This window comes from Arthrobacter sp. TJ-266, assembly GCF_058269115.1.
Window position 1 is genome coordinate 573,598 of sequence record NZ_JBZCNC010000002.1, and the last position, 57,671, is coordinate 631,268.

General features: G+C 70.4%; 48 protein-coding genes, 1 tRNA gene and 1 riboswitch (1 of these 50 running past the window's edge). Of the genes, 11 read left to right on the forward strand and 38 right to left on the reverse strand.

The genetic code is table 11. The features are described from left to right. The 3 genes from rpsA to polA all read right to left on the reverse strand — a co-directional run. Positions 1-1,079: the 5' portion of a 30S ribosomal protein S1 gene (rpsA, locus tag AC4D12_RS07425; protein WP_490949252.1), read on the reverse strand. Its footprint begins 406 nt before the window's first position; only the first 1,079 of its 1,485 coding nucleotides appear in the window; its start codon is at positions 1,077-1,079; the stop codon falls past the left edge of the window. Positions 1,080-1,317: 238 nt separating this feature from the next. Further along, positions 1,318-2,604, reverse strand: coding sequence for a GNAT family N-acetyltransferase (locus AC4D12_RS07430; protein ID WP_490949253.1), 1,287 nt, complete (start codon positions 2,602-2,604; stop codon positions 1,318-1,320). Between the two features lie 153 nt (positions 2,605-2,757). Beyond that, complete coding sequence (gene polA / locus AC4D12_RS07435; RefSeq protein WP_490949515.1) at positions 2,758-5,406, reverse strand: DNA polymerase I; 2,649 nt, start codon at positions 5,404-5,406, stop codon at positions 2,758-2,760. A gap of 196 nt (positions 5,407-5,602) precedes the next feature. On the opposite strand from polA, the gene AC4D12_RS07440 reads away from it, so the two are divergent. The 4 genes from AC4D12_RS07440 (at position 5,603) to AC4D12_RS07455 (ending at position 10,667) form a co-directional block, all read left to right on the forward strand. After that, entirely contained in the window at positions 5,603-6,148 is a 546-nt protein-coding gene (locus tag AC4D12_RS07440) for a hotdog fold thioesterase (RefSeq protein WP_490949254.1), read from the forward strand. A gap of 147 nt (positions 6,149-6,295) precedes the next feature. Beyond that, positions 6,296-8,977 (forward strand): bifunctional lysylphosphatidylglycerol flippase/synthetase MprF, encoded by a 2,682-nt coding sequence (locus AC4D12_RS07445; protein WP_490949255.1) that lies wholly within the window; start codon positions 6,296-6,298, stop codon positions 8,975-8,977. Next, on the forward strand, positions 8,974-10,278 hold the full coding sequence (locus AC4D12_RS07450; RefSeq protein ID WP_490949256.1) for an alpha/beta hydrolase: 1,305 nt from the start codon (positions 8,974-8,976) through the stop codon (positions 10,276-10,278). The genes AC4D12_RS07445 and AC4D12_RS07450 overlap by 4 nt, the downstream gene beginning before the upstream one ends. 209 nt (positions 10,279-10,487) lie before the next feature. Beyond that, positions 10,488-10,667, forward strand: coding sequence for a hypothetical protein (locus AC4D12_RS07455; protein WP_490949257.1), 180 nt, complete (start codon positions 10,488-10,490; stop codon positions 10,665-10,667). Positions 10,668-10,764: 97 nt separating this feature from the next. Here the strand turns inward: AC4D12_RS07455 and AC4D12_RS07460 are convergent, their stop codons facing one another. The 5 genes from AC4D12_RS07460 to AC4D12_RS07480 form a co-directional block, all read right to left on the reverse strand. Next, positions 10,765-11,142, reverse strand: coding sequence for a response regulator transcription factor (locus AC4D12_RS07460; RefSeq protein WP_490949258.1), 378 nt, complete (start codon positions 11,140-11,142; stop codon positions 10,765-10,767). Positions 11,143-11,186: 44 nt separating this feature from the next. Further along, a complete protein-coding gene (locus AC4D12_RS07465; RefSeq protein ID WP_490949259.1) occupies positions 11,187-11,807 on the reverse strand; it encodes a hypothetical protein in 621 nt (206 codons plus the stop codon). A 146-nt stretch (positions 11,808-11,953) separates the two neighbouring features. Continuing rightward, on the reverse strand, positions 11,954-12,976 hold the full coding sequence (ligD, locus tag AC4D12_RS07470) for a non-homologous end-joining DNA ligase (protein WP_490949260.1): 1,023 nt from the start codon (positions 12,974-12,976) through the stop codon (positions 11,954-11,956). 36 nt (positions 12,977-13,012) lie between these two features. Then, positions 13,013-13,153: a hypothetical protein gene (locus AC4D12_RS07475; RefSeq protein WP_490949261.1), complete on the reverse strand. Its 141-nt coding sequence runs from the start codon at positions 13,151-13,153 to the stop codon at positions 13,013-13,015. A 193-nt stretch (positions 13,154-13,346) separates the two neighbouring features. Then, positions 13,347-13,428 (reverse strand) — tRNA-Leu (locus AC4D12_RS07480). 164 nt (positions 13,429-13,592) lie between these two features. Between AC4D12_RS07480 and AC4D12_RS07485 the strand changes: the two genes are divergently transcribed. Beyond that, the gene (locus AC4D12_RS07485) at positions 13,593-14,195 is read left to right on the forward strand and encodes an ANTAR domain-containing response regulator (RefSeq protein WP_490949262.1); all 603 of its coding nucleotides are present in this window, start codon (positions 13,593-13,595) and stop codon (positions 14,193-14,195) included. 105 nt (positions 14,196-14,300) lie between these two features. On the opposite strand, the gene pyk is transcribed toward AC4D12_RS07485, so the two are convergent. From pyk to hisI, 11 genes are all read right to left on the reverse strand, one after another. Further along, positions 14,301-15,791, reverse strand: a complete 1,491-nt coding sequence (gene pyk, locus AC4D12_RS07490) for a pyruvate kinase (RefSeq protein WP_490949263.1) — start codon at positions 15,789-15,791, stop codon at positions 14,301-14,303. Between the two features lie 184 nt (positions 15,792-15,975). Then, positions 15,976-17,433: a glutamate synthase subunit beta gene (locus AC4D12_RS07495; RefSeq protein ID WP_490949264.1), complete on the reverse strand. Its 1,458-nt coding sequence runs from the start codon at positions 17,431-17,433 to the stop codon at positions 15,976-15,978. Next, positions 17,426-22,072, reverse strand: coding sequence for a glutamate synthase large subunit (gene gltB / locus AC4D12_RS07500; protein WP_490949265.1), 4,647 nt, complete (start codon positions 22,070-22,072; stop codon positions 17,426-17,428). The genes AC4D12_RS07495 and gltB overlap by 8 nt, the downstream gene beginning before the upstream one ends. A gap of 323 nt (positions 22,073-22,395) precedes the next feature. After that, the gene (lgt, locus tag AC4D12_RS07505; protein WP_490949266.1) at positions 22,396-23,595 is read right to left on the reverse strand and encodes a prolipoprotein diacylglyceryl transferase; all 1,200 of its coding nucleotides are present in this window, start codon (positions 23,593-23,595) and stop codon (positions 22,396-22,398) included. Then, positions 23,592-24,443, reverse strand: a complete 852-nt coding sequence (gene trpA, locus AC4D12_RS07510; protein ID WP_490949267.1) for a tryptophan synthase subunit alpha — start codon at positions 24,441-24,443, stop codon at positions 23,592-23,594. The genes lgt and trpA overlap by 4 nt, the downstream gene beginning before the upstream one ends. Further along, positions 24,440-25,804, reverse strand: a complete 1,365-nt coding sequence (gene trpB / locus AC4D12_RS07515; protein WP_490949268.1) for a tryptophan synthase subunit beta — start codon at positions 25,802-25,804, stop codon at positions 24,440-24,442. The genes trpA and trpB overlap by 4 nt, the downstream gene beginning before the upstream one ends. A 171-nt stretch (positions 25,805-25,975) precedes the next feature. Next, the gene (trpC, locus tag AC4D12_RS07520) at positions 25,976-26,800 is read right to left on the reverse strand and encodes an indole-3-glycerol phosphate synthase TrpC (protein ID WP_490949269.1); all 825 of its coding nucleotides are present in this window, start codon (positions 26,798-26,800) and stop codon (positions 25,976-25,978) included. Further along, positions 26,801-27,106 carry an HGxxPAAW family protein gene (locus AC4D12_RS07525; RefSeq protein WP_490949270.1) on the reverse strand — a complete coding sequence of 102 codons (306 nt, stop codon included), beginning with the start codon at positions 27,104-27,106 and terminating at the stop codon, positions 26,801-26,803. It lies immediately after the preceding gene. A 127-nt stretch (positions 27,107-27,233) separates the two neighbouring features. Then, a complete protein-coding gene (locus AC4D12_RS07530) occupies positions 27,234-28,100 on the reverse strand; it encodes a Trp biosynthesis-associated membrane protein (RefSeq protein WP_490949271.1) in 867 nt (288 codons plus the stop codon). Further along, entirely contained in the window at positions 28,097-29,659 is a 1,563-nt protein-coding gene (locus AC4D12_RS07535; protein WP_490949272.1) for an anthranilate synthase component I, read from the reverse strand. Before AC4D12_RS07535 ends, AC4D12_RS07530 begins: the two co-directional genes overlap by 4 nt. Positions 29,660-29,661: 2 nt before the next feature. Beyond that, positions 29,662-30,192 carry a phosphoribosyl-AMP cyclohydrolase gene (gene hisI, locus AC4D12_RS07540; protein WP_490949273.1) on the reverse strand — a complete coding sequence of 177 codons (531 nt, stop codon included), beginning with the start codon at positions 30,190-30,192 and terminating at the stop codon, positions 29,662-29,664. A gap of 168 nt (positions 30,193-30,360) precedes the next feature. On the opposite strand from hisI, the gene AC4D12_RS07545 reads away from it, so the two are divergent. After that, complete coding sequence (locus AC4D12_RS07545) at positions 30,361-31,005, forward strand: TIGR03085 family metal-binding protein (RefSeq protein ID WP_490949274.1); 645 nt, start codon at positions 30,361-30,363, stop codon at positions 31,003-31,005. A 71-nt stretch (positions 31,006-31,076) separates the two neighbouring features. Here the strand turns inward: AC4D12_RS07545 and hisF are convergent, their stop codons facing one another. The 9 genes from hisF to aspS form a co-directional block, all read right to left on the reverse strand. Then, positions 31,077-31,847, reverse strand: coding sequence for an imidazole glycerol phosphate synthase subunit HisF (hisF, locus tag AC4D12_RS07550; RefSeq protein ID WP_490949275.1), 771 nt, complete (start codon positions 31,845-31,847; stop codon positions 31,077-31,079). Positions 31,848-31,860: 13 nt separating this feature from the next. After that, the gene (hisG, locus tag AC4D12_RS07555) at positions 31,861-32,706 is read right to left on the reverse strand and encodes an ATP phosphoribosyltransferase (RefSeq protein ID WP_490949276.1); all 846 of its coding nucleotides are present in this window, start codon (positions 32,704-32,706) and stop codon (positions 31,861-31,863) included. A 91-nt stretch (positions 32,707-32,797) separates the two neighbouring features. After that, positions 32,798-33,061: a phosphoribosyl-ATP diphosphatase gene (locus AC4D12_RS07560; protein WP_490949277.1), complete on the reverse strand. Its 264-nt coding sequence runs from the start codon at positions 33,059-33,061 to the stop codon at positions 32,798-32,800. 71 nt (positions 33,062-33,132) lie between these two features. Further along, positions 33,133-33,618, reverse strand: coding sequence for a 6,7-dimethyl-8-ribityllumazine synthase (gene ribH, locus AC4D12_RS07565; protein ID WP_490949278.1), 486 nt, complete (start codon positions 33,616-33,618; stop codon positions 33,133-33,135). Next, positions 33,615-34,340 carry a 3,4-dihydroxy-2-butanone-4-phosphate synthase gene (gene ribB / locus AC4D12_RS07570; RefSeq protein WP_490949279.1) on the reverse strand — a complete coding sequence of 242 codons (726 nt, stop codon included), beginning with the start codon at positions 34,338-34,340 and terminating at the stop codon, positions 33,615-33,617. Before ribB ends, ribH begins: the two co-directional genes overlap by 4 nt. After that, positions 34,337-34,978 (reverse strand): riboflavin synthase, encoded by a 642-nt coding sequence (locus tag AC4D12_RS07575; RefSeq protein ID WP_490949280.1) that lies wholly within the window; start codon positions 34,976-34,978, stop codon positions 34,337-34,339. Before AC4D12_RS07575 ends, ribB begins: the two co-directional genes overlap by 4 nt. A gap of 49 nt (positions 34,979-35,027) precedes the next feature. Then, entirely contained in the window at positions 35,028-36,068 is a 1,041-nt protein-coding gene (gene ribD, locus AC4D12_RS07580; protein WP_490949281.1) for a bifunctional diaminohydroxyphosphoribosylaminopyrimidine deaminase/5-amino-6-(5-phosphoribosylamino)uracil reductase RibD, read from the reverse strand. Beyond that, complete coding sequence (pnuC, locus tag AC4D12_RS07585) at positions 36,065-36,757, reverse strand: nicotinamide riboside transporter PnuC (protein WP_490949282.1); 693 nt, start codon at positions 36,755-36,757, stop codon at positions 36,065-36,067. The genes ribD and pnuC overlap by 4 nt, the downstream gene beginning before the upstream one ends. A gap of 118 nt (positions 36,758-36,875) precedes the next feature. Then, a riboswitch (FMN riboswitch) is annotated at positions 36,876-37,017 on the reverse strand. 201 nt (positions 37,018-37,218) lie between these two features. Then, the gene (aspS, locus tag AC4D12_RS07590; protein WP_490949283.1) at positions 37,219-39,006 is read right to left on the reverse strand and encodes an aspartate--tRNA ligase; all 1,788 of its coding nucleotides are present in this window, start codon (positions 39,004-39,006) and stop codon (positions 37,219-37,221) included. Between the two features lie 178 nt (positions 39,007-39,184). Here aspS and AC4D12_RS07595 point away from each other — a divergent pair, with 178 nt between their 5' ends. Next, complete coding sequence (locus AC4D12_RS07595; RefSeq protein WP_490949284.1) at positions 39,185-40,486, forward strand: APC family permease; 1,302 nt, start codon at positions 39,185-39,187, stop codon at positions 40,484-40,486. 100 nt (positions 40,487-40,586) lie between these two features. Here the strand turns inward: AC4D12_RS07595 and hisS are convergent, their stop codons facing one another. After that, positions 40,587-41,915, reverse strand: coding sequence for a histidine--tRNA ligase (gene hisS / locus AC4D12_RS07600; protein WP_490949285.1), 1,329 nt, complete (start codon positions 41,913-41,915; stop codon positions 40,587-40,589). A 346-nt stretch (positions 41,916-42,261) separates the two neighbouring features. Here hisS and AC4D12_RS07605 point away from each other — a divergent pair, with 346 nt between their 5' ends. After that, a complete protein-coding gene (locus AC4D12_RS07605; protein ID WP_490949286.1) occupies positions 42,262-44,199 on the forward strand; it encodes a DUF349 domain-containing protein in 1,938 nt (645 codons plus the stop codon). 92 nt (positions 44,200-44,291) lie between these two features. Continuing rightward, on the forward strand, positions 44,292-44,954 hold the full coding sequence (locus tag AC4D12_RS07610; protein WP_490949287.1) for a hypothetical protein: 663 nt from the start codon (positions 44,292-44,294) through the stop codon (positions 44,952-44,954). Between the two features lie 24 nt (positions 44,955-44,978). On the opposite strand, the gene AC4D12_RS07615 is transcribed toward AC4D12_RS07610, so the two are convergent. The 9 genes from AC4D12_RS07615 to pdxT form a co-directional block, all read right to left on the reverse strand. Continuing rightward, positions 44,979-47,399: a RelA/SpoT family protein gene (locus tag AC4D12_RS07615; RefSeq protein WP_490949288.1), complete on the reverse strand. Its 2,421-nt coding sequence runs from the start codon at positions 47,397-47,399 to the stop codon at positions 44,979-44,981. A gap of 113 nt (positions 47,400-47,512) precedes the next feature. Further along, positions 47,513-48,511, reverse strand: coding sequence for a protein translocase subunit SecF (secF, locus tag AC4D12_RS07620; RefSeq protein ID WP_490949289.1), 999 nt, complete (start codon positions 48,509-48,511; stop codon positions 47,513-47,515). Then, a complete protein-coding gene (gene secD, locus AC4D12_RS07625) occupies positions 48,508-50,310 on the reverse strand; it encodes a protein translocase subunit SecD (protein WP_490949290.1) in 1,803 nt (600 codons plus the stop codon). The genes secF and secD overlap by 4 nt, the downstream gene beginning before the upstream one ends. A gap of 88 nt (positions 50,311-50,398) precedes the next feature. Further along, positions 50,399-50,980 (reverse strand): preprotein translocase subunit YajC, encoded by a 582-nt coding sequence (gene yajC, locus AC4D12_RS07630; RefSeq protein WP_490949291.1) that lies wholly within the window; start codon positions 50,978-50,980, stop codon positions 50,399-50,401. A gap of 100 nt (positions 50,981-51,080) precedes the next feature. Then, positions 51,081-52,166, reverse strand: a complete 1,086-nt coding sequence (gene ruvB, locus AC4D12_RS07635; RefSeq protein ID WP_490949516.1) for a Holliday junction branch migration DNA helicase RuvB — start codon at positions 52,164-52,166, stop codon at positions 51,081-51,083. Between the two features lie 38 nt (positions 52,167-52,204). After that, positions 52,205-52,876, reverse strand: coding sequence for a Holliday junction branch migration protein RuvA (gene ruvA / locus AC4D12_RS07640; protein WP_490949292.1), 672 nt, complete (start codon positions 52,874-52,876; stop codon positions 52,205-52,207). Positions 52,877-53,134: 258 nt separating this feature from the next. Then, positions 53,135-53,734 (reverse strand): crossover junction endodeoxyribonuclease RuvC, encoded by a 600-nt coding sequence (gene ruvC / locus AC4D12_RS07645; RefSeq protein WP_490949293.1) that lies wholly within the window; start codon positions 53,732-53,734, stop codon positions 53,135-53,137. 60 nt (positions 53,735-53,794) lie between these two features. Further along, positions 53,795-54,550, reverse strand: coding sequence for a YebC/PmpR family DNA-binding transcriptional regulator (locus AC4D12_RS07650; RefSeq protein WP_490949294.1), 756 nt, complete (start codon positions 54,548-54,550; stop codon positions 53,795-53,797). Between the two features lie 2 nt (positions 54,551-54,552). Next, complete coding sequence (gene pdxT / locus AC4D12_RS07655) at positions 54,553-55,419, reverse strand: pyridoxal 5'-phosphate synthase glutaminase subunit PdxT (RefSeq protein WP_490949295.1); 867 nt, start codon at positions 55,417-55,419, stop codon at positions 54,553-54,555. An 82-nt stretch (positions 55,420-55,501) separates the two neighbouring features. On the opposite strand from pdxT, the gene AC4D12_RS07660 reads away from it, so the two are divergent. Together AC4D12_RS07660 and AC4D12_RS07665 are read left to right on the forward strand one after the other, a co-directional pair. Continuing rightward, positions 55,502-56,773, forward strand: a complete 1,272-nt coding sequence (locus AC4D12_RS07660) for a MurT ligase domain-containing protein (protein WP_490949296.1) — start codon at positions 55,502-55,504, stop codon at positions 56,771-56,773. Then, a complete protein-coding gene (locus AC4D12_RS07665; RefSeq protein ID WP_490949297.1) occupies positions 56,773-57,543 on the forward strand; it encodes a type 1 glutamine amidotransferase in 771 nt (256 codons plus the stop codon). Before AC4D12_RS07660 ends, AC4D12_RS07665 begins: the two co-directional genes overlap by 1 nt. Positions 57,544-57,671: the final 128 nt, after the last annotated feature.

Sequence of the window (57,671 nt, forward strand, 5' to 3'; positions counted from 1 at the left end):
CGGCGGCGCTCCAGGTCGATGTCGATGACCTTGACGAAGAGCTCGTCACCCACGGAGACGACCTGCTCGGCCAGCTCGACGTGGCGGACCGCGAGCTCCGAGATGTGCACGAGGCCCTCGATGCCGTCCTCGACGCGGACGAACGCGCCGAAGGGAACGAGCTTCGTGACCTTACCCGGCACGACCTGCCCGAGGGCGTGCGTGCGGGCGAAGGTCTGCCAGGGATCCTCCTGGGTGGCCTTCAGCGACAGGGAGACGCGCTCGCGATCGAGATCGACCTCGAGCACCTCGACCGTGACTTCCTGACCGACCTCGACGACCTCGGACGGGTGGTCGATGTGCTTCCAGGAGAGCTCGGAGACGTGCACGAGACCGTCGACGCCGCCCAGGTCCACGAATGCACCGAAGTTGACGATCGAGGAGACGACGCCCGGACGGACCTGGCCCTTCTCGAGCTTGTTGAGGAACGTGGAGCGGACCTCGGACTGCGTCTGCTCGAGCCACGCACGACGCGACAACACGACGTTGTTGCGGTTCTTGTCGAGCTCGATGATCTTCGCTTCGATCTGCTGACCGATGTACGGAGCGAGGTCGCGCACGCGGCGCATCTCGACGAGCGACGCAGGGAGGAAGCCGCGCAGCCCGATGTCGAGGATGAGGCCACCCTTGACGACCTCGATGACGGTGCCGGTGACGACGCCGTCCTCTTCCTTGACCTTCTCGATGTCGCCCCAGGCGCGCTCGTACTGAGCGCGCTTCTTGGAGAGGATCAGACGGCCTTCCTTGTCCTCCTTGGTGAGCACCAGGGCCTCGACCTCGTCACCCACGGAGACGACGTCCCCGGGATCGACGTCGTGCTTGATGGAGAGCTCGCGGGAAGGAATGACACCCTCGGTCTTGTAACCGATGTCGAGGAGAACCTCATCGCGGTCGACCTTGACGACGATTCCTTCGACGAGATCTCCGTCGTTGAAGTACTTGATGGTCGCGTCGATCGCTGCGAGAAAGTCCTCAGCGGTGCCGATGTCGTTGATAGCGACCTGCGGGGCACCCTGCTTCTCGGTGGTGGTGATGGTCATGTAGGTGGGACTCCGTTGTGGATGATGAATTGCCCCGGACGTGGCGCAACCCGCGGGCCCGGCGAGGCCGGCTGCGGGTTCCGTTGTCCGGAGGTGGACGAATTGGACAGAGCCTCGGAAGACTCAGGGAGAGTAGTACCCGCCGGGAGCCACCGCACTGGGAGGAGGCCCGCCAAAGCGCACTACGCGCCCCGTCAGTCTAGCCTCGGGCGCCAGCGGGGGTCAAAGCAGCGTGACGTCAGAAGTGCGTGATGCAGTACGGGTCCCGAGCGAGGCCGAACAGGGCATCGAGCTGCCCGACGGCTGTCCCCGTGTGGTCCGTCATGCCGCCCGCGGCCGAGAGCGCCGAGGCCTTCACGCCGCCGAGGTACAGCGACCCGAGGGTGTTGACCGTGACGGTGGCGTCCGGTTCGTGCCCGGCCTCCGCCCGGGTGACCGTCGGGCTGCCGTCCGCGACCTCCAGCGCGTAGGTGCCGTCCACCAGTCCGAGGTCGTCGAGCACGCGCAGCACCACGCTGCCGTCCGCGCCGTAGGACCGGGCGGTGAGCGCGGCGGCGACGTCCAGCAGGCGGACCCAGAGCACGTCCTCCGTGCCTTTCACGCGGTAGCACCGGCGGTCGCGTAGCGCCCAGGGCAGGGCGTCGTCCCGGCGTGCCTCGTCCCAGGTGACCACCTGCACGAGGTCCAGGGAGCCGAGGTAGCGCCAGAGTTCGAGGTAGGCGGACGGTGTCGCGGCGACCAGGTCCACGACCTTCATGGTGTACGGCGTGGTGTCCCAGCCGGCGAACCTGTACGCGACGTATCCCGTCGGTTCCCCCGACGCGTCGAAGTGGACGGCGGTCCGGACGGCGCGGTCCTCGACAGGACGCTCGCGGCCCCACTCGCCGGACGCGCGGCGGGCGTAGGCGTATTGACGGCCCACGGACCCGAAGGTCGCGGCGTGGAAGGCGGTGAAGACGCGTTCCACGAGGGCGACGGCGTGATCCCGGCTCACGAGGGTCGTGGTGCCCGTCGCGGGCGCCGTGACCTCGAAGCGCTCCCGGACGTCCACCTCGACGCTCTGGGTGAACGTGGCGCAGCCGAAACCGAAGCGGCCGTAGATGGTCGCCTCGGACGCCGTGAGGACGGCGAGGGCGAGCCCCTTCTCCTTCGCCTCGTGGAGGTCCCGGGTCATCATGCCCCGCAGGACGCCCTTGCGCCGGTGGCTCGTCCGCACGCTCACCGCGGTGATCTGGTGCGCGTCGATCTGTGAGCGGCCCACGTTGAGGGGATGCACCATGGTGCCGTAGGTTCCCACGGGATAGCCGGCGCCGAGGGCCTCCGGACGCTGGGAGTCGTCATGGACGCCCCAGAGGACGCGCTGGTCCGCCTGGTAGGCGGTCAGGAACTTCGGGACGTCCTCGGGGTCGAAGGTGGGATCGTGGAAGCCGATCCCCTCGGCGTCGAGCCACGTGGCGAAGCGCCCGCCGGGGGCGGCGTCGTCGGGGGTGAAGATCTCGGTCCGGAGGTTGGTGGTGTCGCTCACACCACAACCCTAGGCGCTGCGCCGCCGCCGTCCAGTCAGCGGACAGTGCCTTTCCGTACTGCCTGCACTGCCGCACTGCCGGCACCGCTCACACCGCGCGCCCTGCACGTGCAGGGGGCGCAGGGTGTGCAGTGCCTGCCGGGCTCGGCCAGGTCAGTGCGCCGCGTCGTGCCAGCTCGTCCCCGTGCCGACGGAGACGTCGAGCGGCACCGTGAGGTCGGCCGCGCTGCCCATCTGGTGGCGGACCAGCGCCTCGACCTCCTCGGCCTCCCCCTCGGCGATCTCCAGGACCAGTTCGTCGTGCACCTGGAGCAGCATGCGCGAGGCGAGGCCCCGCGTGGTCAGTGACTCGTCGACACCGAGCATCGCCTTCTTGATGATGTCGGCCGCGGATCCCTGGATCGGTGCGTTGAGCGCCGCGCGCTCGGCCATCTCGCGCAGCTGCCGATTGTCGCTGGAGAGATCGGGCAGGTAGCGCCGGCGGCCCTCGATCGTCGAGGTGAAGCCGTCCTTCCGGGCCTGCTCCACGATGCCGCGCAGGTAGTCCCGCACCGCACCGAAGCGTTCGAAGTAGTCGCGCATCAGCGTGCGCGCCTCGTCCACGGAGATGTTCAGCTGCTTCGACAGACCGAACGAGCTCAGGCCGTACACGAGACCGTAGGACATCGCCTTCACCTTCGAGCGCATCGCGTTCGTGACGTCCTCCGGCGCCACACCGAAGATGTGGGAGCCGACGAACCGGTGGAGGTCCTCGCCCTCCTGGAACGCGGAGATCAGTCCCTCGTCCCCCGACAGGTGCGCCATGATGCGCATCTCGATCTGCGAGTAGTCGGCCGTCATGAGGCTCTCGTACCGCTCGCCGTTCCGTCCCTGCCCGACGACGAACACCTCGCGGATGCGGCGACCCTCGTCCGAGCGCACCGGGATGTTCTGCAGGTTCGGGTTGGTCGAGGACAGACGCCCGGTGGCAGCGATGGTCTGGAGGTACGTGGTGTGGATGCGGCCGTCGTCGTCCACGGCCTTCCGGAGGCCCTCGACGGTCTGGCGCAGTTTCATCGCGTCACGGTAGGCCAGGAGCTGCTCGAGGAACGGGTGCCCCGTCTTGGTGATGAGATCGGTCAGGGCGTCCGCGTCCGTGGAGTAGCCGGTCTTGATCTTCTTGGTCTTCGGCAGCTCCAGCTCGTCGAAGAGGACGGTCTGCAGCTGCTTCGGCGAGCCGAGGTTGATCTCCTTGCCGATGATCCGGTAGGCCTCCGCGCCGGCTGCCGAGATGGTCTTCGAGAAATCGTCGTACAGGCGGTCGAGCCCGGGGACGTCCACGGCGACCCCCGTCCGCTCCATCCGCGCGAGCACTTCCGCGAGGGGTAGTTCGAGACCCGTGAGCAGCTGGTTGGCGCCCTTCTCCACGAGCTGACCCGCGAAGTGCTCGCTGAGGCGCAGGGACGCGTAGGCGGCCACCACGGCGGGGGACGCGACGTCGTTCCCGCCGAGATCGAGGGCCTGCTGGCCGGAGGAATCGTTCGCGGACGCCGTGATGGACAGGCGCAGGTGGTACTGGGCGAGGTCCGCGAGGTCGTAGCTGCGGCGGTCGGGCTGGATCAGGTAGCCGGAGATCGCGGTGTCGTCCACCTCGCCCGCCAGCAGGAGCCCCCGCTCGGCGAGCAGCTTGAACACGGCCTTGAAGTCGTGGACGATCTTCGGCGCGTCGGTGCTCGCGAGCCAGGCACCGAGCACCGTCTCCGCCTCGGCGTCGAGCGGTTCCAGCGGGATGAGCGCGGCGTGCAGGGCGGTGACGACGGCGATCCCGACCACGTCGGTGACGCCCCCCGTGGTCTCGGTGGCGAGTGCGACGGCGGCCTGGGCCTGGTTCGTCGAGGCGAACCAGGAGGTGAGAGCCGCCGCGTCGTCGAGGAGCACGTGCGCGGGGGCACTCTGCTCGTCCCCGGTCTCCTCCGACTCCTCCTCGCCGAAGAGGTCGAACAGGCGCTTGCGCAGCGTGTTGAACTGCAGCGAGTCGAAGAGGTCTTCCACGGCCGAGCGATCGGGATGCTGCTGCTGCATCGCCTCGATCTCCACCGGCAGGTCCAGGTCGGTGTGGAGGCGGTTGAGGCGCCTGTTCCGGACCACGAGCTCCACGTTGGCGCGGAGGGAGTCACCCACCTTCCCGCCGATCTTGTCGAGGTTCTCGAGGATGCCCTCGAGCCCGCCGTACTGCTTGATCCACTTCGCTGCCGTCTTCGGGCCGACACCCGGTACGCCCGGGAGGTTGTCGGCGCTCTCACCCACCAGCGCGGCGAGGTCGGAGTACTGGTGGGGCGGCACGAAGTACTTCTCCTCGATGGCCTGCGCGTCCATCTGCGGGATGTTGGTCACGCCCTGCTTGGGGTAGAGCACGGTGACGCGGTCGTTGACGAGCTGGAACGCGTCGCGATCGCCGCTGACCACCTGGACGTCCCAGTCCGCGGCCGCGGCCTTCGCGGCGAGCGTCGCGAAAATGTCGTCCGCCTCGTAACCGTCGAGCGATATGGTGGGGATCCGCATGGCCTCCATGACCTTGATGATCAGATCCACCTGCCCGTGGAATTCCTCGGGCGTCTTGTTCCGGCCACCCTTGTACTCCGTGTACTCCTCGGAGCGGAAGGTGGGGGTGTCGAGGTCGAACGCCACGGCCACGTGGCTCGGCTTCTGGTCCTTGATGAGGTTGATCAGCATGGCGGTGAAACCGTAGACGGCGTTGGTGTGCTGACCGGTGTCCGTGGCGAAGTTCTCCGCCGGCAGGGCGTAGAACGCACGGAACGCCATGGAGTGACCGTCGATGACGAGCAGCCTGTTGCGCGAACCGTCGCTCCGCCGGGACGCCGCGCGCGACTCCGCAGGCGCGCCGGTCGTGTCGGACGCCGCGTCACCCGACGTGTCGGACGCAGCGTCGGCGGGAGCATCCATGGTCAGGGTGTCGGCAGGTTTGGTCGATTCAGTCACAGGTGCCAGCCTAGTTCGCATGGAAGACAACCGCACCCGAACCGGCGACGACGACGCCCCGCGCGAGCAGCCCGAGAGCGTCACCGAACCAACGACGGAGGACATCGCCGAGCACGTCACCGAGGAGCGCCGGGCCGAACTCGTCGCCGCCGGGATACCTCCGCACCTCCATGCCTGGCTGGGCCGGTACGGGGTGGGCGCCATGACCGTGAAGATGGGCATCGTGTTCACCGAGATGAGCGCCGAGCGCGCCGTGGCCACGATGCCGGTGGAGGGGAACCAGCAGGTCGCGGGCATCCTGCACGGCGGCGCGCACGTGGTCCTGGCGGAGACGCTCGGTTCGTTCGCGGCCGGGCTGCACGCCGGCGCGGGCCGGCAGGCGGTGGGCATCGAGGTCGGCGCCACCCATCACCGCAGTATCGCCTCCGGGCTCGTCACCGGCACCGCCACCGCGATCCACCTCGGCCGCACACTGACCACGCACGAGGTGGTCATGCGGGACGACCAGGGCCGGCGGCTCTCCACGGCGCGCATCACCAACATGATCAGGGACGCCCGCTCCTGACCCACCTGCTCGTCCAGCCAACTCCCGAGGTGCCTCCAGCAGGCTTCCAGCGGACGCTCTGATACTGACACGGGCGCGCCCTGCTGGACAGGGCGCGCCGGCATCGCCCTCCGGCGGTGCGACGCCGGAGCCACGCACGGGAGCACCATGAGGAACGGCACGTACGACGACGGCGCATCGCTTCCCGTCCGTCTCCCGCGCTCGGCCCTCCGGAGGGCGCCGGTCGCCGCTGCCGCGATCCTGGTGCTGTGGCTCCTCGGTCTCGGAACCGGAGCGCTGCCCTCGGGTCCTCCGCCCGGGCTCGCGATGCGTGTCCTCTTCGATCCCGACACCGTCCTCGACCAGCCGCTCGCGGTGCTGCTTTCGCTCGGCTGGGCCACCGACCTCCCCTCCTACATCGGTGCGACCCTCGTCCTCGCGACCCTCGGGGTGCTCGCCGAGGTCCGCCTCGGGTCATGGCGGTTCGCCGTCGTGGTGGTGGTCGGCCAGAGCGCGGCACTCCTCGGCGCCGCCCTCCTCAACGTCGTCGTCGCTCCCCTCTTCCCGCGTTGGGCCGGGGATGTCGCCGGGAGCACGCTCGGCGGGCCCGTCGTCGGGGTCCTCGCGGCGGTCATGGCCGCGAGCGCGACCATGGGCCCGCTCTGGCGGCGGAGGCTCCGCGTCCTCGGTGTGCTCCTCCCGCTGACCCTCGTCCTCTACAGCGGCGCACTGTTGTCGATCGCCCTCCTGGTCGCGTCGCTCGTGGGTCTCGCCGCCGGTCCGCTGGTGCTCCGCCGGCGGCTGACCCGCCCTGCGGCGCCGTCCATCAGGGAGGCGCGTGTCCTCGTCGCGCTCGTCAGCGTCGCCGCCGCCGTCGGGCCCGTCCTCGCCGCGCTGGCACCGCACGCCACGGGGCCGTTCGCGGTCCTGGGGCTGCTCTTCACCTCGGTGGAGGGGGCCACGCCGGAGGCCGTGCGCGCGGCGTGCGCGCCGGGCAGCGCGGTCCGCGAGTGCGCCGAGGCCCAGGTGCAGGCGCGCGCGGGGCTCGGTGGCGTGGTGATGTCCTGTCTGCCGAGCCTCCTGCTGCTCGTCCTCGCGGACGGGTTGCGCAGGGGCCGGCGCTCGGCGTGGATCGGGACCGTCGTCGTGCAGGCAGCGCTCGCCGCTCTCTCGGTGCAAACCTTCCTGGCGTACCTGCAGCACCGGGCCGACGGCCAGCTCACCGCCCTGCTGCAGGGCGCGCGCCTCGAGCGGGTCCTCGCGGACCTCGTGGTGCCGGCGCTGCAGCCGGTCGTGCTGATCGTCCTGCTCGTCGTCGTCCGGCGCCTGTTCGTGGTGCAGGCGGCGCCCGGCACCCATCGCGCGATCGCCCGGCGCGTGGCTGCGGCGCTCGTCGCCGCTGCGATCGTGTACGTCGGTGTGGGCCTGGCGGTGGCAGGCCAGTTCAGTCCGGTCGCGACGGCGCCCCTCCTCCTGGCCGACTTCCCCCAGCGGCTCCTCCCTGTCGCCGTGACGCTCCACGTGTACCCCGCGTTCCTACCGGACGGCAGCGCCGCGATCATCCTCTACGAGTGGATCTGCATCGCGTTCTGGGCCGTGGTGGGCGCGCTGCTGCTGCGGTCCTTCCGCTCGGTGCGGAGCGCCCCCGGCGACGCCGACCGGGACAGGGCCCGCGGGATCGCCCGGGCGGACGGCTCCGGTTCCATGACGTGGATGGGACTGTGGCCCGGCAACACCTACTGGTTCGGCGCGGCCTCCTACGTCCCCTACCGCGTGATCGGCGGTGTGGCGCTCACCCTCGCCGGTCCCGTGGGCCCGCGTGGCGACGCGGCAGCGGCAGTGCACGGATTCACCGCCTTCTGCCACGACCAGGGATGGACACCGTGCTTCTACTCCGTGCCCGGTCCGATCGCCGACCTCCTGGAGCCCGCGGGCTTCCGCCGGCTCCAGGTCGCCGAGGAGACGGTGCTGGACCTCGGCGGCCTCGCCTTCACGGGCAAGAAGTTCCAGGACATCCGGACGGCACTCAACCAGGCCCGCAAGCACGGCGTGCACACCGAATGGGTGGACACCACCCGTGTGCCCCTCGTGATCCTCGACCAGATCAGGAGCATCTCCGAGGAGTGGGTGGCGGACAAGGCGCTGCCGGAGATGGGCTTCACCCTCGGGGGCGTGGACGAACTGATCGATCCGGACGTGCGCTGTTCCGTGGTGATCGACGCGGAGCGCACCGTGCACGCCGTCGCCTCCTGGTTGCCCATCCACGAGGACGGCCGGGTCACGGGCTGGACGCTGGACTTCATGCGCCGCCGCGGCGCCGGGTTCAAGCACAGCATCGAGGTGCTGATCGCGCAGGCCGCCCTCGACCTCCAGGCCGAGGGCTTCACCCGGCTGAGCCTGTCCGGCGCCCCCCTCGCGCGGAGCGGCGCCGGGCCGGACGGCGCCGAGGCCACCGACACCCTCGACCGGATCCTCGCCCTCGTGGGGCGTGCGCTCGAACCCGTGTACGGATTCCGGTCCCTGTTCGCCTTCAAGGCGAAGTTCGGCCCGCGCTACGTGCCGCTGTACCTGTGTTTCGAGGACGCAGCAGCGCTTCCCGCCATCGGCCGCGCCATCACCGCGGCGTACGCGCCCGACGCCGGTGCCACCGACCTCTGGCGCCTGCTCACCGCCCGCCCACGCCGGGAGCGGCACCCGACGACGGCGAGGGCCGGAGCGGACGCGCCCTCCCCCGCGGTCGTTCCGACGTCGTCCCCGTCGACGTCGACCCCGACGTCGTCCCCGTCGTCGTCCCCGTCGACCCCGTCGTCGTCCCCGTCGACGTCGTCGTCATTCAAGGAGCGCCTGTGAACCCCCTCGACTGGGACCTCATCGACGGCCCGGCCCCCACGCTCATCGCCGTGGTCGGCGCGGTGGCGCTGGGCGGACTCGCGGCGGGCCGGCCCCGGTGGCTCCTCCGCAGGGTGCTGCCCGCCCTCCTGATCGGCGCCCTCGGCGGTGTGCTCGCCCGGTTCGTGACGGAGGACCTCCTCAACGTCTGGGGCGCACCGCAGCCCACGTGGTTCTACGCGGTGGGCGGACTGGCGATCACCGGTGTGGTCCTCGGTGCGGCGCGGGTGCTGACGCGTCCACGCTGGTGGCAGCGTTGCGTCGCCGTCCTCGCGCCCATCATGATCGTCACCGCAGCGGCGTTGGGGATCAACGCCTACTACGGCTCCTACCCGACGCTCAGGGCCATCAGCGGGGGCGACGCCGTACCTCACCTCGGAGCGATCGATGCTCCGGAGGACACGGGGCCCCTGACCACCGAGGCGGACTGGACACCGCCGTCGGACATGCCCGCGTCCGGCTCGGTCTACCAGACCACCATCCCCGGCACCGTGTCAGGGGTGGTCGCCGGTGCGGCCTACGTGTACCTACCGCCCGCCTATCTCGCCTCGACGCCGGCGAACGTGCCCGTACTCGTCCTGATCCACGGTGACCCGGGAAGTCCGGAGGACTGGATCACCGGAGGTCAGCTCCCCGCGGTGATGGACGCCTACGCGGCGGCGCACGAGGGGCTCGCACCCGTCGTGATCCTGCCCGACGCCGCGGCCAGCACCGGTCCCACGCCGTCGCTGTGCCTCGACAGCGCCTACGGGCGAGCGGGTACGTACCTCGCCACCGACGTGCCCCAGTGGGTCAGGTCGACCCTGGGCGTCGGCTCGCACCCGACGGACTGGGCGATCGGCGGTTTCTCCTACGGGGGTACCTGCTCCCTCACGCTCGCCGCCGGTCATCCCGACGTCTACCCGACCTTCCTCGACATCTCGGGTGAGGACGCCCCCACCATCGAAGCCGGCCGCGACGCCCTGGTCACCGACTACTTCGCCGGCGATGCCGCCGCCTTCGCCGCCCAGAATCCTCTCGACATCATCAAGGGGACGTCACTGCCCGGTTCGGCAGGGACCATCACGGTCGGAGCCGATGACGCCTTCTACCGGCCCCAGGGCGAGGAGGTGGCGGCGGCGATGCAGCAGGCCGGTGTGGACGTGCGCCTGCAGACGGTACCGGGCGGTCACACCTGGGAGGCGTGGAAAGCGGGACTGCAGAACAACCTCGACTGGCTGATGCAGCGGTACGGGGTGGTCGCCGGCCCCGACGGGAGCTGACGGCGCGAACGCCGTACGCCTCACGTACGCCTCCGGTGCGCAAGGAGGAGCGGTCGGTCTCGGCGTTGTTGCGATCGTTTCGTGGCGCTGCCTACCGTGGGAACCGGTCGCTGAACCAGCCTCCACGGCCCGCAAAGCCCTCCTCTCATCGATCACGGCCATCGCTCACATCGGCCGTGCCATTCCGACCTACCGAACGGAGCCCCACCGTGGCCACTCGCCCCCTGAAGCCCCTCGCCGCCCTCTTCGCCGTCTGCGCGCTCTTCCTCGGGGGCTGCGACCTCGGTAACCAGGACAGCGACAACTCCGGCACCGACACCGGGAACTACGACGACAACAACGGGATCGACACCGACCTCGATGACGACTCACGCGGCGAGGACGACTAGCAGGCGTCCAGGACGGATGGCCGTCGGCCCGCGCGCGGGATCACTGCGGTGGGGTCCGCGGCAGGGAACGGACGGCTCCGGGCGAGGGATCGTCCCGTCAGGCCTGCGCGATGCCTTCCTGGATGTGGCGGCGCAGTTCGGCCGGCCGGAACGGTTTTTTCATGTACCGGTCTGCTCCGGCGTCCAGTCCACGCTGCTGGTCAGCCGCGTCGGCTCGCGCGGTCAGCATCACGATGAAGGTGGCGGAGAAACGTCGGATACGCTGGGCCACCTCGTAGCCGTCGATGTCGGGCAGCCCGACGTCGAGGGTCACCACGTCGGGCGTGAGCCGACGCACCATCTCGACGCCCGCCAGCCCCGCCGGTGCGGTGTGGACCCTGAATCCGGAGGCCGTGAGGACGGTGTGCAGCAGGTCCCGGACATCGTCGTCGTCCTCGATGACGACGGCGGTGCGGGTGGGATCCATGCTCGGCATGACGCAAGCCTACTCCGCGCGGTCGGCGCCGAGGGGGCGAGTGCTCAGGACTCCGGACGCACCGTCGCCTCGACCGCTTCGCGTCCGTCGGCGGGCTGCACCATGACGGTCCTCACGATGTCGGGAACCTCCGGGAACAGGCCGATCATGAGGATCTCACTCGTCGCCCCGGGCAGCGCCCCTCCGCTGTACTCCTCGACGAGACCCACCACCTCCGGGTTCGCCTCGCCGCTGTTCGCTGCCGCCCCCCACTCCTCGATGACGGTCGGCGCCGGGCGGAACTCGAGGTCCTGCCCCTCCGGCGTGGAGACGGTCACGGCGCCGAGATCGAGCGTCAGTGCACCGTCGGGATTCTGCACGGTCACCAGCGCGTAGGTCACGGCGTCCTCGCCGAGCTCCGTCCGGAGCGCCTCGACATCGGCGGGCGCCTCCGCCGGCAGCAGCACTTCGCCCTTGGTCTCGTCGACGAGGAAGGCGAACGTGCCGCTTCCCGCATCCCTGAGTCCCTCGACCGAGGGGGCGTCCGACGGCGCCTCCGCCTGCTCGGTCGCGGTCTCGGCCGGGTTCGGCGTGGGTCCGGCAGGTTCCGGACCCGTGGCGGGATTGCCGCCGCAGCCGGTCAGCAGGACGAGCAGGAGGGCGGAGGACAGCAGGGGCTTCTTCATGGATCTCTCAGCAGCCGGGCGGCGAACCGGCTCGGTCTTCGGTCCGCCCTTCAGGGGCGGCGCGACGGCGTTTGACTCTGTCTACCAGCGCGCCCACTCCCGTACCCGTGCCGGATGTACCCGCGTTGTCCCCTTGACAGCCGCGATCAGTCGCGGGTACGGGCCCTGCTCGGCTGCACCCGCATCGGCTCCCCGGGCATCTTGGGGAAGTCCGGCGGGAAGGGGAGTTCCCCGAGCCCGTTCCCGACGTCCCGCTCCCACCACGAGCGCAGCACGTCGATGCGCCCGGGCGCGGCGTGCAGGTGCTCCCACGGGTCGCCGACGCTGCGCAGGCGTTCGGGGACGGTGAGGACCGTGAAGCGCGTGGGGTCGACGTCGTCGAGCTCGTCCCAGGTCACGGGACAGGACACCGCGGCGTGCGGCAGCGCGCGCGGACTGTAGGCGCCCGCCATGGTGCGGTCGCGGTTCGCCTGGTTGAAGTCGACGAAGATCCGCTCTCCCCGCTCCTCCTTCCACCAGGCCGTGGTGACGCGCTCCGGCATGCGTCGCTCGAGCTCGCGGGCTGCGGCGATGACGGCGCGACGGACCTCGAGGAACTCGGCCTCGGGCTCGATGGGCGCGAAGACGTGCAGCCCCCTGTTGCCGGAGGTCTTGACGAAAGATTCGAGCTCGGCCTCGCGCAGCACGGCGCGCAGTGCGTGGGCAGCGGCGATGACGTCGCCGAAGGTGGTGCCGGGCTGAGGATCGAGGTCGATGCGCAGCTCGTCGGGCGTATCGGTGGCTCCGGCCCTGGATGCCCAGGGATGGAACACGACCGTGTTCATCTGGACCGCCCACACGATGGACGCCGGCTCGTGGAGCACCACCTGCGGGTGTGAACGGCCGCTCGGGTAGGTGACGGTGACGCTCTGCAGGTAGTCGGGCGCACCCTTCGGCGGGTTCTTGCTGAAGAAGTGCTCCCCGTCGACATCGCCCCCGAAGCGCTGCAGGGACACGGGGCGGTCCCCGTTGGCGCGGAGGAAGGCCGGCGCCACGTCGATGACGTAACGCGCGAGATCGAGCTTGGTGATGCCCGCCGCGGGCCAGAGGACGCGGGAGGGGCTGGAGAGCCGGACGGCGCGCACGCCCTCCGGACCGTCGACGTCGAGGGTCATCGCTTCGCTGGCCATGCGCTCAATGTACCCGCGGGGCCGGCGCGACGCCGGTCAGGCGTCCGCCGCGCGGTCCGGTACCTTCCCGGAGCCGTCGTGCAGCACGTGCAGCGTATAGGCGGGGCAGACGGGATCCATGAGCAGCCGCACGAGGGGGCGGGCGCTCCAGACACAGGTGCAGCGGGTGGCGCTCATGCGCTCACCCCGTTCGTGAGACCGGTTTCCATCGCCTCAGCGTGAGCTCGAAGCACCCGGGATACCAGCAGCGTGCTTTGCATGGGACCAATGTGACGCGTGGTCAGTGCACTGACGGCCAGCCGGTCAGGACGCGGAGCAGGGGGCCTTCCGTGAGGCCGAGCCCGTGAGCCATGGGCGAGGATCCGTCGGGTGCCCGAAGTGGGACTCGAACCCACACACCTCTCGATACTGCATTTTGAGTGCAGCGCGTCTGCCAATTCCGCCATTCGGGCCGTGCCTGCGCGCCGGTCCTCCCGCAGCGCGGGAGGCGGATGACGAGGCGGGTTCATCTCCCGGCCCGTGCGCGAAACAACTCTACATGCCGATAGGCTGGAAGCGGGAACAGGCGTTGCGGCGCCCTCACCCTCCGCATCGCCGTCGTCATCAAGGAGCACCAGTGTCTGAATCCACCGAGTCCACGCCCGCCGGACCCGCCCGCCGGGTCATCGTGGCCGAGGACGAGACGCTCATCCGGCTCGACATCATCGAGATCCTGCGCGGCGAGGGCTACGACGTGGTGGCGGAGGCCGACAACGGCGAGAAGGCCGTGGCCCTCGCTATGGAGCACAAGCCGGACCTCGTCCTCATGGACGTCAAGATGCCCGTCATGGACGGCATCACGGCGGCCGAGCAGATCGTGAAGGCCAGGATCGCGCCGGTGGTCCTGCTGACGGCGTTCAGCCAGAAGGAACTCATCGAGCGGGCACGCGACGCCGGAGCCATGGCGTACGTCGTCAAGCCCTTCACCCCCGCAGACTTGATCCCCGCCATCGAGATCGCGATGTCGCGACACGAGGAGATCAAGGCGCTCGAGGCCGAGGTCACCGATCTGCAGGAGCAGTTCGCCACGCGCAAGCTGGTGGAACGCGCCAAGAGCCTGCTGACCACGAAGATGGGCCTCACCGAGCCCGAGGCTTTCCGCTGGATCCAGAAGACCTCCATGGACCGCCGCCTCAGCATGCGCGAGGTCGCGGAGACCATCATCAACCAGGTGAACTGACCGCCCGAGCAGGACCACCAGGACAACACCAGGACAACAACGCGAAGGACCCCCGCCCGGATGGGCGGGGGTCCTTCGTGTTACCGGCGAGTTCGTGTTCTCGGACTACTTCTTCTTGAGGGGCCAGGGGCCTACGTCCTCCTTGATGAAGGACGTGTGATCATCCGGGAGCTGACCGGCGTCGGTGATGTCACCCACGCGGTGCACCTTGATCGAGTTGGTGGAGCCGGCCTGTCCGGGAGGTGACCCGGCCGCGATGACCACGAGGTCGTCCACCTCCACGAGCCCCTGCTCGAACAGCACGCGATCCACCTGCGCGGTCATCTGATCGGTGTGCTCGACGAACTCGACCAGCTTCGGCTGGATGCCCCAGATGAGGGACATCTGGTTGAGCGTGGACTGCACCGGCGTGAAGGCGACCACCGGCTTCTTGGGGCGCAGACGCGACAGCCGCCGGGCGGAGTCCCCGGACTGCGTGAAGGTGCAGATGTACTTCGCGTCGAGCTGGTCGGAGATCTCGACGGCGGCCCGGGTGATGGCGCCGCCTCGGGTCTTCGGCTTGCTGCCGAGCGGCGGGACGCGCTCGAGGCCGTGGCGCTCCGTGGACTCGATGATGTCGTTCATGATCTTCACGGTTTCCATCGGGTACTTGCCCACGCTGGTCTCACCCGAGAGCATGACGGCGTCGGCCCCGTCCAGCACGGCGTTCGCGCAGTCGGAGGCCTCGGCGCGGGTGGGCCGGGGGTTGTCGATCATGGATTCGAGGACCTGCGTGGCCACGATGACGGGCTTGGCCCAGCGGCGGGCGAGTTCGACGGCGCGCTTCTGGACGATCGGGACGTCCTGCAGCGGCAGTTCGACGCCGAGGTCGCCTCGGGCCACCATGATCGAATCGAAGGCGTCGATGATCTCCTCGAGCGCATCCACCGCCTGGGGCTTCTCGATCTTCGCGATGACGGGGACGCGACGGCCCTCCTCGTCCATGATCTCGTGCACGCGGCGGATGTCGCTCGCGTCGCGCACGAAGGACAGCGCCACCATGTCGACGCCGATCCGGATGGCCCAGCGGAGATCATCCTCGTCCTTCTCGCTCAGCGCGGGGACGTTCACGGCGACGCCGGGGAGGTTGATGCCCTTGTTGTTGGACACCATTCCTCCGACGACCACCTCGGTCGTGACCTTCACGTCGTCGACCGCCGTGGCCCGGAGGGTGACCTTGCCGTCGTCGATCAACAGGAGGTCCCCCACGTTGACGTCCTGCGGGAGTCCCTTGAACGTGGTGGAGCAGATCTCCTGTGTGCCCTCGATGTCCTCGACCGTGATGGTGAAGACGTCCCCGGGGGCGAGCGCGTGAGGCCCGTCGGCGAAACGGCCGAGGCGGATCTTCGGACCCTGGAGGTCGGCGAAGATCCCGACGGGCTTACCCAGCTCCGCCGACGCACGCCGGACGTTGTTGTAGGTGTCGCTGTGCACGGTGTAGTCGCCGTGACTCATGTTCATCCGGGCGACATCGACGCCCGCCTCGAGCACAGCGAGGGTGTTCTCGTAGCTGGCGATCGCGGGGCCGAATGTTGCAACGATTTTTGCGCGTCTCATGAACCTAGCCTAATCGGGTTGAGGTCTGGTGGTGGCTCCGGGCGGGATCGGGTGAACCTTGCCCGGGTGGTCGGATTGGAGGTGATGACGGGGCGGCAGGACCGGCTGGAGCCGGGGCGTGGCCGGGTGCGGGGCGCAGGACGACGTCCGGACCCGATACAGCGGATCCGGACGCCGATCTGCCTTACAGGACCGCGATGGAGCGGTCGGTGGGTGCGACGGGAGCGGGCAGCTTGGTGGACCCCATCAGCCACGTGTCCACGGCGGCCGCGCACGCGCGGCCCTCCGCGATGGCCCAGACGATCAGGGACTGTCCGCGACCGGCGTCGCCGGCCGAGAAGACGCCGGGCGTGTTCGTCATGTAGTAGCCGTCGCGCGCCAGGTTGCCGCGCTCGTCGAACGCTGCCTCGACCTGCTCCGTGATGCCTGCGGGCTCCGCCCCGGTGAAGCCGAGCGAGAGGAACACGAGGTCCGCGGGGATCTCGCGCTCCGTGCCGGCCTTCGGGACGCGGCGGCCGTCGACGAACTCCGTCTCTGCCACCTCGATGCCGCGAAGCACGCCGCCGTCACCGACGAAGCGCACTGTGGAGGCGAGGTAGCGGCGCTCGCCACCCTCCTCGTGGGCACTGGCGATGTCGAACAGCGTGGGGAACGTGGGCCACGGCTGGTCCGGGCGGCGCTCCGTGGGCGGCTGCTGCCCGATCGCGAGGGTCGTGACCGAGGCGGCCTTCTGCCGGTGCGCGGTACCCAGGCAGTCGGCTCCCGTGTCACCGCCGCCGAGGATCACCACGTGCTTGCCCTCGGCGTGGATCTGGTCCTCGACGTCCTCGCCCGCCACCACGCGGTTCGCCTGCACGAGGTAGTCCATGGCGAAGTGCACGCCGTCGAGCTCACGGCCCGGGATGCTGAGATCGCGCGGCACCGTGGCGCCAGTGGCGACGACGACGGCGTCGTAGCGACGCTTGAGCTGTCCCCAGCTGATGTCCTTGCCGACGTCCACGCCGGTGCGGAACCGAGTGCCCTCGGCCTTCATCTGGTCGAGACGCCGCTCCAGGTGGATCTTCTCCATCTTGAAGTCGGGGATGCCGTAGCGCAGCAGGCCGCCGATGCGGTCGTCCCGCTCGTACACGGCGACCGTGTGCCCGGCGCGGGTGAGCTGCTGGGCGACGGCGAGACCCGCCGGCCCGGACCCGACGACGGCGACCGTGCGGCCCGTGAGGCGCTCCGGCGGGTGCGGCTCCACCCAGCCCTCACCGAAGGCCTGGTCAGCGATGGAGACCTCGACCTGCTTGATGGTGACGGGCGGCTGGTTGATGCCGAGCACGCAGGAGGACTCGCACGGGGCCGGGCAGAGCCGGCCGGTGAACTCGGGGAAGTTGTTCGTGGCGTGGAGCCGGTCGATCGCCTCACGGCCCTTGTCCCGGAACGTGAGGTCGTTCCACTCGGGGATGAGGTTGCCCAGCGGGCAGCCCTGGTGGCAGAACGGGATGCCGCAGTCCATGCAGCGGCCCGCCTGCGCCTTCAGGACACCCTTCTCCTGCGCCTCGTACACCTCTTTCCAGTCCATGATGCGGACCGGTACGGGCCGTCGGGGCTGGGTCTCGCGCTCGCGTACTTTCAGGAATCCGCGTGGGTCAGCCACCGGTCACCTCCAGGATCTTGGTCCAGGCCTCTTCGCCGTCGGGGTCGAGACCCTGTTCGGCAGCCGTGGCACGGGCGTCCAGCACCGCGGCGTAGTCGCGCGGCAGGACCTTGGTGAAGCGGCGGACGGTGTCCTCGAACGTGCCGAGGAGCGTCTCCGCGAGGGTGGATTCAGTCTCCTCGACGTGCTGGATGAGGAGGTGCCGGACGATCTCGATGTCCTCAGCGTCGAGGTCGACGAGCAGGAGCTCACCGTTCTCGAGGCTCTGCTTGTTCACGCGCGCGCGGTCGAGATCGAGGACGAAGGCGGTTCCGCCGGACATGCCCGCCCCGAAGTTGCGGCCCGTCGGTCCGAGGACGAGCGCCTGCCCGCCGGTCATGTACTCGCAGCCGTGGTCGCCGATCCCCTCGACCACCGCCGTGGCACCGGAGTTCCTCACGAGGAACCTCTCCCCCACCTGGCCGCGGAGGAACATCTCCCCGCTCGTGGCGCCGTACCCGATCACGTTGCCCGCGATCACGTTGTGCTCGGCGCGGAAGACGTTGGAGCGGTCCGGGCGCACGATGATCCGCCCGCCCGAGAGGCCCTTGCCGACGTAGTCGTTCGAGTCCCCCAGGAGCCGCAGCGTGATCCCGGCGGGCAGGAACGCCCCGAGGGACTGCCCGGCCTGGCCGGAGAGCGTGACGTCGATCGTGTTCGTGGCCAGGGTGTCGAGACCGAAGGTGCGCGTCACCTCGTGGCCCAGCATGGTGCCCACCGAGCGGTCCGTGTTGACGACGTCGAGCACGATCCGCACCGGGGAGCGGTGCTGCAGGGCGTCGGCGCTCATCTCGATCAGCTTGTTGTCGAAGTGCTGGTCCAGATCGTGGTTCTGCGGATAGAGGTTGCGCATCGGTTCACCCGAGTCGAACTCGTTGCCCCGCAGGATCGGGTCGAGATCCAGCCCGTCGGCCTTCCAGTGCTCCACGGCCGTGCGGGCGTCGAGCAGCTCGCTGTGGCCGATCGCCTCCTCGAGAGTCCGGAAGCCGAGCTCCGCCAGGAGCTCACGGACCTCCTCGGCGATGAACTCGAAGAAGTTGACCACGAACTCCGGCTTGCCGGTGAAGCGGCTGCGCAGCTCGGGGTTCTGGGTCGCGACGCCCACGGGGCAGGTGTCGAGGTGGCAGACACGCATCATGATGCAGCCCGAGACGATCAGCGGGGCGGTCGCGAAACCGAACTCCTCGCCGCCGAGCAGGGCGGCGATGACGACGTCGCGGCCGGTCTTCAGCTGCCCGTCCACCTGGACCACCACGCGGTCGCGGAGCCCGTTGAGCATGAGCGTCTGCTGTGTCTCGGCGAGACCGAGCTCCCACGGGATACCCGCGTGCTTGAGCGAGTTCAGCGGCGATGCGCCGGTCCCGCCGTCGTGCCCGGACACCAGGACGACGTCGGCCTTGGCTTTCGTGACACCCGCTGCCACTGTGCCGATGCCCACCTCGGAGACGAGCTTCACGTGGACGCGCGCCCTCGGGTTCGACCGCTTGAGGTCGTAGATGAGCTGCGCGAGGTCCTCGATGGAGTAGATGTCGTGGTGCGGCGGCGGGGAGATGAGCGCCACGCCGGGCGTGGAGTGCCGCGTCCGGGCGATCCAGGGATAGACCTTCTGGCTCATGAGCTGCCCACCCTCCCCGGGCTTGGCTCCCTGCGCCATCTTGATCTGGATGTCGTCGGCGTTGGTCAGGTAGAGGCTCGTGACGCCGAAGCGCCCGGAGGCCACCTGCTTGATCGCGGAACGGCGCTCCGGGTCCATGAGGCGCTCGACGTCCTCGCCGCCCTCCCCCGTGTTCGACTTGCCGCCGAGGCGGTTCATCGCGATGGCGAGGGTCTCGTGCGCCTCCTGGGAGATGGAGCCGTAGCTCATGGCCCCCGTGGAGAAGCGCTTGACGATCTGGGAGACCGGTTCCACCTCGTCGATGCTGATGGGCTCGCGCACGTCGCCACGGAGCTTCAGCAGTCCGCGGAGCGTCATGAGCTCCTTCGACTGGTCGTCGACGCCCTGCGTGTACGCCTTGAAGATGTCGTAGCGGCGCTCGCGCGTGGCGTGCTGCAGCCGGAACACCGTCTCCGGGTTGAAGAGGTGCGGCGGGCCCTCGCGGCGCCACTGGTACTCGCCGCCGTTGTCGAGGCCGCGGTGCGGGTCCTCGATGCCGTCCTGCGGGTACGCCGTGTCATGCCGAGCGGCGGTCTCCGCGGCGATCACGTCGAGCCCTACGCCGCCGAGCTGGGTCTGCGTGCCGTGGAAGTACTCGTCGACGAGTTCCTGCGACAGCCCGAGCGCCTCGAACGTCTGCGCACCGCAGTAGGAACTGACGGTGGAGATGCCCATCTTGGACATGATCTTCAGGACGCCTTTGCCGAGACCCTTGATGAGATGGGCGACGGCGGCTTCGGCCGTGACCCCGGTGATGTCACCGTTGCGCACGAGCTCCTCGCAGCTCTCCATCGCGAGGTACGGGTTCACCGCGGAGGCGCCGTACCCGATCAGGACGGCGACGTGGTGCACTTCGCGGACGTCCCCGGCCTCGACCACGAGGGAGGTCTTGGTGCGGTTGGCACTCTTGAGCAGGTGGTGATGGACGGCGCTCGTGAGGAGCAGCGACGGGATGGGGGCCCACTGGGCGTTGGAGTCGCGGTCCGAGAGGACCACGTACTCGACCCCGCGGTTCAGGGCGCCGGACACCTGCTCGCAGATCTCCGTGAGCCGCGCGCGCAGGGAGGCCTCGCCGCCGTCGTGCCGGTACAGGCCGCGCACGCGGACGGTCAGGCGGTCGCCCTCCTCGGTCTCGAGGTTGGCGATCTTCGCGAGCTCGTCATTGGTGATGACGGGGAACTTCAGGGCGATCTGCTTGGAGCGCACCTGGCCGGTGGAGAGCAGGTTGCCGTCCGGGCCGATGGTGACGCCCATCGACGTCACGAGCTCCTCGCGGATGGAGTCCAGCGGCGGGTTGGTGACCTGCGCGAAGGACTGCACGAAGTAGTCGAAGAGCAGGCGCGGCCGCTTGGACAGCACGGCGATCGGGGTGTCGGACCCCATGGCGCCGAGCGGCTCCGCGGCGTTCTTCGCCATGGGTCCGAGGAGGATGCGCAGTTCCTCCTGGGTGTAGCCGAAGGTGCGCTGGCGCCGGTTGATCGAGGCCTTGGTGTGCACGACGTGCTCGCGCTCCGGGAGGTCCTCGAGCTGGATCAGGTTTTCCTTGACCCACTCGCCCCAGGGGTTCGCGGCGGCGACCTCCGCCTTGATCTCCTGGTCCTCGATGAGGCGGCCCTCCTCGGTGTCGACGAGGAACATCTTGCCGGGCGAGACCCGGCCCTTGCGGACCACGCGGGAGGCTTCGACGTCGATGACGCCCACCTCGGAGGCGAGGATGACGAGGCCGTCCTCCGTGACCCAGTACCTCGCCGGGCGCAGACCGTTGCGGTCGAGGACGGCGCCGACCAGGCGGCCGTCGGTGAAGGAGACCGCGGCAGGTCCGTCCCAGGGCTCCATGAGCATGGAGTGGTACTGGTAGAAGGCGCGGCGGGCGGGGTCCATGGTGGCGTGGTTCTCCCACGCCTCGGGCACCATCATCATGATCGAGTGGGTGATGGGCCTGCCGGAGAGCGTGAGCAGCTCCGCGACCTCGTCGAAGGAGGCCGAGTCGGAGGCCCCGGGGGTGCAGATGGGATACAGGTCCTCGGGCGAATCGCCGAGCAGCGGATTGGCGAGCTGCGACTGGCGTGCGCGCATCCAGTTGCGGTTGCCCTTCACGGTGTTGATCTCACCGTTGTGGGCGATGGTGCGGAACGGCTGCGCGAGGGGCCAGGACGGGAAGGTGTTCGTGGAGAAGCGTGAGTGGACGATCCCGAGGCGCGTGGTGAACCGCTCGTCCGACAGGTCCGGGTAGAACGGCTCGAGCTGCGCCGTGGTGAGCATCCCCTTGTAGACGATGGTCTTCGAGGACAACGACGGGAAGTAGACGCCGTACTTGTTCTGCGCCCGCTTGCGGACACGGAACGCCTTCGCCTCGAGGTCGGAGGCGTCGCCGTCGGCCGGCGCGAGGAAAAGCTGCACGAAGTGCGGCATGCAGGCCCGCGCCATCGAACCGACGAGCTCGGCGACCACGGGAACCACACGCCACCCGAGGACCGCGAGCCCCTCGGACTCGGCGATGGATTCCAGCCCGGCGCGGGCGGTCTCCTCCTCCTTCGCCTCGGCGGGCAGGAAGGCCGTGCCGACGACGTAGGAGCCGGCGGGCGGCAACGCGAAGTCGACGACTGCACGGAAGAACTCGTCGGGGACCTGCGTCAGCAGCCCTGCCCCGTCACCCGTGCCCTCGTCCGCGCCGACGGCGCCGCGGTGCTCGAGATTGCGCAGGGCGGTCAGCGCGGCGTCGACGATGTCGTGCCCGGGTTCGCCGCGGAGGGTGGCGATCACCGCGAGGCCGCAGGCATCCTTCTCGTTCTCCGGGTCGTACAGGCCCGAGGCCTCGGGGATGGCTGCGAAGCGCGTGAACGGGGATTCCGCGCGGGTCTCCCCCGAGGCGTGGTCCTGTACCTCGACGTCAGGCGTGTCGGTGTGACGAGCGTCGGTCGGGGTTCCTGGTGTCGGAGCAGTCATATTAAGGATCCTTCCCCCATCGTGGAGCGTCGGGAGGGGACAGCCTTGGCCCCGCGGCCACCCGGCGTGATCGGCGGGCGCCGTCTGTCGATCTCTTGGACATCGTCCGGCCACCGGCGCCCGGCTGAGTCGGCGGGCGAGCGGTGCGAGGTTGTGCGTAGGCCGGGCCATGCGGTGACGGCGGGGCGGTGACCCGGCCGTTGCACCTGGAGTCCACAACTGTGTGGTGTTGCGTCCTTGAGGGGCGGTGGCCCGGGGACTGCTGGTGTGATCGGAACGCGCGGCTCCGCTCTCGCGGGACCCTCGGAGGCGTGATGCGCCTCTCAGGAGCCGTTTGTTTCGGACAGATTACCACGGCCCTTCGCGGCTCCCCGACCCTCAGCGACCGCGTGGTCACCTGAGACCGAAGCGTGATCTGCGCCCTCGTCGTCGTCCGTCCGGGAAGCGTCCCCCGGGGCGTCGTCGCTCGCCGCAGCAGCGGTCGAACCAGCCGTCGGACCGGCGGTCGGACCGGCGGTCGAACCGGTCACGGACGACCCTCCGGAGGGCTTCCCGTTCACCGTCGTACCGGCGGCGTCGGCCCCAGCCGGCGTCTCCGCTGCGGCGGAGCCGCCGTCGGTCGAGCCGGCTGCCGCGCCGCCGTCGGCCTTCGGTTCCCTGCCCGGCAGGTAGACCGACGGCGCATCGGCCGGACGCCTGCGCACCGCGAGGTAGATCAGCACCGCCAGCGCCACGAGGAACACGCCGATGCTCACCCAGACGTTCAGGCGCTGGGTCACGCCGAAGAAGGTGACCAGCTCGGCGTCGTCGATCCGGAGCGCCTCGATCCACACGCGTCCGAGCGTGTAGTAGGCGGCGTAGAGCCAGAACATGCGGCCGCCACGGAGGTTCAGCTTCCGCGCGAGGAGGAGCAGCAGGGCGACCCCTGCCAGGTTCCAGAGGAGCTCGTACAGGAACGTGGGGTGGAAGAGCGTGCCGGGTTCCTGGTCGAGCGGGAAGTTGGCGTTGTCGGCGTCGATCTCGAGACCCCACGGAAGCGTGGTGGGAGCGCCGAAGAGCTCCTGGTTGAACCAGTTGCCGATTCTGCCCACGGCCTGCGCGAGCAGGACGCCCGGAGCGGCGGCGTCGGCGAAGGCGGACAGCTTGACGCCCGCGCGCCGTGCACCGATCCACGCGCCGACGGCGCCGAGGGCGATGGCGCCCCAGATCCCGAGGCCGCCCAGCCAGATCTGCGGGATGCGCGCGAGGTCGCCGTCCGGGCCGAAGTAGGCGTCCGGCGAGGACACCACGTGGTAGAGCCTGCCGCCGATGATGCCGAAGGGGATGGCCCAGATGGCGATGTCCCACACGGCGTCGGCGTGACCGCCGAAGGACACGAAGCGCTTCTGGGTCAGGACGAGCGCCAGGATGATCCCGGCCAGGATGCACAGGGCGTAGGCGTGGATGGTGACCGGACCCAGGGCGAAGCTCGCCCACTCGGCCGGAGGGCTCGGGATGGACGCCGCGATGCGCACGCCGTTCATACTGCGCCCGCCGGGGTGCTCTTCGGCGTCCCGGTGCTCAGCTCCCGGGTCAGTTCGGCGACGGCCTCCACCCCGCCGTCACGGAGGGCGGCCACGAGGGCGGTGCCCACGATCACGCCGTCAGCATAGGCGCCGATCTCGCGCACCTGGACCGAGGACGACACCCCGAGGCCGACACAGACCCGTTCCGCTCCGGCAGCGTGCGCGGCGTCGACGACGGCTTCCGCCGCTGCGCCGACCGAGGACCTCGCGCCGGTGACGCCCATGACCGAGACGGCGTAGACGAAGCCCTTGCTGGCGTCCACCGTGCTCTGCATGCGCTGCGGGGAGGTGGACGGTGCCACGAGGAACACGCGGTCGAGCCCGAGCTCCGCAGAGATCTCGAGCCATTCCGAGGCCTCGTCCGGGATGAGGTCCGGGGTGATCAGCCCGGCTCCGCCGGCGGCGGAGAGACGCTCTGCGAACTCACGGACACCCATACGCATCACGGGGTTCCAGTAGGTCATGACGAGCACGGCGGCGTCGGTCTCCCGCGTGATGCCCTCGACGACGTCGAAGATGCGCCCCACGGTGAAGCCGTTGGACAGTGCCTGGAGCGTCGCCTCCTGGATCACGTGGCCGTCCATGACGGGATCGGAGTACGGGATGCCGATCTCGATGAGGTCCACACCGTTGCGTGCCATGGCGATACCCGCGTCGATGGTGGTCTGCACGTCGGGGAAGCCGGCGGGGAGGTAGCCGATCAGCGCGGCACGGCCCGCGGCCCGGGCCTTCTCGATGGCGGCCGCGGCTTTCGACGCCGCGCCGGCGGGGACGGCCGCAAGGCCGTCGGATGCCTGTGTGGTCACAGCTGCTCCCCCTCCTGCGCCATCTCCTGCTCGGCGCTGTCCTCGGGCAGCAGGTCGAAGTACTCGGCCGCCGTGGCGACGTCCTTGTCCCCGCGCCCCGAGAGGTTGACGACGATGATCCTGTCCGACGGCTTCTCCCCGGGAGCGAGCTGCTCGGCGAGGCGGCGGCCCAGCTTCATGGTGCCGGCCAGGGCGTGCGCGGTCTCGATCGCGGGGATGATCCCCTCGGTCTGGCTGAGCACCTTGAAGGCGTCCATGGCCTCGCTGTCGGTGATCGGCTCGTAGTGCGCGCGTCCGATGTCCGCGAGGTAGGCGTGCTCGGGGCCGACGCCCGGGTAGTCGAGGCCTGCGGAGATGGAGTGCGACTCCATCGTCTGGCCGTCCTCGTCCTGCATGAGGTAGGACCTCGCGCCGTGCAGCACGCCGGGGCGGCCCAGCGTGATGGTGGCCGCGTGGCGGCCGGTCTCGACGCCGTCGCCCCCTGCCTCGAAGCCGTAGAGCGCCACACCGCGATCGTCCAGGAAGCCGTGGAACAAGCCGATGGCGTTGGAGCCGCCACCGACGCAGGCGGTCACGGCGTCGGGCAGCCTGCCGGTCTGCTCGAGGATCTGCTCGCGTGCCTCCTCACCGATGACCTCGTGGAAGTAGCGGACCATCGAGGGGAAGGGGTGGGCGCCTGCCGCGGTACCGAGCAGGTAGTGGGTCGTCCCGACGTTCGCCACCCAGTCGCGCAGCGCCTCGTTGATGGCGTCCTTCAGGGTCTGCGAGCCGTTGGTGACCGGGACGACGGTGGCGCCGAGGAGCTGCATGCGTGCCACGTTCAGGGCCTGGCGACGTGTGTCCTCCGCGCCCATGTAGACGACGCACTCGAGGCCGAGCAGGGCCGCCGCCGTCGCGCTGGCGACGCCGTGCTGACCCGCACCCGTCTCCGCGATGACGCGCGTCTTGCCCATGCGCTTGGCGATCAGCGCCTGGCCGAGCACGTTGTTGATCTTGTGCGAGCCCGTGTGGTTCAGGTCCTCGCGCTTGAGGAACACGCGGACGCCTCCGCAGTGCTCCGCGAAGCGCGTGGCCTCGGTGAGCAGCGACGGGCGGCCCGCGTAGTTCTTGTTGAGCTCGGCCACCTGCGCGGTGAACTCCGGGTCCGCCTTGGCCTTGTCGAAGGTGTCCTGCAGCTCGTCCAGGGCGGCGATGAGCGACTCGGGCATCCAGCGGCCGCCGTACGCGCCGAAGTAGGGACCGGGCGCGTGCCGGAGGCTCTCGTCGTGGCTGAGGAACGCCTCGGCGGTGCCCTCGTCGATCGCGTCCGGGGTCCCGGCTGCGGTCTCCGTCAGATCTGCGTGCTGGTGTAGGTCGGTCATGACTCCCACCGTTCCTGTCCTGTAGGTCCTGACCCGCGCGGGTTGGCCGCCCGGGTTCTCGCCGGACCGGCTGCCCGGTCCCTGTTCTTCGTCACGCTGCGTGCGGTGCACCCTGCAGGGTGCACGTGGCCCCGGTGATCACCGGGGGGTGGTCCTGGTCGGTCCGGTCCGTCAGCCGCGGGTCGCCGCGTGCGGCCTGAGGTGCGTACGGCCCGTTCGCCGGAAGTCGTCGATGACGGCCGCCGGATCGTCGGAGCGGACGAGGGCCTCACCCACGAGCACGGCGTGCGCCCCGCTCGCCGCATAGGCGGCGACGTCGGTGACGTCCCGCACGCCGGACTCGGCGATCACCACGGTTCCCGAGGGTATGAGGTCCGCCAGCGCGGGGAACACGTCCCGGTCGACGTCGAGCGTCTTGAGGTTGCGGACGTTCACGCCGATGATGCGGGCTCCCGCAGCGACGGCACGCTCCACCTCCTCCGCCGTGTGGGTCTCCACGATCGCGTGCATGCCGAGCCGGGAGGTGAGGGCGAGGAAGTCGACGAGCTCCTGCCGGCCGAGTGCCGCCACGATCAGGAGCACGACGTCGGCCCCGTGTGCCCGGGCCTCCCAGATCTGGTACTCGTCCACCGTGAAGTCCTTGCGGAGCACGGGCACGTCCACCACGGCGCGGACGGCGTCGAGATCGGCGAGCGACCCGCCGAACCGGCGCTCCTCGGTGAGGACCGAGATCACGGCGGCCCCACCCGCGGCGTAGGAGGCGGCGAGGGATGCCGGGTCCGTGATGTCGGCGAGGGCACCCTTCGACGGGCTGCTCCGCTTCACCTCGGCGATGACCTCGAGCTCCGCCCCGGTACCCGCCCCGAGGGCGGCGAAGGCGTCGAGAGCCGGCGTGGCCTCCAGCGCGGCGCGCCGGACGTCCTCGAGCGGGCGCGCACGGAGTCGCTCCGCGAGGTCCTCGCGGACACCCTCGATGATGTCGTCGAGGACCGTCATCTAGTGGCTCTTGTTCTTCAGCTTCGAGCCGCCCACGCCGTAGCCGATCTTCCGCAGGACGAATCCGACGATCAGACCGACGAACATGATGCCGATGCCGATCCAGAACAGCAGGGTGCCGAAGTCGTGGTTGCCCTCGGTGCTCGCGAGGATGTAGGCGAAGGAGGCCACGGCTGCGCCGGCCAGCATGATGAGGACGCAGGTCCATGCGGCAGGGCTGTTGCCGTGACCGATCGTCTCGTCACCCATCTGGGCGTGGGTGGCGGGCGTGTTACGGGTGGCCGACTCGCGGGTCTCGGATGCCATGGGATATCTCCTTCGAACGGGTCGAGTCCATTCTGCCACTGTTGCCGCGGACGGACGGCACCGGCTGCGTCCGGCGTCATGCCGCTCCGTGCCGCATGCTTGTCGCTGCCGGGCCAGGACCGGCGCGTCAGCCCGTGGGGTCGTTGCCGCGCGAGAGCTGGTCCCAACTGTCGATCTCGTCGGTGTGGGAGGAACGGCGTGGGCCCTTCGGGGCATCCTTCTCCCCCGGGGCGCCCGGGTCCGGGACGTCGCCGTCGGCGGCCTGTCCCGTGGGTGCCTGTCGGGGCACGCCGCCGGAGGTCGGTGCGGCCGCAGCCGCACCCGTCGAGCGGTCGGTGCCCACACCTGTCTCCAGGTCCGTGTCCGCGTGCTGGTCCGCATCCGGACGGACGCCAGGCGGCACGTCACCGACGGACGCGACCGGCGCCTCTGCGCTGTCCGACGGGAGGAGACCCGCTCCTGCCGGGCGCGGCACCCGCGCCGCCTCGGCGTCGTACCGCTTGTTGATCCCCCAGCTCCGGCCGGCGAGGACCACCCAGGCCGCGGCGAGGACCAGCAGCACCCCGGCGACGGCGGCGACCCACAGCAGCGCGGTGGCGGTGACCTCAGCGCCGGCCGAGCCGCTCACACCGATCGCCGTGCCGATGGCCGGCTCGGCGGCGTTGCGGGGATCGAGGGCGACGCCGGCGCTGGTCAGCGCGATCCCCGTTCCTGCGAGGACCAGGAGGACGGCGATGATCCAGCGCGCCACCCGGCCGGCGATCGACACCGCGAGGGCCGCGGCGAGGGCCACGAGCGCGAAGGCGGTGACCGGGACGGCGGCGTCGCTGCCCGCGATCTCGAGGTCCGGCGTCTGCACGGCCTCCTGCGGGAGCCGGACGAACAGCCAGGTCTGGGTGGTCGAGCCGAAGGCGAGGAGCGCGAGGACCACGATGCCGAGCACGACGACGCCGCGTCGCGTCATCCGCGAGGGCGCGGGCTGCCCGGCGCTCATCGCGCGTCCGACGTCGCGGGCCGGAGTGCCGCGGCCGTGAGGGCGGCCCGCAACGGTGCGGCGGCCTTGTTCACGGTCTCGAGCGCCTCGGTCTCGAGGACGGAATCGGCGACGATCCCGCCGCCGGCCTGCACGTACGCCGTCCCGTCGCGCAGCAGCGCCGAGCGGATCGCGATCGCCATGTCCATGTCACCCGCGAAGTCGAGGTAGCCGACAACGCCGCCGTAGATGCCACGCCGGTGCGGTTCCACCTCGTCGATGATCCGCAGGGCACGGGGCTTCGGGGCGCCGGAGAGGGTGCCGGCCGGGAAGGTCGCCGCCAGGACGTCGTAGGCGCTCTTCGACGGCGAGAGGGTCCCGACGACCGTGGAGACGAGGTGCATGATGTGGCTGAACTTCTCGACCTCCATGAACTGCGTGACGTCGACGCTGCCGGGCACGCAGACCTTCGAGAGATCGTTCCGTGCGAGGTCCACGAGCATCAGGTGTTCGGCCTTCTCCTTGAGGTCGGCGCGGAGCTCGACGGCGAGGTCACGGTCCTCCTCGGTGGTCCTGCCGCGCGGCCGCGAGCCGGCGATCGGGTGCGTGATGACCTCGTCTCCCGTGACGGTGACGAGTGCCTCCGGCGAGCTGCCGACGATCGAGTAGGCGCGGCCGTCGGCGTCCTCGAGGCTGAAGAGGTACATGTAGGGGCTCGGGTTGGTGGTGCGGAGGATCCGGTAGACGTCCAGCGCCGAGGCGTCGCACTCGATCTCGAAGCGGCGGCTGATGACCACCTGGAAGACCTCGCCGTCCACGATCGCCCGCTTGCCGCGCTCGATGGCCCGCAGGTAGTCCGGCTCGAACCAGGACTCCCGCACGCGATCCATCGACTCCTCCGCGGTGGGCGCCCCCGCCGCCATGACCGACACGGGAAGCTCCGCGGGCGCCACCACGGCGGCGAGCATCGCGCGGACGCGGCTCACGGCGTCGTGCCACGCCTCGTCCACGCGCTCGTCCGTGCCGTCGAAGTTGACGGCGTTCGCCACCAGGGTCAGGGAGCCCTCGGCGTTGTCGTGCACCGCGAGGTCGGACACGAGGCACATGGCGAGCTCGGGCAGGAGGAGATCGTCCTCGGGCGGGCTGGTGAGGCGCTCCCAGTGCCGCACGGCCTCCCAGCCCACGAAACCGACCATGCCCGAGGTGAAGGGCGGCAGGTCCGTGAACCGCTCGGTGCGGAGCGCCTCCACGGTGAGGCGCAGCGCCTCCACCGGATCGCCGGCGGTCGGGACGCCCGACGGCGGCTCACCGAGCCAGTGCGCCTCGCCGTCGCGCGTGGTGAGGGTGGCACGCGAGTGCGAGCCGATGAACGAGTACCGGGACCACACGCCGCCCACCGCCGCGGACTCCATGAGGAAGGTCCCCGGACGGCCGTCGGCGAGTTTCCGGTACAGGCCGATGGGCGTGTGGGCGTCGGCGAGGACCTTGAGGTGCACGGGGACCACCCGGCGGTCGCGGGCGAGCTCGCGGAACTCCTCGAGGGTGGGGCTGATGGTGCCGAGCTGCTGCCGTGGCTGCATGATCAGGATCCTCCTGCGTCGGTGGTGCCCGACGCGTCGGGGCGCGTCGCCGTCTGCTGTGTCTGCTGCACCTCGCGGTTCGCTCGGCTCGATTGGCTCGCGTCGGTCACCGCGGGCAGCTCACGCCCGTCGAAGCAGGTGCGTGTTCCGGTGTGGCACGCCGCGCCCTCCTGGTCCACCGTGACGAGCAGGGCGTCGCCGTCGCAGTCCAGTGCGACTCCCCTGACCCACTGGCGGTGCCCGGAGGTGTCCCCCTTCCGCCAGTACTCCGACCGCGACCGCGACCAGAACGTCACCCGTCCGGTGGTGAGCGTCCGCCGGAGGGCCTCCTCGTCCATCCATCCGAGCATGAGCACCTCGAGGGTGTCGTACTGCTGCACGACGGCGGCGACGAGGCCTGCGGCGTCCCTCGAGAGGGCGGACGCGATGGCGGGGTCGAGACGCGCGGGATCGGCCGCTGCGTCCGGGACCGTCACGTGGTCGGTGGATCCCGGCTGGGAGCCGTTCTGGGGGGAGGGAGTGGGAGAAGGCATCACCTGCGATTCTAGTGGCCACGAGGAGGAGCACCGCCGCGCCGGGAGGGCCGCCGGACACCCGCCGTCCCGGGGTCGGCTCGGGATGCATCCGGCCCGTGCGGCGCGGCTGCCGACGGCGTCCGGGTCGCGGCCACCGATCGCGACCGCGTGCTATTTTCAGCTGTGATGCACTACGTAGCCCCGTCCCGTGAAGTGCTGGCCGAGACGCTCCTCGCCGCCGGTCCCGACGCCCCCACGCTCTGCGAGGGGTGGACGTCCCGCGACCTCGCTTCCCACCTCTACCTCCGCGAGCACAAGCCGGCCCTCGGCCTCGGCATGGTGGTGAAGAAGTTCGCGCCCGTCACGGAGCGGGCCACCAAGGAGCTCGGGCAGCGGGCCGCGACGCCCGCCGGGTACGAGGCCCTGGTGCGCCGCTTCCTCGCCGGCCCTCCCGCGCTCTCCCCGATGAGGATCGGCGCGCTGGACAGGAGTGCGAACCTCATCGAGTACTTCGTCCACACGGAGGACGTGCGGCGGGCGACGACGCGCTGGGCGCCCCGGGCGCTCGACGAGGCCTACGCGAACGCCCTGTGGGAGGACCTCGTCAAGCGGGCTGCCATCCTGTACCGCGGCGTGGACCTCGGGATCGTGCTCGTCCGGCCGGACGGCCCCCGCCACGTCGCGAAGCGCGCCCCCGTCTCCGTCGCGATCGTCGGAGATCCGGGCGAACTGCTCCTGCACGCCCACGGTCGACGTCGGCAGGCCCTCGTCACCTTCGAAGGTCAGCCCGACGCCGTCGCCCTGCTCGAGAGCGCCGACGTCGGCCTCTGAGCCTTCGCGGCGGCCGCCGCTCCCCCGGCCCTGCGCCCACAGGCGTCCGCAGTGACCCGCTTCCGGGCCGGTCAGCGGACGGGGAAGCCTGCGTCCCGGATGGCTTTCTTGACCTGGGCGATCGCGTCGACGGGACCGAAGTGGAACACCGATGCGGCGAGGACGGCGTCCGCCCCGGCCTGGACCGCCGGCGGAAAGTGAGCCGGCTCGCCCGCTCCGCCCGAGGCGATGAGCGGCACACCGACGGCCGCACGCACCGCACGGATGAGTTCGAGATCGAAGCCCTCCTTCGTGCCGTCGGCGTCGATCGAGTTCAGCAGGATCTCCCCCACGCCGCGGTCCGCGGCCTCCTTCGCCCACGCGACGGCGTCGATCCCGGTGCCTTTGCGGCCCCCATAGGTGGTCACCTCGAATCCCGACGGCGTCGACGCGTCCCGTGTGCGGCGCGCATCGAGGGACAGCACGAGGACCTGCGCGCCGAAGTGCCGGGTGATCTCGTCGATCACGGAGGGGCGCGCCACGGCGGCGGTGTTGATGGACGCCTTGTCGGCGCCGAAGCGCAGCAGGCGGTCCACGTCGGAGATCTCCCGGACTCCCCCGCCGACGGTGAGGGGGATGAAGACCTCCTCGGCGGTCCGCGCGACGACGTCGAAGGTGGTCTCGCGGTTGCCCGAGGAGGCGGTGACGTCGAGGAAGGTCAGTTCGTCGGCGCCTGCGCGGTCGTAGCGGTGGGCCAACTCGACGGGGTCCCCGGCATCGCGCAGGTCCTCGAAGTTGACCCCCTTGACCACCCGGCCGGCGTCGACGTCGAGGCAGGGGATCACGCGGATGGCGACGGTCATGACTGGCCCTCCCCTAGATCCGGCAGGCGTGGATGGTGCTGACCAGGATCGCGCGGGCACCGAGCTCGTACAGCTCGTCCATGATGCGGTTGGTCCGGTTGCGCTCGACCATGGACCGCACGGCGACCCACTCTGAATCCCGCAGCGGCGAGATGGTCGGCGATTCCAGGCCCGGCGTCAGCGCGGCCGCCCGGTCCACGAGGTCGAGCTTGATGTCGTAGTCCATCATCACGTACTGCCGGGCCACGAGGACGCCCTGCAGGCGCCGCAGGAGCACGTCCAGCCCGGCCGGGGCCTCGACCCCGGCGCGGCCGATGAGTACGGCTTCGCTCTGCAGGATGGGATCACCGAAGATCTCCATGCCGGCGGCGCGCAGCGTGTTGCCCGTCTCCACGACGTCCGCGATCGCGTCCGCGACGCCGAGGCGCACGGAGGATTCCACGGCGCCGTCGAGCCGCACGACGGACGCGGTGATGCCTCGCTCGGCGAGGTAGTCCTTGAGCAGACCCTCGTAGCTGGTGGCCAGGCGCTTGCCCTCGAGCTCGGCGACGGCCGAGAAATCGCCCACGGGGCCGGCGAAGCGGAAGGTGGAGGCTCCGAAGCCGAGCTGCATGAGCTCCTCCGCCTGGACCTGCGCGTCGAGGAAGAGGTCGCGGCCGGTGATGCCGACGTCGAGGGTCCCGGACCCCACGTAGACGGCGATGTCACGGGGACGCAGGAAGAAGAACTCGATCTCGTTCTCGGGGTCCACGAGGACGAGCTCGCGGGTGTCCCGGCGCTGCCGGTAGCCGGCCTCGGCGAGCATGGACGAGGCGGCCTCGGAGAGGGCACCCTTGTTGGGGACTGCGACGCGGAGCATGGAGGGATCTTTCGCTGGGGAGGAGGTGGTCGAACAGGGCCACTCGCCGGGCTACGGGGAAGGATGGGCAGCAGTGGGCGCGGACGGGCGGCTACAGATGCTTGTAGACGTCCTCGAGCGTGAGGCCCTTGGCGATCATCAGCACCTGCAGGTGGTACAGCAGCTGCGAAATCTCCTCCGCGGCGTTCTCGTTCGACTCGTACTCCGCAGCCATCCACACCTCGGCGGCCTCTTCGACGACCTTCTTGCCGATACCGTGCACGCCCGAGTCCAGCTCGGCGACGGTCCGCGATCCTGGTGGTCGCTCGGCGGCCTTGGTGCTCAGCTCCTCGAACAGGGCTTCAAACGTCTTCACGGTCCCTAGGTTATCGGCTCGGGGAGGGGCGGCCTCACGTGCCTGCTCCTCCACGACGGCGGCCGGGCCGGTCATCGCGTCCACGGGTGCAGCACGGCCGCCGTCGCGAGCGCCGCGGTGACGGCCTCGTGGCCCTTGTCCTCGGAGGAGCCGGGCAGGCCGGCGCGGTCCAGGCCCTGCTGCTCGGTGTCGCACGTGAGCACGCCGAAGCCGACGGGCACACCGGTCCGCACGCTCACCTCGGTGAGCCCGGACGTCGCCGCCTGGCACACGTACTCGAAGTGCGGGGTCCCGCCGCGGATCACCACGCCGAGGGCCACGACGGCGTCGAACTCGGAGGCGAGCCGGGCGGCGGCGACGGGCAGCTCGAAGCTGCCGGGCACCCGCAGTTCGGTCACCGCGGCCCCGGCCTCTGCGGCGGCACGGCGGGCGCCGTCGAGCAGGCCGTCCATGATCTCCGTGTGCCAGCTCGCGGCGATGATGGCCAGGCGCAGGGGTGCGCCGGAGCCTGTGGTCAACGTGCCGGGGTCGATGCTGGGTGCGCCGTGGCCGCTCATGGTTCTCCTCGGGTAGGGGTGGGTGATTCAGGGCTGGAGGTCGCTCGTGAGTGATGCGAGGTATGCGGGCCCGCGAGGGCGGGCGGTCCGTCACCGACGGCGTCGCACTCCGCGAGGTGTGCCACGAGGTGCTCGATCGAGACGAGGGGCAGCCCGTGCTCGTCCGCGAAGCGGCGGAGGGCGGGGAGACGCATCATGTCGCCGTCGTCGTGCACGAGTTCGGCGATCACGGCCGCGGGGCGTTTGCCCGCCAGGACGCTGAGTTCGACGCCGGCCTCCGTGTGTCCGGGACGGACGCGCACGCCTCCGGGATGGGCGCGCAGCGGGAAGACGTGGCCGGGACGCGTCAGATCGGCCGGGACACTCGCGGCGTCGGCGAGCACCCGGGCCGTGCGCGCACGATCCGCGGCGCTGATGCCCGTGGTCACGCCCGCGGCCGCATCGCAGGACACCGTGTACGCGGTGCCCTTCGAGTCCTCGTTGACGGCCGTCATGGGCGGCAGCAGGAGGCGGTCGGCGTCGTCGGCCCGGAGGGGCACGCAGAGCACGCCCGAGGTCCAGCGGACGGTCCAGCCCACGAGCTCCGGCGTCGCGTCCTCGGCCGCGAAGACGATGTCGCCCTCGTTCTCGCGGTCCTCGTCGTCGACCACGACGACGGCGCGGCCCGCGGCGATGGCCGAGATTGCGTCCGCGACGGGATCGAGCCGTACGGCGCCGTTCACGAGGCGGCCCGGCGGCCCGCATCCGCGGCTGCGAATCCGAGGAGCCGCTCGGCGTACTTCGCCAGGACGTCCATCTCGAGGTTCACGGGATCGCCGACGGCCTTCGCGCCGAGGCCGGTCTCGCGCAGCGTGGTGGGGATGAGTCCCACCTCGAACCACTGCTCGGGCAGCTCGGGAGCGCTGACCGCCGTCACCGTCAGGGACACGCCGTCGATGGCCACCGACCCCTTCTCCGCCGCGTACCGCCCGAGATCGGCGGGCAACCCGAAGCGCAGCCGGTGCCAGGCACCGAGATCCTCGCGTTCGAGGAGCACGCCGACGCCGTCGACGTGCCCCTGCACCACGTGACCGTCCAGCCGCCCTCCGGCGGGAACGCACCGCTCGAGGTTGACGGGGGCGCCGGGTGCAAGCCCGCCCGTGGTGGTACGGCGCAGGGTCTCACCCATGACGTCGACGCCGACGCGCGTGCCGTCCAGCGTGACCGCGGTCAGGCAGACGCCGTTGACGGCGAGGGACGCACCGGGTGCGAGGTCCTGCCCCGTGGCCGGCGCCTCGACGACGAGCAGTGCGCTCTCGCCATCGGGCCTGAGGTCGAGGGAGACGACTCTGCCCTGTTCGGACACGATTCCTGTGAACATGTGATCTTCCTTCGGGTTCAGCGGTCGGTAGGTGGGGTGGGCGACGTCGTCAGCCCGGCGGGGGCCGCAGGTGGAGGCGGACGTCGGGGCCGAACTGCTGCACGGCGGGTCCGCCGGCGTCGTCGAGGGACCACGCGAGGGCGTCACCGAGCGTGTCGACGCCGAGCTCGGGGTAGGCGGGGGCGCCGCCGCCCAGGATCAGCGGTGCCACGTAGCTGAAGAGCTCGTCGACGACGCCGGCGCGCAGGAAGGCGGCGGCGACACGCGGCCCGCCCTCGACCAGGACATGACGCACACCGTGGCGGTGGAGGTCCGAGAGGGCAGCGTGCACGTCCCGCGTCTGCAGGTGAAGGAAGCCCTCGCCGCGGACGGCCGCGTCCGCCGGCACCTCCGAAGCGCCCAGGACGACCCTCAAGCCCGCACGCACCGGAGCGGCGTCGCGCGCGGTGAGCCGGGGATCGTCCGCGAGGACCGTCCCCGTCCCCACGAGCACGGCGTCGGCCAGCGCGCGGATGCGGTGGCCGTCGCCGCGGGAGGCGTCCCCCGTGATCCACCGGCTGGAGCCGTCCCGTGCCGCCACGCGCCCGTCGAGCGACTGCGCGGACTTCAGGGTGACGAAGGGCCGCGCATCGAGGACGGAGCGCACCCACCGCTCGTTGAGGTGCAGGGACCGGGAGCGCTCGAGGCCGCCGATGCAGTCGACGCCGGCCTGCCGGAGCCGCTCGGCTCCCCCGGACGCGGCGGCGTCGACGTCGTCGGCCGCATGGACGACCCGCGCGATGCCCGCCGCGAGGAGGGCGTCACTGCAGGGGCCGGTGCGTCCGGTGTGGTTGCAGGGTTCGAGCGTCACGACCGCCGTGGCGCCGCGGACGTCATGGCCGCGGTTGCGCGCGTCCTCGAGCGCCGCCGGTTCCGCGTGCGGCGTCCCGGCTCCGCGGTGGTACCCCTCCCCCAGCGTCTCGCCGTCGGCCGAGAGCACCACGGCGCCGACCAGCGGGTTGGCGCCCCGCACACCACGGCCTGCGAGCTCCAGGGCGCGCAGCATCGCGGCGTGCTCGGCGGGGGACACCCGCGGCGACGTGGTGCTCATCGGAGCGTCGGATCCGGCAGGAGGGTCTCGATGCTCGGCTTCGCGGTGCGCTGGGCGCGCGCCCACACGAAGAAGCCGACCAGCGTGAAGGCCCCGTAGAACATGTACATGAACGCACTCGCGTAGTAGCCGGCGCTGAAGAGCAGGGGCACCCCTACGATGTCCACCGCCACCCAGACGAGCCAGAACTCCACCCAGCCCTTCGCCATGCCGTAGGTGGCGAGCAGCGAACCGACGAAGGTCCAGGCATCCGCCCAGACGGGTTCGTAGGAGCCGAGGACGCGGAACAGGGGGGTCAGCGCGAAGGTGCCGACGACCATGAAGATCACCATGCCGATGCGCGCCCTGCTGCCTGCCCACTGTGGCGTGACCGCCTGGCCGCCGTCGCCGTTGGCCCGGCTGCTCGCCCGCCACTGCCGCCAGCCGTAGACCGAGACCGCGATGAACATGATCTGACGCCCGGCCTGCCCGAGGAGGTTCGCGGCGCTCGCCGCGCCGAACAGGGAACCGAGGAACACGGTGAGGAGCAGGAGGTTGCCGATGATCCCCACGGGCCAGGCCCACACGCGCCGGCGCATGCCGCCGAGGGCGCTGAGCAGTCCGAAGACGTTGCCGACCACCTCGCGCAACAGGAGGGAGCTGTTCCCCACGGGGATGCGGGCTTCGAAGAGCCACTGCAGAAAGTCCATGCCGATCCTCCACCGGTCCGACGCGGCTCCGGGTGATGGCGCGGCAGGAGGCAGCGTGCCGTGGCGAACCACGACATGGCCGCAGGCCGACGAACGGACCGCGGACGGAGCCCTGCTGTGCGTGCTTCTCCCATCCAGACTTTGACTGTCGGTCCCGGAATTCCACCGGCTCAACCGCCCTCGCCCGCGGGTGCGGGGCGACGAAGCGGGTCGCGGACTATCACCGCCGGTTCGGACTTACACCGACCCCGGAGCACGTACTGCGGTAATTATTTCACAGCACGACGACCACACCCGCTGTCACGTCCCGATTCCTCCGACGGCGATCAGGGCGACGCCGTCGTGCGGGGGATGTCGAACTGGTACGTGGCGGGCGCGCTCATGCGGGAGCGCACTCGCCGAAGGCACGACGAGGGCGGGCACCGACCGGTACCCGCCCTCGTGGCGTGTGTGACGCCGTGCTACTCGGTGTTCGAGGAAGCCTCGGGCTTCGCGGCGGGTTTGGCGTCGACACCCGCCTCCTTGCGCTGCTGCGCCGTGATGGGCGCCGGGGCCGCCGTCAGCGGGTCGTAGCCGCCGCCCGACTTCGGGAACGCGATGACGTCGCGGATGGAATCCGTACCTGCCAGCAGCGACACCACGCGGTCCCACCCGAGGGCGATCCCGCCGTGCGGGGGCGCACCGTACTTGAATCCCTCGAGGAGGAAGCCGAACTTCTCCTGCGCTTCCTCGGCGCCGAGGCCCATGACCTTGAAGACGCGTTCCTGGACATCCCGTTGGTGGATACGGATGGACCCGCCGCCGAGCTCGTTGCCGTTGCACACGATGTCGTAGGCGTAGGCGAGGGCGTTCTCGGGGTCCGCGTCGAAGGAGTCCATGAACTCGGGCTTCGGTGAGGTGAACGCGTGGTGCACGGCCGTCCACGCCCCGCCGCCCACGGCGACGTCACCCGCCGCGACGGCGGCGGAGGCGGGCTCGAACATCGGTGCGTCCACCACCCACACGAACGCCCAGTCGCCGTCCTTCAGGAGTCCGGTGCGGCGTCCGATCTCGACGCGCGCGGCACCGAGGATGGCGCGGGACGACGACGCCTCGCCCGCTCCGAAGAAGATGCAGTCGCCGGGGTTCGCCCCCACGGCTGCGGCGAGACCCTGCCGCTCGGAATCGGTCAGGTTCTTCGCGACGGGGCCGCGGAGGCTGCCGTCGTCATCGATGAGGACGTACGCGAGACCCTTGGCGCCGCGCTGCTTGGCCCACTCCTGCCAGGCGTCGAGCTGGCGGCGGGGCTGCGAGGCCCCACCGGGCATGACGACGGCCCCGACGTAGGGCGCCTTGAACACGCCGAAGTCGGTGTCCTTGAAGAACTCCGTCAGCTCGGTCAGCTCCAGCCCGAAGCGGAGGTCCGGCTTGTCGGAGCCGTACTTCGCCATGGCGTCCGCGTAGGTCATGCGGCGGATGGGCAGGGGCACCTCGACATCGATCAGCTTCCAGAGGCGCGAGACGAGCTGCTCGCCGAGGGCGATGATGTCGTCCTCCTCGACGAAGCTCGCCTCGATGTCGAGCTGCGTGAACTCGGGCTGGCGGTCCGCGCGGAAGTCCTCGTCGCGGTAGCAGCGGGCCAGCTGGTAGTACTTCTCGAACCCGCCGACCTGCAGGAGCTGCTTGAACAGCTGCGGCGACTGCGGGAGCGCGTACCAGGATCCTGGCGCGAGGCGCGCGGGGACCAGGAAGTCGCGTGCACCCTCGGGGGTGGAGCGCGTCAGCGTCGGGGTCTCGATCTCCACGAACCCGTCCTGATGCAGCAATTCCCGGGCCACGCGGCTGGCTTCGGAGCGCAGGCGCAGGTTGGCCTGGGGGCCGGGGCGGCGGAGATCCAGGTAGCGGTGACGCAGCCGCGCCTCCTCGCCCACCTCGACGTGCTCGTCGATCTGGAACGGCAGCGGCTCGGACGTGTTGAGGATGGTCACCGTCTCGGCGATCACCTCGACCGCGCCGGAGGGGAGGGCCGGGTTCTCGTTGCCCTCGGGGCGCTGCTGCACGGCGCCGACGATCTGCAGGACGTACTCGTTGCGCAGGCTCGAGAAGACGTCCTCCTCGCGCACGACGACCTGCGCGAAGCCGGAGGCATCGCGCAGATCGAGGAACGCCACCCCGCCGTGGTCGCGGCGGCGGGCGACCCAGCCTGCCAAGGTGACGGTTTGTCCTACGTGCTCGGGCCGAAGGGAGCCCAGTTCATGCGTGCGGAGCACAGCATTCCTTCCCACAGATGTGACGGATGATCGCGGGCACGCGGAGCGCCTGCCTAGAGTTGTCTCAAGCCCGCACAACTTTACCGGCAGCACCCCGACGGGCCGGACAGCCGTCGCGCCGCTCAGGCCCGTCACCCGGGGCGCGCACATGCATCCACACCTCTCGGTCAGGAGACACATGACGCAGCAACCCGGCCTGCGCCGCGCGATGGGCGGGTTCGACGCCACCACCGTGGGCGTCGGCGCGATGATCGGAGCGGGCGCCTTCGTGGTGTTCGCTCCCGCCGCCGGGTCAGCAGGCGCGCTCCTCCCCCTGGCGGTCGTGATCGCAGGCTTCGTGGCCTACTGCAATGCGGCGGCCACGGCCTCCCTCGCCGTCCGGCATCCTTCGAGCGGTGGCACCTACCTGTACGGCAGGGAGCAGCTCGGGCACTGGGCGGGCTTCGTGGCAGGCAGCGGCTTCGTGGCGGGCAAGCTGGCGTCCTGTGCGGCGATGGCCCTCACGTTCGGCCTCTACGCCGCCCCGGGACTCGAGAAGCCGGCCGCGGTCGCCGCCGTGGCCGGACTGACGGCGGTCAACCTCCTCGGCGTGACGCGGACGGCCCTGGCCACGCGCGTGATCGTCGCCGTCGTCGTGCCCGTCCTCGCCTTCGTGGTGGTCATCGGGTTCTCCTCTCCCGCCGTGGACGGACTACAGGCGGACCCCGCGCGCGACGCCGGTGTGCTGGGGGTCCTGCAGGCCGCTGCGCTGCTGTTCTTCGCCTTCGCCGGATACGCGCGCATCGCGACGATGGGCGAGGAGGTGCGCAACCCGCGCCGGAACATCCCGGCGGCCATCCTCGGCGCGCTCGGCTTCACGCTGCTCCTCTACCTGTTGCTCTCGCTCTCGCTCCTCAACGCCTTCGGCGCCGACGCCCTCGCGGCCAGCTCGGCCCCGCTGCGCGACCTGGTGGATCTTGCGGTCCCCGGCGAGGGGAGCATGGGTCGCGGCGGCGCGGTCGTGACGATCGCCGCAGCGCTCGCGAGCCTCGGCGCCCTGCTCGCCCTGATCGCGGGCGTGGGCCGCACGATGCTCGCGATGGCGCGGGGCGGTGACCTGCCGGGCCCGCTCCGGCGCGTCTCCGTCCGCTTCTCCGTCCCGTGGGTCGCCGATATCGTCACGGCGGGCGTGGTGGTGGTCCTCCTGCTGACCACCGATGTGCTCACGGCCGTCGGCTTCTCGAGCTTCGGCGTGCTCCTCTACTACGCGGTCGCCAACGCCTCAGCCTTCACGCTCACGGAACGGCAGTGGTACGCGCCGCGCTGGCTGAACGTGGTGGGCGCGATCAGCTGCGTGGTGCTGGCGTTCACGCTGCCCGTCGTGTCCGTGCTGACCATGCTGGGAGTCCTGGTGGCTGCGGCGCTGGCGCGCGTCGTCGTCCTCGCCCGGCGCCGCCGATCGGCCGGCCAGGAGCGCGGTGAACGGCGCGGCCGCCTCTGACGGCCGCGCTCACCCTGGCTCGCGCTCACCGTCGGTCCGCGGGGCGCCTCGCACGCTCGGAGTGCCCCGAGGGCGGGGCGCCTGACGCTGCGCCTCGGCTTCAGGACCTGGTGACGCTCGGGCGCAGATCCGCCTGCGGGGGCGTCCAGGACGCCGGATCCGCGGTGACCTGCTCGCCGGAGCGGATGTCCTTGACCTCGTGGGACCCGTCCGCCGCGGTGAACCAGACGAACGGGATACCGCGCCGGTCGGCGAACTTGATCTGCTTGCCGAACTTCTCCGCGCCGGCCGCCACCTCGGTGGAGATGCCGCGCTGCCGCAGCGCCGCGGCGACGTCCTGGGCCTCGGACCACGCGTCGTCGTCCGTCAGGGTGACCAGCACCGCCGTCGGGACGCCGCGTGAGACCGTTGCGAAACCCTGGCTGAGGATGCGCGAGACGATCCGCGTGACGCCGATGGAGAGCCCGACGCCGGGGAACGTCCGGGTGCCCTTGCTCGCGAGTGCGTCGTAGCGGCCGCCGGAGCAGATGCTGCCGAGGCCCTCGTGACCGTCGAGGACGGTCTCGTAGACGGTGCCCGTGTAGTAGTCGAGCCCGCGCGCGATGCTGAGGTCCGCCACGACCCGACCGGGAGCGCGGCGCGACGCCTCGCCGACAACCTGCCGGAGTTCCTCGAGACCTTCCTCGAGCAGTTCGCCCGAGACGCCGAGGGCCCGGACCTGCTCCACGAAGGAGGTGTCCGCCGTCCGGATGCCCGCGAGGTCGAGGGCCAGGCCCACCTGGTGCTCGTCCGCGTGCACCTCGTCGCGGAGCAGCGCACCGACCTTCTCGGGGCCGATCTTCTCGAGCTTGTCGATGCTCCGGAGCACGGCCGCGGTGTCCTCGAGCCCGATGGCGCGGTAGAAGCCCTCCGCGAGCTTCCGGTTGTTCACCCGCAGGGTGAACGCCGGGATGGGCAGCGCTCCGAGAGCCTCGACGACCGCGAGGGCGAGTTCGACGTCGTACCGGAAGGGCAGGACGCCGTCCCCCACCACGTCGATGTCCGCCTGCGTGAACTCCCGGGCGCGGCCCTCCTGCGGCCGCTCACCCCGCCAGCACTTCTGGATCTGGTAGCGCCGGAACGGGAAAGCGAGGTGACCGGCGTTCTCGACGACGTACCGGGCGAACGGAACCGTGAGGTCGTAGTGCAGCGCGAGCCCGCTCTCCGACGCCGAGGCCTCCTCCGCCTGCAGGCGGGAGACCGCGTAGACCTCCTTGTCGATCTCGCCCTTGCGCAGGAGGTGGTCCACCGTCTCGACCGCCCTGGTCTCGATGCTCGAGAACCCGTGCAGCTCGAAGGTCCGCTGGAGCACCTCCAGCACGTGCTGCTCGACGAGTCGCTCCTCCGGGAGCCACTCGGGGAAACCGGAGAGTGATGCCTTGCGGGCCATGGGGGTGTCCTCCTGAACGCGGATGATCGGTGCGTCCGGGCCACGCGCTCCCGCGCAGGCGGTCCGGTTCCGCCCACCAATCCTAGGCGGCGAGGCGACGCACCCGTGCAAGCGGTCCACGAGACTGCCGGACAGCCGGTGCGCTCACCGGGAGGCGCGGCACAGCTCACGGCGCGCACCCGGACTCACGGGCCGCCGCGCCGCTGGATACAGTAGCCTCAGGGCAGGTTCCGCGGAATCACGCACCTTCGGCGCGATCCGCAGCACCCGTCCGACCCAGCACGACCTGCATGACCATGGCCCCGGCGTTGCTCAGGGCCATCCGACGAGCGAAAGACTTGTAGCGGTGACACACAGTCAGCAATCCGACGACACGACCATGGACCGTGACCTCCAGGAGGACAGCGCCCCGCGCGACACCTCCGGGACCGCACCGATGGCCGGCCCCACACCCGACGCACTGGAAACCTCCGAGGCTCCCCTGACGGTCGAGACGGCCGAGACGACCGAGGGTCCCCTGACGGACGACGCCCCCGATGCGCTTTACACTCCCGGGACAGCCGACGCTCCCGTCGCCTCCGACGTCGCCGACGTGGATGCGCCTGGGGTGAGCGATGCTCCTGAGGCTCCCACGCCGGCCGATGCTGCCCGGACGATCTCCCCGGATGACGTCGCAGACGCCACGTCCCCGGATGCGACGGAGGCCGCAAGCCCCGCGTCCGAGCACGCCGACTCCTCGCCGGACGCCGCGCCCACCACAGCGCCCGACGCGACTATTGAGGCCACTCCCGACGCCGAACCAGTGCCGGCTTCCGCCGCGCCGGAAACGGCCGGGGCAGCCGCGCCCGAGCTCGCACCGGCCGCGCTGGCGACGGCGGAGCCCGCCGCACCGCTCGCGGACGAGCCCGCCCCCCTGAGTCCGCCCACGCCCGCAACGGCAGCACCGCGCCCTCCGCTGCCCACGGCGATGGTTCCGCGCCCGTCGCGGAAGGCCGCACCGCCGATCGTCGCGCCGCCCGCGCACAGCACCCCCCTCGCCGAAGCCGCCAAGTTCGCCCGCGTCGAGGAGGACGGTCACGTCTTCCTGATCGTCGACGGCTCCGAGCACGCGGTGGGCCAGTACCCCGATGCCACACAGGAGGAGGCGCTGGCGTACTTCGTCCGCAAGTACGACGACGTCGCGAGCCAGGTCGCCCTGCTCGAACAGCGGGTGCACGCCAAGGCGCCGTCGTCGGACATGACGAAGACGGCGAAGCACCTGCGCGCGCAGGTGGGCGAGCGCACCATGGTGGGCGACGTGCTGGCGCTCGAAGCGCGCATCGATGCCCTGCTCGCCGCTCTCAGCGGCCTGGAGAAGGCCGAACGGGCCGCGCAGGAGGAGCTGAAGGCCAAGGAGCTGGCAGCCCGGGAGGCGATCGTCGCCGAGGCCGAGGAACTCGCCGGACGTGACCCGGCCACGGTGCAGTGGAAGGCCAGCAGCACGCGGATGAACGAGCTGTTCGAGGTGTGGAAGACCGCCCAGAAGACCGGGCCGAGGCTCGGACGGGGCACCGAGGACGCCCTCTGGAAGCGGTTCCGCTCCGCCCGGACCGTGTTCGATCGGCATCGCCGCGCCTACTTCTCCCAGCTCGACACCGACAACGCCGAGGCGAAGCAGGCCAAGGAAGCGCTGATCAAGCGCGCCGAGCAGCTCTCCGAATCGACGGACTGGGGCCAGACGGCCGCTGAGTACCGGCGCCTCATGGACGAATGGAAGGCCTCGAAGCGGGCCAGCCGGAAGGACGACGACGCCCTCTGGGCCCGCTTCCGCGCCGCCCAGGACCGCTTCTTCGAAGCCCGCAAGAGCGCCAACGAGGCCGTGGACGAGGAGTACGCCACGAACCTCGTGGCGAAGGAGGCCCTGCTCAAGGAGGCGCGGCAGATCCTGCCGGTCAAGGATCTCGCGGCGGCGAAGAAGGCCCTGCAGTCCGTCCGCGACCGCTGGGACGAGGCAGGCAAGGTGCCGCGGGCGGACATGGGGCGGATCGACGCCGGCCTCCGTCAGGTCGAGGACGCCGTCAAGGCCGCGGAGGACGAGAACTGGTCGAAGACCAACCCCGAGACCAAGGCACGCACCAACAGTGCGCTGAGTCAGCTCGAGGCGACCATCGCGCAGCTCAAGGAGGACCTCGCCGCTGCGGAACGTGCGGGGGACGCGAAGAAGATCGCGACCGCTCGCGAGGCACTCACCGCCCGCGAGCAGTGGCTCGAGATGCTGCAGCGCTCGGCACAGGACTTCTCCTAGCTACGGAGCTGCCCGCGAAGCCCTCCGGTCCCGTTGTCCACAACGGAGCCGGAGGGCTTTCACATGGGCAACGGGATGGCGATGCTGGGGTGATGCCGCCCCTGCACAGCATCCACGCATCAGCACCACCCGAGCGGGTGCTGGGCGACGGCGGTTCCCCCATCACATCCACCGGCGGTGCCCTGTTCCACGCGGGTGAGATCTTCACCTCGGCCGAGCTCCAGGCCATGCGACTCGACGGCCTCGTTCACCTCGTGATCGGGCAGTCCTACCTGCGCAGCGACTTCCGCGAGGATCCGGCTACGAGATCGCAGGCCGCCGCACGCAGCGTCCCGCACTCCCTCCGCCCGCGGGTCGCCCTCGGCCGGTCCTGCGCCGCCTGGGTCTACGGGTGCGCCCCGGCGCCGGCCGTCATCAGCCTCGTGACGGACCACCGCCGGAGGACGACGGCGCTGCCGCCGTTCACCGCCGCCGTGATGCACCAGGTGGCGCTCGGCCCCTTCGACGTGAACCTCGTGGGTGGGGTCTCCGTCACCACTCCGCTGCGCACGGCGCTCGACGTCGCGGTGCACGGTGAGGACCGGGATGCCGTGCCCATCCTGCGGGCGATCGGCGACGCTCGCGAGCTGGACTGCCCCCTGCGGCTCGTCGAAGCCGCACTGGTCACCGCCGTCCGTGTGCCGGGGAAGACCCGCGCGCTGACCCGTCTGCGGCGGGCACAAGAACCGGAACAGGCAAGGAGCGCGCCGAGGTGAAGGGAGCGTCCATGCAGGAGGACGTCAGGAGCGCCGCTGCGACCCCGTGGTGCGGTAGACGTCGAACACGCCGTCGATGCGCCGCACCGCGCTGAGGATGTGATTGAGGTACTTCGGATCGCCCATCTCGAAGGCGAAGCGCGACATCGCCACGCGATCCGAGGAGGTGTTCACGTTGGCCGCGAGGATGTTCACGTGGTTCTCCGCGAGGACGCTCGTCACGTCGGAGAGCAGGCTCTTGCGGTCCAGTGCCTCGACCTGGATCTCCACGAGGAAGACGCTGGACTGCGTGGGAGCCCAGTCGACCGGGACGATCCGGTCGGGCTGGTCCCGGAGCTCCTGGACATTCCGGCAGTCGTTGCGGTGCACGGACACGCCGGAACCGCGCGTGACGAACCCGATGATCGGATCCGGCGGTACCGGGGTGCAGCATCGCGCCAGCTTGACCCAGACGTCCCCGACTCCGCGGACCGTCACGCCCGAGTCGGAGAACTTCGGGCGTCGCGGCTGCGAGGGGACCACCGTCTCGGCGATCTTCTCCTCGGCGTCCTCGTGCCCGCCCATGAGCGCCACGAGGTGCTCGATCACGTTCTGGGCGGAGGTGTGACCGTCCCCGACGGCGGCATAGAGGGCGGAGATGTCGTGGTGCTTGAGGTCCTCGGCCACCGACATCAGCGCGCTGTGCGTCATCATGCGCTGGAGCGGCAGGTTCTGCTTGCGCATGGCACGCGTCAGCAGCTCCTTGCCCTTGTCGATCGCCTCCTCGCGGCGCTCCTTGGTGAACCACTGGCGGATCTTGTTGCGCGCCCGCGGGCTCTTGACGAAGCCCTGCCAGTCCTGGCTGGGCCCGGCCCCTTCGGCCTTGGAGGTGAAGATCTCCACCCAGTCGCCGTGGTTCAGCTCGCTGTTGAGCGGGACCAGCTTCCCGTTGACCCGGGCACCGATGGTGCGGTGTCCCACCTCGGTATGGACCGCGTAGGCGAAGTCGACCGGCGTCGACCCGGCGGGGAGCGCCATGACCTCGCCCTTGGGCGTGAAGACGAAGACCTCGCGCGCGTTGATCTCGAACCGCAGGGAGTCGAGGAACTCGTCGGGGTCCGCGGTCTCCTGCTGCCAGTCGACCAGGCTCCGCAGCCAGCCCATGTCCCCGTTGTCGGGGGCCTCGAGTTGCTTGCCGCCGTTCTTGTACTTCCAATGCGCTGCCACGCCGTACTCGGCCCGGCGGTGCATGTCGTGGGTGCGGATCTGGATCTCCACCGGCTTGCCGCCCGGACCGATGACCGTGGTGTGGAGCGACTGGTACATGTTGAACTTGGGCATCGCGATGTAGTCCTTGAATCGCCCGGGCAGGGGGTTCCAGCGCGAGTGCAGGGAGCCGAGGGTCGCATAGCAGTCGCGGACGCTGTCCACGAGGACGCGCACGCCCATGAGGTCATGGATGTCGTCGAAGTCCTTACCGCGGACGATCATCTTCTGGTAGATCGAGTAGTAGTGCTTCGGCCGGCCGGTGATGGTCGCCTTGATCTTCACGGCCCGCAGGTCCTCCTCGACCTGGTTGCGCACCAGACCGAGGTGCTTCTCCCGCTCAGGGGTCCTGTCCCCCACCATCCGGACGATCTCCTCGTACACCTTCGGGTGCAGGGCGGCGAAGGAGAGATCCTCCAACTCCCATTTGATGGTGTTCATGCCGAGGCGGTGCGCCAGCGGCGCGAAGATCTCGAGCGTCTCCCTGGCCTTCTTGGCAGAGGAGGCCGCCGAGACGAAGCGCCAGGTCCGCGCGTTGTGCAGGCGGTCGGCCAGCTTGATGACGAGGACCCGGATGTCCTTGGCCATGGCGACGACCATCTTGCGGACCGTCTCGGCCTGCGCGGCGTCCCCGAAGGACACCTTGTCCAGCTTCGTGACGCCGTCCACGAGCATGGCCACCTCGGGGCCGAAGTCGCGCTTGAGCTCCTCGAGCGTGTAGGAGGTGTCTTCGACGGTGTCGTGCAGCAGCGCGGCGGCGAGCGTGGTGCCGGTCATGCCGAGTTCGGCGAGGATCGTGGCGACCGCGACGGGGTGGGTGATGTAGGGGTCACCGCTCTTGCGCTTCTGCCCCTCGTGGCTCCGCTCGGCGACGAGGTAGGCGCGCTGGATGAGGTCCAGGTCCTCTTTCGGGTTGTTCGCACGGACGGTTCGCAGCAGCGGCTCCAGCACGGGCGAGTACCCGGACGATCCCCGCCCCGTCAGGCGGGCGATGCGGGCCCTGGTGCGTCCGCGCCGACCGGGTGCCGCCTGGTCGCCCGGCGGCAGAGGCCGTGCCGACGGCGGGGTCTCGGGCTGCACGAGCCCGCGGGAGGGTTCGGGCGACCGGGGTGCGTCCGTGGCCACCCTGCCCGCCGATGCTGGCGCGCCGGCGTCCTGACCGTCCATCGGACGATCGACGGGTTCCGCCGCTTCAGCCATGCGCACGTTCCTCGGTCTCGATCCAGGGTTGCGAGGCACTCATCCGCCGTGCGGAGAGCGCCGGTGACAAGTCTAGCCGCGGAGGAGCGGGCGTTCTCCGCGGCTCCTCCGACTCAGACCGATGCCTCCTCGAGTGACCGGCGGTTCTGCACCTTCTTCTCCTGCTTGCGCAGCTCCGGTTCGTTGAGCCGCAGAGCGGCGTACAGCGGGGCGGCGATGAAGATGGTGCCCAGTGTCCCGAGGATGATCCCGATGAACAACGCGAGGGACAGGTCCTGGAGCGTTCCGGCGCCGAGGAGGAAAGCACCGATGAACAGGATGGAGGCCACGGGGAGGATCGCGACGACCGAGGTGTTGATGGACCGGACGAGCGTCTGGTTCACCGCGAGATTGACCTGCTCCGCGAACGTCCGCTTGGTGGAGATGGTCACGTCCGCTGTGTTCTCCCGGATCTTGTCGAACACCACCACGGTGTCGTAGAGCGCGTAGCTGAGGATGGTCAGGAACCCGATGATGGCGGACGGTGTGACCTCGAAGTCGCTCAGCGAGTACAGCCCGGCGGTGACCACCATGACCACCACGAGCGCGGCCATCGCGGCCAGGGACATCTTCCACGTGCGGAAGTAGATGGCCATGAAGATGGCGGCGAGCAGGACGAACGCACCGAAGCCGATCAGCGCCTGGCGGCTGACGTCCTCGCCCCAGGTCGGTCCGACGAAGCTGGAGGTGACCTGATCCTCCGAGACGCCGTACCCACTCACGAGGTTGTCGCGGACGCTGAGCGTCTGGTCGTCGGTGAGGCGCTCGGTCTGGACTCGCATGGTGTCCGCGGCGATGTTGGTGACCCTCGGGACGGCGTCGGGAACGACGTCGGTCACCGCGCCCTCGCCGATCGCGACGTCGGTGTTCTCCGTGGCCGAGACGGTGAACTCGGAGCCTCCACGGAAATCGATGCCGAGGTTGAAGCCGCCCTTGACCACCGGGATGATGATCGAGATGAGCACCGCGATCCCCGCGATCAGGAACCAGAGGTTGCGCTTGGCGACGAAGGGGTAGGAGCGCTTCCCCGAGTACAGCTCGTTGCCGAAGGTGGCGAAGCTGGTGCGGCTCATTCGTGGGTCTCTTTCTGGGAGGAACCGGTACGCCCGGCGACGGTGGAGCCTGTGCGTGCGGCGGTTGGCTGTTCCAGACGCTCCTCGGAACCGCTGCGCCCGGCGAGCGACTTCTGCTGCTCGGCGCGGCGACGCTCGGCGATGGTCATGCGACGTTCCGCCTCCGCCTCGGCCTTCTTGTTACGGGCACGCGTGACGACGACCCGCTTCTCGTCCGGATCGCGCAGGCGACCGGCACCGCGGTACAGCGGGATGCCACCGAGGCGGCTCGGATCGAGCCCCGACCACGGGTGGCCCTCGCCGAAGAACTTCGTCCTGGCCAGCAGCCTGAGGACGGGGTGCGTGAAGAGGAACACGACCACGAGGTCCGCGATCGCCGTCAGTCCGAGGGTGAACGCGAAGCCACGGACGTTCCCGACGGCGACGAAGTAGAGCACCAGTGCGGCCAGCAGGTTCACGGCCTTCGAGGCCAGGACCGTGCGCTTGGCGCGTCGCCAGCCGTTCTCGACCGCCGACACCAGACCGCGCCCGTCGCGCAGTTCGTCACGGATACGTTCGAAGTAGACGATGAAGGAGTCGGCCGTCTGTCCGATGGCGACGATCAACCCCGCCACACCGGCGAGCGAGAGACGGTAGTTCTCCGTCCAGCCGAGGATGCAGATGGCGAGGTACGTCAGGACACCTGCAACGACGAGCGAGGCGATGGTGACGAGGCCCAGCAGGCGGTACTGGAACATCGAGTACACGGCGACGAGGCCGAGCCCGATCAGACCCGCGATCAGGCCGAGCCTCAGCTGGTCCGCGCCCAGGGTGGCGGAGATCTGCTGCTCGCTCTGGATCTCGAAACTGATCGGCAGGGCCCCGTACTTCAGCTGCTCCGCGAGGGCCGCTGCGGATTCCTCGGTGAAGTTGCCGCTGATCTGCGGGTTACCGTCCGGGATGACGACGTTCGTGGTCGGCGCGGAGACGATCCGGCCGTCCAGGACGATGGCGAACTGGTTGCGGGGATCACCCCGACCGATCGCGTACAGGCGCTCGGTGACCTCGCGGAAGATCTCCGTGCCTTCGTCGTTGAAGTCGATGTTCACCGCCCAGGTGTTGAGCGACTGGCCCTGCGAGCCGCGCTGCAGGCCGAAGCTCGCCGAGGAGATGTCCGTGCCGGGCACTTCCACGGGACCGAGGATGTATTTGCCCTGGGTGTCCGGTTCGCACGCGACGAGCGGCTGATCGGCGGGGGCAGGCTCCTCCGCGGGCTCCAGGGAGGCAGGGTCGAGGCAGTCGAGGGCCTCGAATTCCCGGTACAGCTCCGGGGTGATCCAGTTCGGGTCGCTGGCGTTCTGCGGCTCTGCGGCCGGCTGCGGGAGTGCGTCCTCCGCGACGGGCGGATCGGCCGGCGCGGCCTGACCGGGACCGCCGGCCAGGACCGGCCGGAACTCCATCTGCGCCGAGGCCTGGATGAGATCGCGCGTCTCGGGATCCGGAGTGCCCGGCAGCGAGACGATCACGTTCTGGCCGGACTGCGTGTTGATCTCGGCCTCGGAGACGCCCGATCCGTCGACGCGCTGCCGGATGATCTCCACGGCCTGGTCCAGCTGCTCGGGGGTGATCTCGCTGCCGTCCTGCACGCGGGGGGCGAGGATCATCTGCGTGCCACCCTCGAGGTCGAGGGCGAGGCGCGGGCTCCAACTCGCGGTGCTCCAGTAGGAGCCCGCTCCGAGGAGGATCGCGAGCAGTGCTGTCAATGCACCCAGCCAGACTAGTGTCCGCTTGGCTGCCGTCCCGGGGCCGGTACGAGGCATGGTGGGGTGTCCTTATGCTGAGGCGCGCGTCATGGCGCCGGTTCGGTCCTTCGACGGGCGCAGCACGCTGTCCGCGCCCCTGGACATGCTAGTTGTCGCGCTTGACCGGGGGGTCGTTCGGACCCAGCGGGTCGCGCCCCTCGCGGTCCTGGTCGGGCAGGCCGGCCGCGCCGGTGGATGTAGCGGCGGTGGAACCGCCCGCGGTCGTACCGGTGGACCCCGTGGACCCGGCCGGGGCGGAGCGGTCGATGTCGTCGATCGAGGAGGCGTCGTCGGGGACCGACGAGGAGCCGAGCTCGTGCGCGGTGGCGTCGTCAGCGGTCGCGGTGTGGTCGACGTCGTCCGCGGAAGCGGCGGCGGTCTCCTGCAGCACCACCTTGGAGAGAGCCTGCGTGTGCACCGTCGCGAACGTTCCCGGCGACAGCTCGAGCACGGCCTTGTTGTTCTCCTGGTCGATCGACACGATGGTGCCGTAGAGCCCGAACTGGGTCATGACCTCGGTGCCCGGCTCCATCTGCGTCCGCATCTCCTTCACCTGCTGCTGGGCCTTGCGTTGGCGCCGGAACATGGTGAAGAGGAGAAAGGCGAGGGCCAGCGGCAGCAGCAGGCTGAAGATGTCGAACGGAGGGGCTTCTCCGGAGGCGGTCTGGGCGACTACAGCAGCGAGCACGTGGGGTTCCGATCCTGGGACTGGGTGTGGACGGCGTGGATGTGGGCCGGCACACGTTCGTGAGACACCAGTGTAAAGGTGAATACCGGGCGTCCCGACGTCAGGACTCGGGCTTCGCCCAGCTGTCAAGGGCCGATTCGCTGCCGAGGAGGTCTTCCGGAGCCACCGAGAACAGGTCCTCGGGCATGGCCGCCGCGACGTGTGGAGGCATGACCAGGCCGAGGTGCTGCCACGCCGCAGCGGTGGCGATCCTGCCGCGTGGGGTGCGTCCGAGCATCCCCTCCCGCACGAGGTAGGGCTCCGCGACCGTCTCCACCGTCTCGGGCTCCTCGCCCACGGCGATCGCGAGGGTGGAGAGTCCCACCGGACCTCCGTTGAACTTGGTGATCAGGGCGGTCAGCACCGCCCGGTCGAGGCGATCCAGGCCCCGTGCGTCCACCTCGTACATGTCGAGTGCCGCGCCGGCCGCCCGCGCGTCGATGAGTTCCTCGCCGTGCACGAGGGCCCAGTCGCGGACACGGCGCAGCAGGCGGTTCGCGATACGCGGTGTGCCACGCGAGCGGCCGGCGACCTCCGCGAACGCGACCGAGTTGACTTTCATGTCCATCAGCATGGCCGACCGCCGCAGCACGAGTTCGAGTTCCTCCGTGGAGTAGAACTCGAGGTGCCCGGTGAAGCCGAAACGGTCCCTGAGCGGTCCGGGCAGCAGTCCGGCCCGGGTGGTGGCGCCCACGAGGGTGAACGGAGGGAGTTCCAGCGGGATGGCGGTGGCCCCCGGGCCCTTGCCCACGATGATGTCGACGCGGAAATCCTCCATGGCCATGTAGAGCATCTCCTCGGCCGGGCGGGACATGCGGTGGATCTCGTCGAGGAAGAGCACCTCCCCCTCGGTCAGCGAGGAGAGGACGGCGGCGAGGTCGCCGGCGTGCTGGATGGCGGGGCCGGAGGTGATGCGCAGCGGCGCGTTCATCTCCGCGGCGATGATCATGGCGAGCGTCGTCTTGCCGAGTCCGGGTGGCCCCGACAGCAGCACGTGGTCCGCGCTGCGCCCGCGCATCCGGGAGGCCTCGAGCATCAGGGAGAGCTGGCGCCGCACCCGCTTCTGCCCCACGAAGTCGTCGAGGTTCTTCGGCCGGAGCGCGGCCTCGACCGCGCGGTCCTCGGGGTCGGCGGAGGCCGCGACCAGGGGGACGTCGTCGGGCTGGTGGTCCGGGTGCCGGTCCGTCACGAGCCCACCGTCGTCCTCGTCGGGGCACCGGATCCGCGCGTCCCGGCCGACCTCGTGCGGGCCGAGCTCCGGGCGCCGTCCTGCCCGAGCCGGCGGAGGGTGAGTTTGAGGATCTGGCCCACGTCACCGGTCGCCGCGACCTCGGGCGCGTCGGCGACGGCGGCGTCGATGGCCGCGCCGGCGTCCTTCTCGGACCAGCCGAGGCCCATCATGGCGGTGAGGACCTGACCCTGCCACGTCGTCAGGGGGACGCCCGGCGCCGAGTCGAGCGGTACGAGCTTCCCGGCGAGCTCGAGCACGATCCGACGGGCTCCCTTCGGGCCGATGCCGGGTACCTTGCTGAAGGCCTTGTCATCCCCGGCCGACGCCGCGACGCGGATGGCCTCCGGTGTGTGCACCGCGAGCACGGCCAGCGCCAGGCGCGGTCCGACGCCGCTGACGGCAAGGAGGGTCTCGAAGACCTCGCGCTGCTCCGCGTCCTCGAACCCGAAGAGCGTCATCGAGTCCTCGCGGACGATCATCGCCGTGGCCACCGTGGCCTGCTCCCCCGCGCGCAAGCCGGAGAGGGTCTGCGGCGTGGCCTGAACCTGCATGCCGAAACCGTTGACGTCGATCACGGCGGAGTGCAGACCGACGTGGGTCACTGTCCCGCGGAGGGAACTGATCATGGGGTGCTCCAGGGGGGCGGAGGGACGGGAGGTGAAGAGGGCGCTGACGTACCGACGGTCCACGGGCGGCTGACCGCACCGCTGCCTTCGAAGATACGTTCTATTGCAGAACGGTACCGGCCGGGGTGCCGCCGGTCGAGCCGCCACACCGACGCGGGCGGCGTGCGGGCGCTCGAGCGACCCGCGCGCCGTCGCTCGATCAGGGTGCAAGGCCGATTCCCGGGCCGATTCCCGGGCCAGTTCGCGAGCAGGCGTCCGTCACCGACGTCGGGCGCGGGCTTCCGCCTCGGCCCAGAGGCGCTGCGCCGGTGTGATCGCGGCGCCGCCGCTCCTGGCTCCCCCGGTCGCGACGGCACCCGCGCCCGCACTCACGCCGCTGACGCCACGGCGCCACGCGTGCGTGATGGCGAGTGCCAGGGCGTCCGCCGCGTCCGCGGGTCGGGGCGGCGTGTCGAGGCGCAGGATCTTCGTCACCATCTTGGTCACCGCCGCCTTGTCGGCCTGACCGTTACCGGTCACGGCCGCCTTGACCTCGGTGGGAGTGTGCAGGGCGACAGGCACGCCGCGGCGCGCAGCGGACACGATGACGACGCCGGAGGCCTGCGCGGTGCCCATGACGGTGCTGACGTTCAACTGGCTGAACACACGCTCGACCGCGAGCGCGTGCGGCTTGTGGAGATCGAGCCACAGGTCCACCGCCTCGGAGATGACGAGCAGCCGCTCGTCGAGGCTCCGGTGCGCTTCCGTCCCCACCACACCCACGGCCACGAGGGTGGAGCGCCGGTTCGGTTCGACGTCGACGACCGCGAGCCCGCAGCGCGTCAGTCCCGGATCCACGCCCATGACCCGGTACGTCACGGCAGGTCCCGGGTCGTGAGAGCCGCGGCGGCCGCGCGCATCACGGGGAAGGCCTCGATGTCAGTCGTCCTCGAGCTCGGCGAGCACGTCGTCGGGGAGGTGCGCGTTGAAGTAGACGTTCTGGACGTCGTCGAGCTCCTCGAGTGCGTCCACGAGCTTGAGGAACGTGCGCGCACCGTCCGCGTCGAGGTCCACCTGCATGGAGGGGACGAACTCGACGTCGTCGGTCTCGTACTCGATGCTGCTCTCGTCCAGCGCGGCGACCACGGCGCGCAGGTCCTGGGGCTCGGAGACGATCTCGAACGAGTCGGCCGATTCCTTCACCTCGTCGGCGCCGGCGTCGAGGACGGACATCAGCAGTTCGTCCTCGGTGAGACCGTTCTTCGGCAGCGTCACGACACCCTTGCGTGTGAACAGGTACGCCACGGAGCCCGGGTCGGCGATCGTGCCGCCATTGCGGGAGATGCCGAGGCGCACCTCGGAGGCGGCCCGGTTCTTGTTGTCCGTGAGGCACTCGATCAGCAGGGCCGAGCCCTGGGGTCCGCGCGCCTCGTACATGATCGTCTGGTAGTCGACGGCCTCGCCGAGCAGGCCCGCTCCGCGCTTGACCGCGCGGTTGATGTTGTCGATGGGAACCGACGTCTTCTTGGCCTTGGAGACAGCCAGCTCGAGGCCGGGGTTGCCCGCCATGTCCGCGCCGCCCGCACGCGCCGCGACCTCGATGTTCTTGATCAGCTTGGCGAAGGACTTCGCGCGCTTGGCGTCGATCGCGGCCTTCTTGTGCTTGGTTGTTGCCCATTTGGAGTGGCCCGACATGCTTACGCTTCTCCTCTGATCATCCGGATGAAAAGTTCATGGACCCGCCGCTCGCCGGTGACCTCCGGGTGGAAGCTCGTGGCCAGCAGGGTGCCAGAACGCACTGCGACAATCCTAGCGGCGCGTTCGGGCGCCGAGCCGGGCCCGGCGACGTCGTTCCCCGCACTGTCGTGTACGGGGTGTGAGGGCCGATCCGCCGACGCAGCGGGAGGGGTGGGCGCGGCCGGTACCTGGGCGAGGACCTGCACGGCCGGCCCCACCTGCTCCACCCACGGCGCGCGGATGAACACGGCGCGCACGGGCTCGGTCGCAGCCGATCGGTCCGTCGCGGCGAGGCCCTCGAAGGCGAGGTCCGTCTCGAAGGACTCGCGCTGGCGGCCGAAGGCGTTCCTCCGCACCACGATGTCCAGTCCACCGAGGGTGTGCTGGGGGTTCCCCTCCCGGTCGAGCGAGGGGTCCGCGACGACGTCGGAGAGCATGATCATGCCGGCGCAGGAACCGTAGACGGGCAGGCCCTGACGGATCAGTTCGCGCAGGGGCCCCGCCAGCCCGAACGTCCGGGTGAGCTTGTCGATGGTGGTCGACTCGCCGCCCGGGATGATCAGGCCGTCGATCGCCTCGAGCTCGGACGGCCGCCGTACGGGGATGGCCCGGGCGCCCAGCGATGCGAGCGTCGCCACGTGTTCGCGCACGTCGCCCTGCACCGCGAGCACTCCCACGACGACGGCGCGGCGGCCGGGCTCCGACCCGGACTCCAGCCCCGACGACGGCGCGGGTCCGGGAGTTCGCTCCTCCCCCACACGGACGGAGCGACCTGCCGGGGACGGCACGATCTCCGCAGGGGACAGCACGGGGAGGGACGACGTCATCAGGCAAGTCTAGGTCGCCCGGGCCCGCGGTCCCGCGCCGCGCATGCCGGTCCGACGCCGGTGACTGCGATAGTTTTGACGCATGAATCCCCTTCCGGTCCTCCTGGGCAAGGCCGTGCGGTTCGCCTCCCGCCTGCGCGGCGGCGGCTCCGCCTTCCCGGGCCTCGTGGTCGAGCGCCTCGACCCCGCCTTCATGGGCCGCGCACTCTCGACGGTGCCCCGCGGCGTCGTGGTCATCAGCGGGACGAACGGCAAGACGACGACCACCAAGATGGTGGTGGAACTGCTCGAGGGTCAGGGCCTGACGGTCTTCACGAACCGCACCGGCAGCAACTTCACCCGAGGCGTCGCGGCAGCCCTGCTGGGCGCGGTGGACTGGCGCGGCCGCCTGACGGCCGACGTCGCCGTCCTGGAACTCGACGAGGCGCACGCGGTGCACTTCGTGAAACTCGTCCCGCCCCGCTACTCGCTCCTGCTCAACGTGCTGCGCGACCAGCTGGACCGCTTCGGCGAGATCGACGCGACCACGCGGCTGCTCGAGCGCATCGCGATGGCGACCACCGGCACGGTGGTGCTCAACCGCGAGGACCCCCGCGTCGCAGGGATCGCCTCCTCGGTGACCGGTGCCGCCGTCACCTACTTCGGCCTCGACGCCTCGCTCCGCAGCACGTTCCCGAACGACGACGAACTACGCGGTGCCGAGGGCACGGCGCCGGCGTCCGCGCTCCCGGCCGACGTCGTCCTCCGCTCGGTGGACGGCGCCTCGGCGCAGTTCGAGGTGGACGGGGTCCGAACCCGCACGGACCTCCGCCTGCGGGGCGTGTACAACATCTTCAACGCGGCAGCCGCGCTCGCCGCGGCTCGAGCTGTACTCGGTACCGCCGCGGACACCGACCGACTCTTCGAGTCCCTCGCCGCCGTCGAACCCGCATTCGGCCGCGGCGAGAGCCTCGTGGTGGACGGACAGGCCCTCGAGCTGGTGCTCGTGAAGAACCCGAGCGGGTTCCGCCTGGGCCTCACGTCCTTCGACCCCGCGGGGTGCGCGACGATGATCGCCATCAACGACAACTACGCCGACGGCCGGGACATGTCCTGGCTGTGGGACGTCGACTTCGACTCGCTCGGCCTGGGCGGCGTGGAGATGGTGAGCGGCGTCCGCGCCTACGACATGGCGCTGCGGCTCACGTACGACGACGTCCGGGTGGGCGCCGTCGAGCCGGACATCACGGACGCCCTGAAGCAGTTCATCAGCGGCTCCCAGGGCCGTCCCAAGCGCATCTTCTGCACGTACACGGCCATGCTCGCGGTACGCCGCGAACTCTCCAGGATCACGAAGGTCGAGGTGGTCTCCTGATGACCGACGTCCCATCCGCCGCCGCCCTCAGCGAGGCCCCCGCCGATCCCGCGAAGGGCTCGCTGCGGATCCTGCAGCTGTACCCGCGGGAGATGAACATCTACGGCGACTACGGCAACGTCCTCGTGCTGAAGCAGCGGCTCGCCTGGCGTGGCTACGGTGCGGAGATCCTCGAGCACAACGTGGGTGACTCCTTCCCCGAGGACGTCGACCTCATCGTGGGCGGCGGCGGCCAGGACAGCGGGCAGGTGGTCATCCAGGACGATCTGCAGGCGATCGCGCCGAGGCTCCGCGAACTGGCCGAGGACGGCACACCGATGCTGCTGATCTGCGGGCTGTACCAGCTCTTCGGCAACGAGTTCCGGACGCACGAGGGAACGGTCATCCCCGGGATCGGGGTGCTGGACCTCGAGACCCGCGGGGGTACCGAGCGCCTCATCGGCAACGTGGTGGCCGAGAGCGAGGAGTTCGGACAGATCCACGGGTACGAGAACCACAGCGGGCAGACGTTCCTCGGAGAGGGGCTGAAGCCGCTCGCCACGGTCACCAAGGGGGCGGGCAACAACGCCGAGGAGAGCCACGAGGGCGCGCGGCACCGCAACATCGTGGCCAGCTACCTCCACGGCTCGCTGCTGCCCAAGAATCCGGCGATCGCCGATTTCCTCCTCCGCACCGCGGCGGAGCGGAAGTTCGGCGCGTTCCAGGACGACGGCGTGGACGACACCCTGGCCGAGCTCGCCCGCAAGCACGCAGCGGCTCGGCCCCGCTGAGCTGATACCCGCTCGCGGAGAGCATGCCCTGCTCGGCGTCAAGGCTCACGGAACGGCCCTCGCGGCCCCGGCCCCCTCGGTAGCGTCGGAGGCGGGAATCAGAACCGATCCCCGACACCCGAGGGACA

Coding starts and splice junctions, on each gene's coding strand:
- hisS (WP_490949285.1), bottom strand. CDS start 41,915: ATGGCCCGCAAGGCATCACTCTCCGGTTTCCCCGAGTGGCTCCCGGAG.
- pdxT (WP_490949295.1), bottom strand. CDS start 55,419: ATGACGTCGTCCCTCCCCGTGCTGTCCCCTGCGGAGATCGTGCCGTCC.
- lgt (WP_490949266.1), bottom strand. CDS start 23,595: ATGAACGGCGTGCGCATCGCGGCGTCCATCCCGAGCCCTCCGGCCGAG.
- hisF (WP_490949275.1), bottom strand. CDS start 31,847: ATGACCGTCGCCATCCGCGTGATCCCCTGCCTCGACGTCGACGCCGGC.
- ruvA (WP_490949292.1), bottom strand. CDS start 52,876: ATGATCAGTTCCCTCCGCGGGACAGTGACCCACGTCGGTCTGCACTCC.
- trpC (WP_490949269.1), bottom strand. CDS start 26,800: ATGACGGTCCTCGACGACATCATCGAGGGTGTCCGCGAGGACCTCGCG.
- AC4D12_RS07545 (WP_490949274.1), top strand. CDS start 30,361: ATGCACTACGTAGCCCCGTCCCGTGAAGTGCTGGCCGAGACGCTCCTC.
- AC4D12_RS07665 (WP_490949297.1), top strand. CDS start 56,773: ATGACCGACGTCCCATCCGCCGCCGCCCTCAGCGAGGCCCCCGCCGAT.
- hisI (WP_490949273.1), bottom strand. CDS start 30,192: ATGCCTTCTCCCACTCCCTCCCCCCAGAACGGCTCCCAGCCGGGATCC.
- gltB (WP_490949265.1), bottom strand. CDS start 22,072: ATGACTGCTCCGACACCAGGAACCCCGACCGACGCTCGTCACACCGAC.
- AC4D12_RS07465 (WP_490949259.1), bottom strand. CDS start 11,807: ATGAAGAAGCCCCTGCTGTCCTCCGCCCTCCTGCTCGTCCTGCTGACC.
- ligD (WP_490949260.1), bottom strand. CDS start 12,976: ATGGCCAGCGAAGCGATGACCCTCGACGTCGACGGTCCGGAGGGCGTG.
- AC4D12_RS07595 (WP_490949284.1), top strand. CDS start 39,185: ATGACGCAGCAACCCGGCCTGCGCCGCGCGATGGGCGGGTTCGACGCC.
- AC4D12_RS07650 (WP_490949294.1), bottom strand. CDS start 54,550: ATGTCGGGCCACTCCAAATGGGCAACAACCAAGCACAAGAAGGCCGCG.
- AC4D12_RS07475 (WP_490949261.1), bottom strand. CDS start 13,153: ATGAGCGCCACCCGCTGCACCTGTGTCTGGAGCGCCCGCCCCCTCGTG.
- pyk (WP_490949263.1), bottom strand. CDS start 15,791: ATGAGACGCGCAAAAATCGTTGCAACATTCGGCCCCGCGATCGCCAGC.
- AC4D12_RS07535 (WP_490949272.1), bottom strand. CDS start 29,659: ATGCAGCCACGGCAGCAGCTCGGCACCATCAGCCCCACCCTCGAGGAG.
- AC4D12_RS07525 (WP_490949270.1), bottom strand. CDS start 27,106: ATGGCATCCGAGACCCGCGAGTCGGCCACCCGTAACACGCCCGCCACC.
- secD (WP_490949290.1), bottom strand. CDS start 50,310: ATGCCTCGTACCGGCCCCGGGACGGCAGCCAAGCGGACACTAGTCTGG.
- AC4D12_RS07660 (WP_490949296.1), top strand. CDS start 55,502: ATGAATCCCCTTCCGGTCCTCCTGGGCAAGGCCGTGCGGTTCGCCTCC.
- AC4D12_RS07440 (WP_490949254.1), top strand. CDS start 5,603: ATGGAAGACAACCGCACCCGAACCGGCGACGACGACGCCCCGCGCGAG.
- AC4D12_RS07615 (WP_490949288.1), bottom strand. CDS start 47,399: ATGGCTGAAGCGGCGGAACCCGTCGATCGTCCGATGGACGGTCAGGAC.
- trpB (WP_490949268.1), bottom strand. CDS start 25,804: ATGACCGACCTACACCAGCACGCAGATCTGACGGAGACCGCAGCCGGG.
- AC4D12_RS07460 (WP_490949258.1), bottom strand. CDS start 11,142: ATGCCGAGCATGGATCCCACCCGCACCGCCGTCGTCATCGAGGACGAC.
- polA (WP_490949515.1), bottom strand. CDS start 5,406: ATGGCGTTCCGTGCGTTCTACGCCCTGCCGGCGGAGAACTTCGCCACG.
- ribD (WP_490949281.1), bottom strand. CDS start 36,068: ATGAGCACCACGTCGCCGCGGGTGTCCCCCGCCGAGCACGCCGCGATG.
- AC4D12_RS07530 (WP_490949271.1), bottom strand. CDS start 28,100: ATGAGCGCCGGGCAGCCCGCGCCCTCGCGGATGACGCGACGCGGCGTC.
- AC4D12_RS07445 (WP_490949255.1), top strand. CDS start 6,296: ATGAGGAACGGCACGTACGACGACGGCGCATCGCTTCCCGTCCGTCTC.
- secF (WP_490949289.1), bottom strand. CDS start 48,511: ATGAGCCGCACCAGCTTCGCCACCTTCGGCAACGAGCTGTACTCGGGG.
- hisG (WP_490949276.1), bottom strand. CDS start 32,706: ATGCTCCGCGTCGCAGTCCCCAACAAGGGTGCCCTCTCCGAGGCCGCC.
- AC4D12_RS07575 (WP_490949280.1), bottom strand. CDS start 34,978: ATGTTCACAGGAATCGTGTCCGAACAGGGCAGAGTCGTCTCCCTCGAC.
- AC4D12_RS07610 (WP_490949287.1), top strand. CDS start 44,292: ATGCCGCCCCTGCACAGCATCCACGCATCAGCACCACCCGAGCGGGTG.
- ribH (WP_490949278.1), bottom strand. CDS start 33,618: ATGAGCGGCCACGGCGCACCCAGCATCGACCCCGGCACGTTGACCACA.
- pnuC (WP_490949282.1), bottom strand. CDS start 36,757: ATGGACTTTCTGCAGTGGCTCTTCGAAGCCCGCATCCCCGTGGGGAAC.